Below are 57671 nucleotides of genomic sequence, written 5' to 3' on the forward strand. Positions count from 1 at the left end.
AGAATGGTTTTATATCTTGCGATAACAGTCTTAAATACAGACTGAGCCATTTGAGATTTAAGTCCAAACTCTTCTCGGAGTGTAGAATACAAAACCTTGTTAAGTGAGAACTGTTTTAGGTCGTGAGTACGGAACACATAGTCAGACACAAAATTACAGGCAGCAGAATAAACAGACATGGTTTTATCAAGTAGAACCTTATTGTCTGCACTAACGGATATCTGAATTTTAGCCGTGACTGTCATCTGTTCCATAGTGTACCTCATTGTAACTTCACTAAACAAATGATATAATATATATTAGTGAAAGTCAATTATTTGTAGGAGATTTTATCATGGAAAACAAAGTTAAAGACATAATAATCCAAGCCCTGAAAGACGCAGGTTACGAAATCGAACTTGATAATGGAATACTCATAGTGGATGATTACGATACCAATAATGGAGTTTCCGTAAAAATCGCGACATTATCGTAAAACAGCTTATGGATAGCAGATATAATCGCCATAACAGGCGCAAGTATAGTTTAAAAGTACATATAGTCCTCGTAACAAAGTACCGTAAGCAACTGCTTAAAGATTCTATCGCTGACGATGTAAAGCAGAAGATATACGATATCTGCAATTCTAAGGGTTACAGCATTATTGCTATGGAAACCGATAAAGACCATATACATTTTCTTATCAGTTACGATACTACGGACAGAGTTTGCGACATGGTAAAACTTATTAAACAGCAGACCACATACTATCTTTGGCAGAAATATCCAAACTTTTTGTCTAAACAGTATTGGAAGAAGAAAATCTTTTGGTCTGACGGATATTTTGCTTGTAGTATAGGCGAAGTATCATCAGCCACTATACAAAAGTATATCGAGAGCCAAGGTTAATGGCTACGAATTTACAAGGCTCCTCCCACCGCCCAAGGGCAGTGGGAGGAGCCTACGAAACCGAAAGGGTTTATTTATGAAAACAGATGAAACAAAAAAAGTCTCCTTTATCAGGATCATAGCCATAGCTTCAGTAGGGTACCTTCTGCTCATGATCGTTATTCTGTCCGCAGTGTGGTGGAATACATCAGGAACACTGGAGGATAGCGCTGCTGCGTCCATTACTCAGGCCAGGGAGATGGCGTCCTACGAAATAGAAGAGGTGCTAAAATCCAACGAGCAGGCGCTGGCTTCGGTTTTGCAGAATAATGAAAATATACAGGTCTTCGAGTATGGGAATGAAAATCAGAGGGCTATAGCTGCGCAGAACATGGTTCAGATATTGAACAGGGCAGCAATGACAAGTAGTGACGTTCAGACACTTGTTTTCTATGACCTTGTAGGGGATACCTACATAGCAAGGACAGAGCCTAATATTTCATACGAAGAGACATCTAATATAGAGAAGACTATACGGCAGCTTGTGGAGGATAATCCCGGCAATATGCCTTCATCCTGGTTCTATTGGAAAATAGGTGAAGACAGCTATCTTCTTAGAATGTATAAGAATAAAAAGAGAATGCTCGGCGTTCTTGTAAAGGTGTCAAATATTTCCGATTTTTATTCACCTGAAAGTGGGATTGAATATACTCTTGTGTCTGATGATGGCCAGATAATTGCAGAGTATGGAGCCATAGAAGCTGCTACAGACGAAGATGCATCCCTGACACACGGTGGAAACGGTCTGATAAAGGACTATCTGACCGAAAACTATATCGATGTTTGCAGATGGTCTCCGGACAAGGAGTATTATATTTCCGGAACCGGTTTTGCAAGCGGAGATTTTTCGCTTTTCCTTAGTATGACCAGAAGCAAGGTCTATGGTGGCTTTCAGATTCTTCAGGTGGTTATAATAATCCTGATAGTAATCGCGATACTGATGCTGGTGTTTATGAGCATTTATGCGAGAAAAACAGTTTTTTCACCTCTTTCTGACCTTCTTCGTGCCATGAGAGAAATCGAGAAGGGTGACCAGAACGTGAGGCTCTCTGACAATGCGGACACCACAGAGTTTCAGCAGATAAATACGAGCTTCAACAAGATGATGGACACCATTGTTAATCTCCGCATGAAATCCTACGAGGAGAGAATAGCCTTTGACGAAGCTACTTTAAAATATGTTCAGCTTCAGATTAAGCCTCACTTTTTCCTTAATGCGCTGACAACAATTCACAGTATGTCCTATCAGAACAAGAATGAAGAGATAAGAGAGTACATTGAGAGGCTTTCAAGGAACGTAAGATACCTGTTTAAGTCAGGCCTTCACACGGTGCCGCTTTCTGAGGAAATCGAACACGCGAGAGACTACATTGCGATGCAGGATATTCTCTATCCGGGTTCTGTTTTTGATTTTATAGATATCGGAGAGGGACTGGAGGATTATCCGGTTCCGCAGCTCCTTGTACATACGATTCTTGAAAATATATACAAGCATGCCGTATCAGTTGATAAAATGATATCCATATTGATTTCCGCAAAAGCAGAGGAGCACTATGGTGAAGAGATGTGCCACATCACAGTGGAGGATGACGGCGATGGATTTCCGGAGGAATTCCTTGCGGATGTGAAAAATGGAAATGTAAAGGTCAAGGAAAACGGACACGGAGTAGGGCTCTGGAATCTGAAAAAGACACTAAGTCTTATGTACAGAAGAGATGACCTTATCGAGTTTTCAAATAAAGATACCCATGGAAGCCGCGTAGATATGTGGATTCCTAAGAGAGTTAAGAGGCAGAGCAGTTTATGGATGCAATCGTAATAGATGATGATATATCCACGGTGGACGTAATAGTCGCCAATGTGGACTGGGATAAATTTCATATAGATAAGGTGCACACAGCCTATAATGTGGCTTCTGCGCAGAGGATTTTTAAGGACAATGACATAAGCATAGCTGTCTGCGATATTGAGATGCCCATGGGAAGCGGCCTTGACCTTATAAAGTGGGTCAGGGAGGAGAAAATCGATACCGAATTCATTTTCCTTACAAGCCATGAGAAATTCGATTATGCGAGACAGGCTATTGAATACAAGGCATCAGGCTATGTGGTTAAACCCTTTAATGCAGACAGAATGGAGGCGGAGCTCACGTCTGCCCTGCAGAGATTAAGCGACAGACAGGAGATACAGAAGGCTTCGAAATTCGAGGAGCTTTACGCAGGAAGTCTTGAATATGTTGAGGGTTCCTTCTGGGATGATGTACTGCAGCGAAGGATTGTAGAGGACAGGAGTATCATTGCGAAGGAAGCTGCAAACAGAGGGCTTGATATAGATACTGACAGCACCTACAGACTTTTCATAATAGCGAGTGGCAATCCCGAGCAGATAGGTGAGAAGATCGGTAAGGAATCCGTGGGACTCTATGAAAAGGACCTTACGGCCTTTGTGACTGACAAGCTCTGCTGTGAAAAACTCCACCAGGGAAGGATAGTAAACTATCATGTTAAGAACCTTCTCTACACCGCTATCATCTGCGGAGATGAGTCCAAGACCATAGACCAGGAGTTTATCGATGAAGCGCTAAAGGAGCTGGGGAATGTTATAACCGTATATATAGGAAACTCCTGTAATATAGAAGAGCTCCATGAGACAAAGCTTCACATCGAGGAGCTGGACAGAAATAACGTGGCTTCCAAGGGAAGAGTTTTCCATGAAAATGATGAGATTGTAATGCTCTCAGAAAAGGAACATATCCTGGATCAGGAGCAGATAAGACTTCTTCTTAATGAAAAGAAGAAAAAGGAACTTCTGAACCTTCTTAAATTCAGCATGGAGAGCCTTGCGAACCAGAAGAAGCTCTCAGCAGCCACGCTTACCATAATAAAGCAGGATCTTTTGCAGATAGTTTTCGTATACCTTCACAGCAAGGGGATCCAGGCTACGCAGCTTTTTGCAAATGATGCCTTTGTGCTTCTTGAGAGTCAGTCCACGGATTCGCTGATGGACATGATGCGTTTTCAGGTGCATCTGATCTCAGCCACAATTGACTATGTAACTGAGGTTGAGCAGTCAGACTCCATTGTGCAGCGTGCCAAGAACTACGTGCACCAGCACTACGCAGAAGATATATCAAGAACGGAGATCGCTGAGAGCGTGTTCCTCACACCTGAGTACATGGCTAAGATGTTTAAAAAGGAGACAGGCGTAAGTCTTAAGCAGTACATAAGCGACTACCGTGTTCAGATTGCAAAGGAGCGCCTTTCAAGTCCCGGAGTCCGCATCAGTGACGTGGCAGCAGAGGTGGGCTTTGACAATTTTTCCTACTTCTCAACGGTATTTAAGAAGACAACAGGCTATACTCCCGGTGAATACCATGCCATGACTACGGGACAAAACGAATAAAAAATTCTATTTACGAAAAAAACTTAAAATTAAAAATTAATGTCTTGTTTTTAAAAGAAAGAGAATTACCTCCCTTTGTATAATGAGTTTACTTCAAATGAAGAGCAATTAAACACAATGTACAAAGGGAGGTAATTATGTTTAAAAAAGCTATTAGCACAATTCTTGCCGCAGCTATGACATTTTCACTTGTAGCATGTGGTTCATCTGATGGGGGCGCACAGAGCGCAGGTTCAGATAACGATACAAAGACTGAGGCGGCAGCAACCGCTGACGGAGATTACGACCAGATCACTTATGCGTTCGTAACCTTCAATACAGTTCCTGATGATACTTCTGATGTAGAAGAGGCTCTCAACGAGATCACAAGAGAGAAGATTGGAGTTGAGGTTCATCTTATGCCTCTTTCAATCGCTGATTACACACAGCAGGTAAGCCTTGCTGTACAGAACGGCGAGATCGATATTTTCCACACACTTGGCGATCTTGGTAATAGTATTGCAAGTGATATGTGTTACGACATCACAGACATGATGGACACAGATGCAAAGGAGACCAAGGAACTCTTCGAGGAGGAGTGGCTCAAGACCACAATGCAGGACGGCAGACTTTATGCTATTCCTACACTTAAGCCCTTCGCACTTCAGCCCATGCTTCTTTACAGAAAGGACATCGCTGAGGAACTCGGACTTAACATGGATACAGTAAAGACAGCAAAGGATCTCACAGATATCTTTGCACAGGTTAAGGAAGCTCATCCTGAGATGACACCTCTTGCTCCTGTATCTCAGGGCGACAGCGGTCTTACAAGATGGATCCCCAATATCGACTGGCTTGGTGATTCCTTCGCATCACCCACAGGTGTTCTTCAGGGCGAGGACATGACAGTAACAAGCTACTATGACCTTACAGATTTTGAGGACTATGCAAACCTTGTAAGAGACTGGTACTCAAATGACTACATCATGAAGGATGCAGCTACAACAACATCTGCAGCAGCAGAGCTTATGTCTTCAGGTAACTACTTCGCTTACTCAGCATCATATAGCTATCCTCTCGAGGACACAGCAGCTTCACTTTCAGCTCCTTCAGGCTACGAGCTTGGTGCAATCGCACTCGGAGATGCTTACCTTGATACATCTTCAATCAATGCAGTAGCACAGGTTATCGCATCAACTTCTGAGAATCCTGATGCAGCACTTAAGTTCCTCAACCTTACATACACAGACGCTGATGTAATCAACACAATGCTCTATGGTATCGAGGGCAGAGATTATACAAAGAACGAAGACGGAACAGTTTCTTATCCCGAGGGACAGGACGCTGCAACAGTTCCTTACACAGCACAGCTTTCATGCGGTGTTCTTGGTAACTTCTTCATCCAGTGGCCTTTAGAGGGCTCAGGCTCAGAGGAGTCACTTAAGTGGGAGGACGAGCAGAACCACAACGCTCCTTCATCACCTGCAATGGGCTTCACCTTTGATGCATCAGGCGTTCAGACTCAGTACACAGCAGTAAGCAATGTAATCCAGCAGTATCTGCCCGGTATCGCTTGCGGATCAGTTGAAACAGAGTCAGCACTTGCTGGGTTCAGACAGGCACTTAAGGATGCAGGCTATGACGATATCCTCGCTGAAAAGCAGAAGCAGCTTGACGCTTGGGTAGCAGCACAGTAATTCATTAGTTTTTATAAAAAAATATAAGCAGGCCGGTATATCTTAAAAGGTCACGAACCAGGTAGACATACTGGCCTGTATATATGTAAAAGAGGAAGGAATTTAGATGTCTGAAAACAAGTCCAACATTAAAAAAGTAAAAAATAAATATGCTAAATCGGGTCCGCTTCTTTTGATAGCAGCGCCGGGTATCTTATATCTTCTTATCAACAACTATATTCCGATGTTTGGTATCTTTCTTGCTTTCAAGAATTTTAGTTATAAAAAAGGAATCTGGAAGAGCCCCTGGAATGGTTTTCAGAACTTTAAATTTCTGTTCCAGACAAAGGATGCCATCATAATGACAAGGAACACAATCCTTTATAATCTGGCATTTATCGTAATTGGAACAGTCTTTGCGATCACCATCGCGATTTTCCTGAATGCTCTTGGTGACAGCATCAGAACTAAGTTCTTTCAGTCAGCTCTGCTTCTTCCTAACCTTATGAGCTGGGTTATCATCGCATACATGGTATATGCGTTCCTTAATTCCGACAGTGGTTTTATCAATAACACCATCATGAAGGCATTGGGAAAAGAGGATATTGCCTGGTACATGGAGAGAGGCTACTGGCCCTTTATCTTAACGATAGTTTACCTTTGGAAAAATGCCGGCTATATGTCAATCATCTACCTTGCAGCAATTGCAGGAATTGACAAGTCAGTATACGAAGCAGCGAGCCTTGACGGTGCGACCAAGCTTCAGCAGATCTTCAGAGTGACACTTCCGCTTCTTAAGCCCACAGTCATCATCATGACACTTATGGCAGTCGGAAGAATCTTCTTCTCTGACTTCGGTCTGTTCTATCAGGTTCCTATGAACTCAGGTGCGCTCTATGCCACAACCCAGACCATCGATACCTACGTGTACAGAGGTCTTATGGAACTTAACGACGTTGGAATGAGTGCCGCAGCAGGCCTTTTCCAGTCACTGCTTGGCTTTATCATCGTGGTTTCAGCTAACGCATTTGTCCGTAAAGTGGACAACGATAACGCACTTTTCTAAAGGAGTTAAAAATGGAAAATACATTAAAAATGGGAACAGCAAATATAGTAAGTGCCGTTCATGTCTCTTCGGATGCAAAGAAATTCAAGGCTATATCAACCATCGCCCTTGGAATTCTGGCAATACTGGCACTTTTACCGATAATACTTATCGTAGTTGCATCCTTCACGGATGAGACAACACTTCTAAGAAACGGATATGCATTTATCCCGGAAAAATGGTCCACAGACGCATACGTATATATGCTTCAGCAGGGTTCAACAATTTTCAGAGCTTATGGAATCTCAGTCCTCGTAACAATCGTAGGAACACTTATAAGCGTACTTATCACCACAATGATCGCTTATCCCATGAGCAGAAAGAACTTCAAATACCGCAACGTACTTGCATTTTTCGTATTCTTCACAATGCTTTTCAACGGCGGTGTAGTTCCTTCATACATGATGTGGACTCAGATTTTTGATATAAAAAACAGCATCTGGGCACTGATTCTTCCCAATTATCTGTGCGGTGCTTTCAATATTTTTCTTGTAAGAAACTATTATGCAAACAGCATCCCGGATGCACTTATCGAGTCTGCTCAGATAGACGGAGCAAGTGAGCTTACAATTTTCTTTAAGATCATTTTCCCTCTTGCAGTTCCGACAGTTGCAACAATTTCGCTTTTTACAGCACTTACTTATTGGAATGACTGGGTAAACGCGCTGTACTACATACAGAAGCCACAGTATTACGGAATTCAGAACCTGCTCATCAGGATAATGAACAACATTCAGTATCTTAAGAGCGGCGCAGCCAGTGTGGCAGTAGGTACAGGAGCAATATCCCTTCCAAGCAACGCAGTGAGAATGTCCATGGCGGTTATTGGAATTCTACCTATTGTAGTTATTTACCCTTTTGTGCAGAAATACTTTGTTAAAGGCGTTGTCGTAGGTGCTGTGAAAGGCTGAGAACACTTGGCGAGGTATTTCCGAGCCTAGTGTGAACGTGTTCTGGATCGGGCTTTAGCCCGATAGCAGAACTTCCTTGTGAAAACTGTGAGGTGAAAAATATGAAAATATCAGATGTTTTGGCGAGCGTATACGCATACCATCCCGACCTTGGTCCTGATTATGATGGATGCGATGGAATAAAGTGTGGGGACCCCGACAGAGAGTGTACAGGCATTGTATCAGCCCTCGTTCCCAATGTTGATGTAATAAGAAAAACAATTGAGATGGGCTGCAACCTGCTTTATGTACATGAGCCCACAAGCTACCTTACCCCCGACCTTAAGGGATGGAGAGCTAATTATAAGTGCGACATCTATGATGAAAAGATGAAGCTCCTTGAGGACAACGGTATTGTTGTTTTCAGGGATCACGATCACATGCATGCCCACAGACCCGACAGCATCTTCACAGGTGTGATCAAGTACATGGGCTGGGAGGATTATCTTAAGGATTCAGGAAATAAGGTTCCCTTTGGCTATGTTATCGAGCTCCCCGAGGAGGTTACGGTAGCAGAGATGAACAAGGAGCTCATAGATAAGATAGGACTTCACGGAACAAGATATATCGGACGACCTGAGGATAAGATCAAAAAGCTTGCTCTCGTCGGACATATCTATCCCGATGCATTTATACCTGCATCTGAAAAGGGCGGCTATTACACTGACTACACAACGGAGATTATCCGCGCAATGCAGGAGGAGCATATAGACGCAATCATCCCCGGAGAGATAATCGAGTGGAATCTGCTGTCCTATATAAGGGACGGTATTTCTCTTGGAAGAAACATGGCATGCTTTAATATCGGCCACTTTAACTGGGAGGAGCTTGGTGCAAAATATGCTGCAGACTGGCTGACAGACCTTACAAAGGGCGAAGTAAAAGTATCATACGTTCCGACAGGAGATCTGTGGAACTATCAATTAGCATAACTACTATTTAGCATAACGTAGGAGGCAAAAAATGGCGACAGGAAGACTTAGATTTTACTCCATTTCGCAGATGGGGCAGGTGAATATCTCATATGTAATACCTAATGATATTCCGCCTATAATGGTTGAGGGGAACGAGCATTTTAAAAGACCAATGAAGACACTTTATCTTCTTCACGGCTTTTCAGGTAACGAGAGTGACTGGGAGTACAATGGCGTTGCAGAGGATATCGCAGGAAAATATAACCTGGCAGTTATCATGATAACTGGCGGCAACAACTTCTATCTGGACAGAAAGGCAACAGGCTGTCAGTACGGAACCTTTGCAGGAGAAGAGGTTGTTAATTATACAAGAAAATTATTCGGCCTTTCAGAAAAAAGAGAGGACACACTGATCGGTGGCCTTTCCATGGGCGGCTTTGGTGCAATCCACACAGCACTTGCTTATCCTGAGACCTTCGGCGGAGTTGTGGCTTTGTCATCAGCTCTTATCATCCATGATATTGCAGGTCTTAAGGAAGGCTTCCAGGATATGATGGCCAACTACGATTACTACAGAGAAGTATTCGGAGACCTTGATAAGGTCAAGGAATCTGATAACAACCCTGAGGTTCTTTATACAAAGCTCAAGGATAAGGGGGCAAAGATTCCTCCGATCTACATGGCTGTTGGAACAGAGGACTTCCTCTATGAGAACAATCAGATCATGAGAAGATTCTTTGAAGAGAACAAGGCTGATTTCACCTACGAAGAGGGACCCGGAATCCATGACTGGAATTTCTGGAACGAGTATATCTTCAAGGGGCTTGACTGGGTTCTTGGAAAAATCTAAAAGGAGCTAAACGTAATGTCTTTTTCAGAGGTACATTTTTTATCGGATAGTTTAAAGCAGGGAGTGTCGGTTTGCGTATTCATGCCCGAGAGAGGACCCTTTGGTTCCGACGCTGAGCCTCCCTACAAAACAGTATATTTTCTTCCCGGCTACAGCGGGGATTATGCAAGCATTATCACAATGCTTGGAATCCGCAAGCAGGCTGAGCTCAAGGGCCTTACGGTTGTAATGCCAAACGGCCAGAATGCTTTTTATATAGATCACCCGGAGAGAAATGCCAATTACAGCAAGTTCATAGGTGAGGAGCTTATCGAGAGAACAAGGGATATGTTCAGACTCTCTGATAAAAGAGAGGATACCTACATTGCGGGAATATCCATGGGCGGCTACGGAGCTCTTTTAAACGGTATCAGATACCATGACGTGTTCTCCAAGGTTGCTGCATTTTCACCTGCGACCAATCCCTGGACACTTCTTTCAGAGCCTGAGAAGGGCGGCTTTGGTGCTGCTGAATTTGCCAACATGTTTGGAACCAGGGAAGAGTACGAGAATGGCCCCTGGAACATTTTGAAGGCCTATTCAGAAGCAGATAAGTCCATAATTCCCGAGCTGTTTATCGGCTGCGGAGATCACGATATAGCAGTAGATTCACAGGTTAAGGAATTCAGAGAAACTCTTGATAAGTCAGAGGTTCCCTACAGGTATTTCGGAACTGAAGGTAACCACGATTTTGATACCTGGGATAAGATGCTTGATCCTGCATTTTCATTCCTTGCAGGTATTCCTGAGGGAAGCAGGAACTCACTCTCCATTCCTCCAATGGAATAAAAAATTGACAATTAGCTGGGTAAGAATTGCAAAGTAATGCGCATACATCTTTCCTATAATAGAGTTCGTAAATGGAGGTATATGCAGTATGAAATGGCTTAGTACTTTTAAATATCTGAAAATCGGATATGGAGAAAATATAGCACTGGCTGACAATCTTACTCAGAGAGTGTCCTTTGATAACAATGTCGATGCAGACAGGGTAAGAGTCAGATTCACCAACCGCTACAGCAAAAATGAACTCAGGATTGCCAAGGCAACCATAACAAAGGAAGGCGCTTCAAAGATTAGCAGCATCACTTTGGATGGAAAAGAGGAGATAAAGCTTGGCCCTGATGAAGTGGTATTTAGCGACGAGGTGGATTACAAGATCAGCGCCGGTGACAGGCTGGTTATAAGTATTTACTACAAGGACAGACAGGAAATGGATTCCATCTGCTGCTTCTGGTCAGACGGCGGAGCCGAGGTTAATTACTACGAGGGCGATGTCACAGAGGCTGATGAAAATAGTCTTGGAGCTTCAAAGGGAACACTTCCGGAGATAACCTCTGACATTTTAAGAGATGATGCCAATATCGGTATGATGAAGATTTTCTCAGGCTTTGATATCGTGCAGGCTCTCGCAGATGATGACACCAAGGTTATCGCAGCCTTCGGGGATTCCATAACTCACATGTCCTTTTACACCAATGCACTTCAGAAGAGACTGTATAAAGCATATCCCGGAAAGCTGTCCCTTATCAACTGCGGTATAGGCGGCAACAGACTGGTGGATGATGCGACCTATGTTAAGGCAGCGGGAAAACAGCTTGTGCTTTTCGGAAAAGCAGGAGTAGACAGATTTGAGGAGGATGTCTTCGGAATCGATGAGGTGGACACTGTTCTTACTCTTATAGGAATAAACGACATAATGCATCCGCTTTTCTTAGAGGACAAGGAAGAGACCACAAGCGGAGAGGACATTGTAAACGGATATAAAAAGATAGCAGCTCTTGCCCATGATAATGGCGCAGAGATTTACTTTGGAACAATAACACCTTGCGGAAATGACGAGTATCCTGACTGGTGGCTTCCAAAGTTCGAGGCTTCAAGAAATAAGGCCAACGAATGGATAAGAAGCGGCGAGCTTATCGATGGATTTTTCGATTTCGACAAGGAGCTTAGGAATGACAATAAGCCGGGATATATGAAGGATGACTGTAACATCGGAGACGGACTTCATCCTAATACCGAAGGTGGCAGGAGGATGGCTGATCTGGTAGATATAAAGGCTATTGTCGGATGAGGGGATAAAATGGCAGAGCACTACGAAAGCGAAGCGTTTATTTATAATCAGGTTCCTGTACGTATATTTAATCATTGCTATGACGGAACAGAGATTTTTACAGGCCTTCACTGGCACAGGAACATTGAGTTTAATCTTACGACCAGCGGCAGGATAAAGATGAACATTGACGGCGAGACCGTGCACCTTCCTGCCGGATCGTGGTGCATAGTTAACAGCGGCGAGCTCCATTCCAATCACTGGATTGAGCCCACTGACCATTTCGAAGGAATCTGCGTGCAGATATCCAAGAGCTTCATGGACAGATGGGTAGGAGAGGGTAAACGCTTTGAACTTCCGGGCAGTCAGGCTGCCTATGACAGAATTAAGGATATACTGATAGAGTTTGGAGAATATCAGCGGACGGGCAAGGATGACCTTAGAAAAATGCAGCTGGTTTTTACGCTTTTAAATATGCTCTCCGATAACTGCATCAGGGAAGGAGGAGTTGTGGAGAGACACAATGAAAACGGGGATGCCAATATAAAGGCTATAATCAATTACATCGACGCGAATTACATGGAGCAGATGGACCTTGCTTCAGTTGCTGCGCATTTTAACTACACTCCTACATATCTTTCAAGAATGTTCAAGGAGCATGTGGGCAGGAATTTTTATCAGTACCTGCAGAATGTGCGTCTCATGAACTGTGTCGAGGAGATGAAGGACGAGGAAAATATAAGGCTTATGGAATGTGCCCTGAACCACGGTTTTCCTAATGCAAAATCCTTCATTTCAACCTTTAAAAAGACCTTTGGCTGTACGCCCTCAGAGTGGATTAAGCAAGGGAAAAAAACGGCCATTTTGGCATAGTAAAAATTGACAATTACACAGACAAAAATAGAAAAGCCTCCTGAAGGTGATTGCAGTATCCTAAAATCACCAGAAGGGAGGTATTTTTTTATGAAAAGAAAAATGATTAGTTTACTTATGACAGGTGTGCTTTCCGCTTCAGTCCTTGCAGGCTGTGGTAACGGTGGCACTAATAATGCATCAGGGGATGGGTCAGCAGCTTCTACTGAGACAAGTGAGGCGACTGCAGAGGCTTCCGAGGAAAAGGCAGATGCCGGATCAGAGGAGAAGGCAGAGACTTCAGGAGAGCCGGTTAACATTTCATTCTATACAACAGAGACTGGTAAGGATGATATGTATCAGGCACTTATCGAGGACTTCCAGGAAAAGAATCCCGGAATAACAGTTGAGTACATCGCAGCAGGTGATGATCAGCTTCAGCAGTGGATGGCACTTTATGCTAGTAACGAGGGACCTACAGTTTCACTTATGGATCCCATTAACATCTGGGAGAACCAGGAGAGAATGCGTCCTCTTACAGGAGAGGCAATGCTCGATAACGTTGAAGAGGCATCTCTTTCAACAATGACCTTCAACGGAACAGTTTATGCAGTTCCCATGTCAGCAGCAGGAATCGGTCTTCTTTACAACAAGAAGGTTTGTGATGCAGCAGTAGGCGGAGACTTCGATCCCAGTTCAATCAAGACAAGATCAGACCTCAAGGATCTCTTTGATAAGATCGAGGCTACAGGCGTAGCAGGAACATGTATCACAGGCGTTAACTGGTCACTTGGTGCTCACTATCTTTGCCAGACCTACGGCGCAGCAATCGGTGATACAAAGGCTCGTGTTGACTATGTAAATTCAATCATCGGCGGCGAGACAAAGGAAATCGACAACGACGTATTCAACGGCTTCATGGACACACTGGACATGATGGTAGAGTACAACTACAACAAGAATGATCCGCTTGTAGGTGACGTTAACCTTGACGCTATGGCACTTGCAGAGGGCAAGTGCGGAACATGGTTCATGGGTGACTGGGCTTGGACATACATGGCTGAGCTTGTACAGGATGGCGATGAGTTCGGACTTATGCCCGTTCCTCACAACGACGATCCCGATGACATCACAAACCAGTATCTTCCTACATCCTATGCTAAGGGCTACTGCGTAGATGCCAGCCAGAACACAGAAGAGCAGCAGCTTGCAGGTCTTAAGTTCATCGAGTACATCACATCTGATGGCTACTCACAGGAGGCTCAGGCTAAGAGAGCAGGACAGGCACTTCCTTTCAAGAACTTCACAGCTACAATCGACAGCCCTCTTGGAAAGTCCACAGCTTCTTACATTTCATCTGGTAAGACAGTAGACTTCTACGGAACACCCAGCCTTTGCCCTTCAGACATCTGGTATGAGTGTGGCGCATATATGTGTGCTTACATCACAGGTGCCTGCGACAGAGAAAAGCTTGCAGCAGATATAGATGCTTACTGGGCTAACCAGGAAAAGAGAGAGTATTAAAAGAAAGTTTTGTGGCAGCTGAATGCTGCAAATATTTTAAAGCCTTCCCCCTCCGGGGGAAGGTGTCAGCGAAGCTGACGGATGAGGGGACCCTCATCAATAACTCGAGGAGAAAACTATGCACGGCAGGAAGAAAGCATTAACTAACATATTTGAATTTACATTATTTGGGTTGCCGTCCTTTGTGATCTGGTTTTCTGTTGTAATCATTCCATTTATCTATGGATTATGGATTACCTTCACAGACTGGAACGGACTGGCATTAGAGATCAACTTTATTGGAATTGAAAATTACAGGCACATTCTTACAGATGCAGCCTTTTTAGGGGCCTTTGCCAAGACGGTAATATATGCCCTCTTTACAGTATTACTCAGTAACCTTTTGGGATTTATCCTTGCCCTTGTTGTTACAAGCGGAATAAAGGGCCAGAATCTTTTCAGAACAGGCTTTTTTACACCTAACATCATCGGTGGAATCATCCTCGGTTATATCTGGAACTTCATCTTTTCATTCGGACTTACAAAGCTCGGAGAGATCACAGGTATCTCATGGATGCAGACCTCCTGGCTCACCAATCCCACAAGAGCACTTATGGCTCTCATTATCGTAAGTGCATGGCAGATGAGTGGATACCTTATGGTTATCTATATTGCAGGACTTACCGCAGTTCCCGCAGAGCTTATGGAAGCAGCGAGAGTTGACGGAGCAACCACCTGGCAGACTGTAACACAGGTTAAGCTTCCCATGATCAGAGGCACGATCGCTATCTGCGTTTTCCTTTCCATTTCCAGATGCTTCATGTCCTTTGACACCAACCTGTCCCTTACAGCAGGTGGCCCCTACAAATCAACAGAGCTCATCGCTTACAAGATTTACCAGACAGCCTTTACCAGCATGGATTTTGGTGAAGGACAGGCTCAGGCCATTGTTCTGTTTGTGATAGTTTCCATAATATCACTGCTTCAGGTTTACTTTACAAGGAAAGGAAGGGTTGACGCATGAGATCACTGAATAGAAAAAAGAATACCCTGTTTGTAGTGACACTCATAGTCCTCATATTCTTTATGGTGCCCTTCTACATGCTTGTGGTTAATTCATTTAAGCCGACAGCGGAGTTTTTAAAGAACCCCTTTGCGCTTCCCCAGAGCTTTAATCTGGAGAATTTCGCAACAGCAATTGAGAGAATGAACTTCTCAAAATCACTGTTCAACACTGCATTTATCACCGTGACAGCAGTGGTAGTAAACATGATAGTGTCCTCAATGACAGGCTATCTGTTTGCAAGAAAAAAGTGGAAGATCAACAAGATCATCTTCATGGCGTTCCTTGCATCAATGGTTGCGCCCTTCCAGGTTTACATGATTCCTCTTGTAAGAATCTATGCAGGTATCCTTGGATTTTCCAATAACCTTTTGATGGTTGCCTACATTGCAGTGGGACTTAACGTTCCCTTCGCAGTTTTCCTTTACTCCGGATTTGTTGAGGGAATTCCTACTGAGCTTGATGAGGCAGCACTTATTGATGGATGCAGCTTTACAAGGACATTTTTCCATATCATAATGCCACTTCTTAAGCCCATCATCATCACTGTAACGGTATTCGTTGCCATGGGTGTCTGGAATGACTTTTTGATGTCCAGTCTTTTCCTTACAAAGACTGAGACCAAGACACTGGCTATTTCAATCAAGACCTTCCTGACCAACCACTCTGCGGAGTACGCTCCCATGATGGCGGGACTTCTTCTCAGCGTACTGCCTGTTCTGATTTTCTATCTTATCGGACAGAAGTACATTATCGAAGGTGTTATCGCTGGTAGCGTCAAGGGATGATTGGTATAATACATCATATTGGGAGGCATTATGATGGAACTGATTAGCCAAAAGATGAGAAAACTTGCACCGGAGATGGATCCTCTGCGCATAGGCTGTGGTTGGAAAAAGGAAGACCTTGGAAAACCGCAGATCATTATAGAAAGCACTGCCGGGGATAGTCATCCCGGAAGCGGACATTTATCTGTCCTGGTAGAAGAGGTGCGGAGAGGCATCTATGATGCCGGTGGCTTTGGTGCAAGATATACCTGCACCGATATATGTGATGGCGAGAGTCAGGGAACTGACGGAATAAATTATTCCCTCGCAAGCAGAGAGATGATCGCCAATATGATAGAGATTCACGCGGGCGCTACGCCCTTTGACGGTGGCGTTTATATAGCAAGCTGTGATAAGGGTATGCCGGCTAATCTTATGGGAATGGCAAGAGTTGGGATCCCGGGAATTGTCGTGCCTGGTGGTACCATGAGTGCAGGCCCTGAGCTTCTTACTCTGGAGCAGCTTGGAATGTACAGTGCGAAGTACGAGCGCGGTGAGATTGATGAAGATAAGCTTTCCTGGGCTAAGGAAAATGCATGCCCTACCTGCGGCGCCTGCAGCTTCATAGGAACGGCTTCTACCATGCAGATCATGGCTGAGGCTATGGGACTCAGTCTTCCCGGAAGTGCGCTTCTTCCTGCCACAAGTCCTGATCTTAAGGAATATGCTTATAAGTCCGGTCAGAGAGTAGTAGAGCTTGCAAAGGAAGGAGTTAAGCCCTCTGACATAGTCACCATGGACTCACTTGAAAATGCGATCATGGTCCATGCGGCTATCTCCGGAAGTACGAACACGCTTCTTCATCTTCCGGCCATTGCTCACGAATATGGCCATGAGATAGACGGAGATACCTTTGACAGGCTTCACAGAGGAGCACATTATATCTTGAATCTTCGTCCCGCAGGAAAATGGCCTGCAGAGTTCTTCTACTACGCAGGCGGAGTTCCGGCGATAATGGAAGAGATAAAGGACAGCCTACACCTTGATGTTATGACTGTTACAGGAAAAACTCTTGGTGAGAACCTTGAGGAGCTTAAGGCTAACGGCTTCTATGAGAGGTGCAATAAATGGCTGGAAGAGGCTAATAGGAAATATAAAATCAGCGTCACAAAGGAAGATATAATTAAGCCCTACGATAAGGCTATAGGAACAGATGGAAGCGTAGCGGTGTTAAAGGGAAATCTTGCACCAGAGGGTGCGGTAATTAAGCACACAGCATGTCCTAAGGAGATGTTTAAGGCTGTACTAAATGCACGTCCCTTTGACAGTGAGGAGGAGTGCCTTGATGCTGTTCTCCATCACAAGGTAAATAAAGGCGACGCAGTATTTATCCGCTACGAGGGACCAAAGGGCAGCGGTATGCCTGAGATGTTCTATACTTCAGAAGCCATCAGCTCCGACGCTGAGCTTGGAAGAAGTATAGCACTTATAACGGATGGCAGATTTTCAGGAGCATCTACTGGCCCGGTTATTGGACACTGCAGTCCTGAGGCACAGGCAGGAGGCCCTATAGCCCTTGTTGAAGAGGGCGACCTTATAGAGCTTGATGTATTTGAAAGGAAGCTGAATATTATAGGAATTAAGGGAGAGAGAAAGACGCCTAAGGAGATAGAAGCTGAGCTCGAAAAGAGGCGAAAAGCCTGGAAACCTAAGCCGATGAAATATAAGAGTGGTGTTCTCAGACTTTTCAGCGAGCTTGCAGCAAGCCCCATGAAGGGGGCATATCTTCATTTTTCAAAATGAAGAGTTTCTCTTTTATAGGATTCGATATGATCCATATCGTTGAAGAGTTCGAGCCTTGGAATGATCATTTCTCCATTCTGGGCTGTGAAATCGATAATTGAAATGGAGCATACTCCATAGGGCATTGAGGTTAATACGAAGGGGAAGGGGAGGCTTAGCACATGTGAAAACATGATGGAGCCTGATCCTCCATGGGCAAAGAGGGCGATGTTTTTATCTTTGTTTCCCCAATCTATCTCGTGCATAAAATCGAGATTCTGTATTTCGAGGTTATGGCTTTTGGCTGTGTATGAAGCGGTTTCTCTCGCCCTTCCCATGGGAGAAGAGAATATAGCGCTAATGTCCTCATCCTTTAGCCTCATAGCCACATTAATCGCCTGCTTTTTACCGTTTTCAGTAAGGCAGTCGTTTGCATAATCAGGTTCGCCGTGTCTGACAAATATAAGTCTCATTAGTTTAGTCTCTTTTCTTTAAGTAATATTTTACAGCTCGAAATATTCTGCGGTTATGTGACTGATTTCAACGTCTGATTTTGAGCTGTTTTTATTTGATCTTCCGAAAATGGAGCCGGAGACACCCATTACGCTAAAAGGTCCGATGAACGCTACATCTGTTGAAACCTCTGAGATGACCGGCTTATGCTGATCGGCGCAGTTTACCTTGGCACAGTTTCGTATTTTAAGACGATCGCGGATGTATTCTGTGGGGATATCATCCGCGATGGTTACAACTGCACAGTCCTCCACAACCACTCCTTCGGGGTGGTTTTTCAGTGTCTCACTGTCTAAGGAAAACGTCGCTTTGTCCGAGATTACGAGACCTTCCATAATGATGACGTTTTTACAGGACACGTTCAACTCGTTATATTTTTTGGCACAGCATTTATCAAGACGTACGGTGCCATCAACTGAGAGAAACTTCAGTTTTTCAAGGGCAGGAAGACTTTCCTTTTTGATCATAAGATCGCCGATAACATACAGGTCATTTCCCATGGATGCGATGAGAGAATCATCAAGACAAATATCATCCATGTCAACAATCCTGCAGCTATCAGGAATCTCAACAATTTCTGCTTCTATGTTAATAAGTGGGAGAGTCTTCTCAAGGTGGCTTTTCCTAAGATATATCTTACTTGTCTGGAGATTTACGTTTTTCTCAGAGAGCTTATCAAAGTCAGTTTCGCAGTCCATATCATAGATTGAGGAGAGTGCAAAATATCCTGTATTTTCCTGAGCTCTAAGAGGGAAGTACTTATCAAGCTTATATTTATTATCGAGAATTACGTAGTCATCCGGATAAACCTTCGTCAATCCGTTTAGCGAGATTTTCTGCATTGGAAGACGGCCCGAGATGCTTTGCGGGCACATGATAATGCCGTTTACTTCAATCTTTTCATATAGATTAAGTGTATCCAATGAGCCGGGAGCAAGCTTGAGAAAGCCGTTGACTGTGAGGATGGTTCCGGCACTTACCTGAGTTTCAGGTGTTATGTCGTATATTCCGTTTACGCGCTGGATTTCTTTTCCTGAGGATATCAGTGACTCGCTTCGCAGAGAATCTGCCTCGATAGTAAAAGGAAGCATGCTCATAACCTGTCTGCTTCTGTCATCAACTATCATGGTATCTGCTTTTATAAGAATTTCCTCGTAGCCTCTGTAGTTGCTTTCGTTTATTCTTCTTGCATCACATACATCGCAGTTTATTTTAAGCTTCATGATTATTCGCGTCCTTTTTTACAAAAGTTTCCTATTAATCATACTATACGAGCTAGGTTGTAACAAGAACAAGCGTATGGTTTCATATTGTTGATACTGCTATGTTTTGGTATAATGTGATGCTGAGGGGAACAATATAATAATGGGAATGATGGTATGAAGAAAAAACTTGGGAGTCTTTTTATTCGATATCACAGCACTGCTGTGATTTTTTTTATCTCTGCGAGATAAAAAACGCTCCGCTATGGATGCGCACTCGCGCGATAGGAATATGTTGCCTTCAGCAACCGCGCTCAGCGCGAGAATGTCGCAAGCGACATTCTTTCTTGCTATCATGACATTCGTCTATTGTATCCGGAACTGCAAGTTAAGTAAGTTTTTTAAAGGAGAACCACAAAATGAGTGAACTAAAATTCGACCCTTATACGGGGAAAACAATTGAACCAGAGGAGAAAAAGGAATATAAATTTGATCCTTATACAGGTAAGCCGATTGAGCAGCCTGCTACTAACGCACCGCAGTTTGATCCTTACACAGGTAAGCCAATAAGCAGTGCACATCAGGGAGGAAATGAGCAGCAGAGTGTTAACCCTCAGCAGAACTATAATGCTCAGCAGAGCTACAATCCCCAGCAGAACTATAATGCTCAGCAGAGCTACAACCCTCAGCAGACTTATAATGCCCAGCAGCCCGGTAATTATGCATATAATCCCGGAATGTATGCAGGCAATAAGTCAGACAGCAACAAGAAGGTTGCATTTATCGTACTTGGTGTTGTTGTAGCTGCATTCCTTGCACTTGCAGTATTTGGTGGCGTTAAGGCTATGCAGTTTTTAAATAAGAACAAGGAAGCTCTTAACAATGAGCAGAGCTTTGAGACTCCTGATTCTACTGCAGAGACACCTGCATTAGAGGTGGTTCCTGATAACCTGAACGAGAAGGCTGAGGAAGAGCAGCCTGTTGAGAAGAAGGAAGAGGAGCAGCAGCCCGAGGAGCAGCAGGAAGAGAAGAAAGAAGAGCAGCAGCCCGAGGAACAGAAGGAAGAGGAGCAGCCTGCAGAGCAGGTAACTGTATCCAACAACAATCAGGTTGACGAGAGCAGCATTTTCTCTTTCAAGGTAGGCGATGCATCATATCAGCTTCCTGAGAAGGCTAGCGATTTCCTTGATGATGGATGGATATTCAATAAGCCCGGTGATGCAAATGAGATGATTGGAACAGGAGAACTTTTCTATACTTATCTTGCATATCCCGGTGGTGAGCAGCCGCACATCATGGTTACAATAACTAATTTCAGCCTTGATGCTGTACCGGCTAAGGACGGATACATTTCCAGCATTTCATTCAACTCTCATGATGTTACTGCAATGGGACAGGATGTAACTACACTTGGCGGCAAGGTAGTTCTTGGCCAGGGCGGAGTTGATGACATAAAGGCAGCTTACGGTGAGCCCGGTTATATCTCAGAGTCAGAGCTTGGTGATGGATATTTCTATTACGATGAATCAAGCAGCAGCTTTACAAAGCCTTCTGTAATGATCAACTTTGATGAGAATGACAATTACGATGGTATTTCAATTACAAATAACGATCAGCCTGCAGACTTTGAGCAGGTAGAGGTTAGCTCAGATGCTCCTGAGTACCTCAGCAAGTATGTAGCTCCTGCAGAGCTTGGCGATGATCCCTTCTCAGGTAACTTTAAGCTTGACGGTGTTGTTTATAACCTTCCCTGTCCTCTTCAGGTATTTGAGGATAACGGCTGGACTTATGATGTTGAGCACGACTACTCAGTAGGTGCCGGCGAAGGCTACGTTGTCCAGCTTAAGAAGGGCGATCTGATGCTGACACTTAACACAGAGAACTTCGATACAAAGGCTACAATGCTTAAGAACACAATGGTAATCATGATCTCATCCAACTCAACAGGTCTGTTTGCTAATGGTATCGAGTTCCCCGGCGGATTTACAGCAAGCTGGTCAGAACAGCAGCTCGTTGACTGGATTGACAGCCACAACATTTCTAACTACGAGAAGCGCAGCAGCACAGGCGTTTATTCTATTCCTTTCGATCAGCCCGGCAATGGCAAGAGCAAGGGAGTAGGTAAATACGAGATATATACAGAAGATGGTCAGATAGACTTCCTGCACTTTAGATGCTACGGATGGCTTAAAGACTGATTCTGAAATGAATCACTGATAAAAAGAACCACCTTTCCGCAATAACCGGAAGGGTGGTTTTTTTATGGCTGTTTTTAATGTTTGTATTAGTAATACTTATTTTACAGCATTATTTATTTTGAGCTTTCGCCGTATTTTTCATCGCAGTATTTGCAGCGGTAAACTTCCTTGTCCTCATCTGCGAGATAGAAGATGTGGGGCAGACCCTGCTCGATTGATGTTATGCAGCGGGGATTGTGGCATTTTATTACGTTCTTTATCTCATGTGGCAGGAAAAGTGCTCTTTTTTCTACGATTTCACCGGCCTTGATAACGTTAACAGTGATGTTGTGGTCGATGAATGCCAGGACGTCCAGGTCAAGGGTGTCGATGTCGCACTCAACCTTCAGGATATCCTTTTTACCCATGACGTTACTCTTTGCATTTTTGATAATAGCAACGGTGCAGTCCAGCTTATCGAGCCCTAAGTGGTGATAGATCTGCATGCTGCGTCCGGCCTTTATATGATCTAAAACGAAGCCTTCTTCGATTTTTCCAACGTTAAGCATATTGTTTCCTTTCTACTATGTTCCTTCCCTCGAGGGGAGATGACGCTGCGGGGTTAAAAGGTTCTTAACAATCCGTGATTCATATGAGCGTCTGTCTTATCAAGAAGTGTCAGTATCAGTGCCATTCTTACATACAGACCATACTGAACCTGCTTGAAATAAGCGGCTCTGGGATCATTGTCCACTTCTACGGAAATCTCATTAACTCTGGGAAGCGGGTGGAGGATATGCATATCCTTTTTAGCCATCGCCATCTTTTCCTCATTCAGAATATAGAAGTCACGCAGACGGATGTAATCCTCTTCGTTGAAGAAACGTTCCTTCTGAACTCTTGTCATGTAGAGCAGATCCAGTCTTGGCATTACGTCCTCGAGCTTTATTACTTCCTCATAAGATATGTTGTTTTCATTCAGAAGATCCGTGATGTAATCAGGAACACGGAGTTCATTAGGTGATATGAAAATAAAATGGATGTCCTTATAACGAACTAATGCATTTATAAGAGAATGAACGGTTCTGCCAAACTTAAGATCGCCGCAGAGACCAATAGTAAAGCCACCAAGTGAGCCATATAAAGAACGAATAGTGAGAAGATCTGTAAGAGTCTGCGTGGGGTGGTGATGACCGCCATCACCGGCATTGATAACTGGAATAATAGAATTCGCTGCTGCTACCATAGGGGCACCTTCCTTGGGATGGCGCATCGCACAGATATCAGCGAAGCTGGAAATAACACGGATAGTATCGGCGACACTTTCGCCTTTAGAAACGGATGAACTGGAAGCATCGGCAAAACCGATAATCTGACCGCCAAGTCTGAGCATTGCTGTTTCAAAGCTAAGTCTTGTTCGTGTACTGGGTTCATAGAAACAGGTAGCGAGGATATTACCATCGCATTTGTGAGCATAGCTGCTCATGTTCCGTTCAATGTCTCCTGCGGTGTCAAAAAGCTGATCGAGCTCTTCAACTGAGAAGTCAAGCGGACGCATCATGTGTCTTAGATTATTCATCATAGATTCTGCACTCCCATATATACTGATTAACTTTTTTTCTTAATCAATTATATATGTTTGAGGCTCATTGTCTAGTAAAAAAATCATCTATTTGGATTGAAAGTTGTGACAGGTGCAGAGCCGTCAATCGGAATGTGATACATGACATTTTCTACGCCAAAGGGCTTGAAATAAAGATACTTTGAAGTGAGGCTAAGACCATGGAAAACACCCTCAGCAATAACGGTGTTACCGGAACCATCGAGCTTCATAACTCTGAGGGTCTGGTTTCCTGCCTCTGAGGTAGCATAAAAGATATTGTATTCGTTCATGTTGTAATAATCTACGCGGGAATTGGTCAAAACCTCGGTGCTTCCATTTATGAGACTGGAGCGGCAAAGTCTGTAGTGATGAGCAGCATCGATATAGTAGACATAGTCGCCCTGAACGATGGGCTGCCAGATATTGCCGACAAGAACGGTGGAAGATGTATTATTGGAAAGTGTATCTATTACGTGGAGATCATGATCAAGATCAACTCCGCTGTAATAGATTTTGCTATTAAGTGCGCAGGACGGGTCAAGGAGCTCTGTGGTGATTATTGAAGGATTCTGACCGTCGATTCTGATCTTATTAAGGCCGATCTTTTTTCCTGTATCAACCGTATAATACAGGTCACTGCCAACAAGCTGGATAGAAGAGATTATCTCTCTGTCCAGCATCTTTTGCTTATCACCGTCTGTTTCACTTCTGTAAAGTCCATAAAAAGTAGACACACGGCCAAGACCCTTTAAGTCACTGGTAGCGTTACTTTTTGTGGTATCCATATAGTAGTAGACGTACTTGCCGTGGCCTACTATATTTCTAACGGACATCATGGTCAGGTCCTTAAGGTCTGTTTCATCGGGATTCATGGAATACATGGCATCACTATCAAGAGGATTTGAAAAGTACACCTTCCCATCCATCTCAAGGAAAAGCCCGCCATTATATAGATTTCCTGCGGTGTTACCGATGGCTGATTCATCATTAAGCGGCACACGGTTACGCAGAGCATATATTAAAATAAATATTGTGATGAAGGTAATAGCGGCTGAAAAGCCTATAATAACTCTTTTGTTTTCCATAATTTACCATCCTGATTCGGAAAATGCTCGAAAACAATTATTTATAAACTTTATTTTATTAAGTATATCACGGTTTTTGGCTACAAAACTATTAACTTTCCGTGAAATTATCGGAGTTTTATTTCAATTTTATGGTACAATTTATATTAATATTATTCTAAGCCGAACAGGCATTTTTTGAGGAGAGACGTACGTATGGACTTGAACGAACTTCGCTTGGATATTGACGAAATTGATGCGGAGCTTTTGAAGCTGTTTGAACAGAGAATGAAGATCAGCGAGAAGGTGGCTGATTACAAGATACATTCAGGAAAAAGCGTTTTTGATAAGGAACGTGAAATTCAGAAAATCGAAGCTTTTAAGGCACTTGCCAATGATGATGAGAACAGAGATGCTGCCGGTGAATTTATCGAGAAGATAATGGAGATAAGCCGTAAGCGTCAGTACGAGAAGCTTTCAGAGAGCGGAGCTCTTGATAACGGAAAAGATTATGACCCGGTATTTTCGGAGGAAGTAAAGGATAATTCACTTATTCTCTACAGGAATGCCACAAAGGAGCAGGCCTGGCTCAGGGATACACTTGTTATTCTTGCAGACAAAAAAGGGGCAGAGGCTCATTACACACGCGGTGAGCAGGAGGAACTGGTTCATACCTGTATGAACATCCTTATAGATGAGTCTGCAAGGCGCGGCTTTTATGGCAATCTCTGGCATACCTTTCTTGCACTTTTACTGGTGTCTGATGAAAATGCCTACAGTATGGCAGACGAGATGCGCGGAGATACGGATGGCTCCATAAGGGAGATTGCACTCCATGATCTTACACGCTTTAAGACATGGTTTGACTTAGACTTTTCCGAGATGATCAAGCGCCTTGGAACACCTGAGCTTTCGGCACTTTTTGATTTTAAGGCCGGATCCTCTGACAGCAAGGTCTTCAATACAAGAGTAAGGGATAGAATCTGCGAGCTTGCAGTAACGTTATCGAAGTGTGAGAACGCTGAGGATATGCTTAGTGAACTTGCTCTTTTCTATAAGCAGTATGGAGTTGGTAAATTCGGACTTCATAAGGCCTTCAGAGTAAGACATGCAGAGCCCTCTGCAGTGATCGAACCCATAAGGAATATCAGACATGTGCAGCTTGCTGATCTTGTAGGCTATGAGATAGCAAAGCAGAAGCTTGTTCAAAATACAGATGCATTTGTGGCAGGTAAAAAGGCCAATAACTGCCTTTTGTACGGAGATGCGGGAACAGGTAAATCCTCCTGTATCAAGGCTATTGCCAATGAATACTTCGATAAGGGACTTAGAATTATTGAAGTTTACAAGCATCAGTTTAAGGATCTTAATGACGTTATAGCCCAGATAAAGGGCAGAAATTATAAATTCATCATATACATGGATGACCTCAGCTTCGAGGAGTTTGAGACAGATTACAAGTATCTTAAGGCTGTCATTGAGGGCGGTCTTGAGAAAAAGCCGGAGAATGTGCTTATCTATGCGACCTCCAACAGGAGACATCTCATCAGAGAGAGCTTTAAGGATAAGCCCGCAGTGCTTGATGATGACCTTCACAGGAACGATACTGTTCAGGAGAAGCTTTCACTGGCTAACCGTTTCGGCGTGACAATCTATTTCGGAGCTCCCGAGATGAAGGAATATGATGAAATAGTACGTGTTTTAGCTAAGCGCGAAGGCATAGATATGCCGGAGGAGGAACTTGTAGCAGAAGCAAGAAAATGGGAGATGAATCACGGCGGCCTTTCAGGACGTACCGCTCAGCAGTTTATCGACTATCTTCTTGGAAAATAACAGACTTATGTAGGAGGGGCGCATATGGCAATAGATGTTTTTGCCGCAGTTGACCTTGGATCTTATGCTTTAGAGATGAAAATCTACGAGATGTCGCAGAAAAAGGGTGTTAAGGAGATTGATCATGTAAGCCACAAGATTGATCTTGGAACGGAGACCTATGCGACCGGGCAGATTTCAGCTACGCATATGGATGAGCTTATCAGAATTCTCACTGATTACAGCAAGATCATGGAGGGGTATCGTGTTTCGCGTTATCAAGCCTATGGTACCAGTGCCATGCGTGAGACCAGAGACATTGATACTGTGCTTGAGCTTTTGAGGCAGAGGACCGGGCTTGAGATTGATATCCTTAGTAACTCTGAGCAGCGCTTCCTTGACTACAAATCTGTAGCTCTTAATAACGAACGATTTTTTAAGTTTTTGGAAAAACCAACTGCTATTGTTGATGTCGGAGGAGGAAGTATCCAGATATCTCTTTTCGAGAATGATACTCTTGTTACAACTCAGCAGCTGCGCCTTGGCGTACTGAGACTTCATTCCACAATGCAACTCATTCAGCCGGGACATAGTAAATATCCCATGCTGGTTCAGGAGCTGGTGGAATCACAGCTGAATGTATTTGCCAAAATGCATCTTAAGGACAGGAAGGTTGAGAATGTAATCCTTCTTGATGATTACGTATCACCTGTTCTTCAAAGAATTAATCTCGGAATGGATGAGAAGGGATATGCATCCGCAAGAGAGTTCCAGAACTACATTGGAGGACTTGCAGGTAAATCTCTCCAGGATACCTCCAAGAAGCTGGGGCTTGCTCAGGACAACATAATGCTGATGTATGTTTCGGGACTTCTGGTTTCCAATATCCTCTCAGTACTTAATGCTGAGACTATCTGGGCTCCGGGAGGAACCCTCTGCGATGGTATAGCCTTCGAGTATGCGGAGAGGAAGAAATACATCAGAAGCTCCCACGATTTCGAGCAGGATATCGTGGCCTGCGCTCAGAATATTTCCAGAAGATATATGGGAAGCAGACAGCGCAGTGAGACACTTCAAACGATAGCGCTTAATATTTTTGACAGCATGAAAAAGGTTCACGGACTTGGTAAAAGAGAACGATTGCTATTGCAAATCTGTACCATACTTCATGACTGTGGAAAATACATAAGCATGGTCAACCTGGGAGACTGCTCCTATAACATCATAATGTCAACTGAGATAATTGGTCTTTCCCATCTGGAGAGGTCTATCGTTGCCAACGTGGTAAGGTTCAACCATGATGACTTCGAATATTACAAAGCAGGTGGCTACAGATTCCACGGAATTGATCACGATGCCTACCTCATAATTACCAAACTTACTGCGATTCTCAGAATAGCGAATGGACTCGACAGAACCCACAGGCAGAAATTTAAGAATGTCAAGGTTTCAGTCAAGGACAAGGAGCTGGAGATAACAGTTGATACCATGGCTGATATTTCACTTGAAAAAGGTTTGTTCAGTTCGAGAGGCAGCTTCTTTGAGCAGGTTTATGGAATACAACCTGTTATCAGACAAAAGAGATTATAGTGTGGAAGGTGCCCAAGGGGCGATGAGGGTGAACAATATATGTCAACAAAAAAGAATAAACAGATAGAATCAAAAGCTATAAATTTCTATTATGATGGCTATTATATTAACCGAGAGCTGAGCTGGCTTCAATTCAATAGCAGATGTTTGTCAGAGGCAAAGGACAAATCTACACCTCTGTTTGAGAAGCTTAAGTTCTTAAGTATCACGGCCAGCAACCTTGATGAATTCTTCATGGTTCGTGTCGCATCCCTTAAGGATATGATAAATGCCGGATATAAAAAGCCTGATATTGCAGGACTGTCTCCTAAGGAACAGCTAGAAAGAGTAACCGCTGTTGTCCATGATTTTGAAAATGAACAGTACAAGGTTTACAATCGTCTGTTATTGCCTGAGCTTGGTGAGAACGGAGTGGAGGTTGTAAGAGATTATAAGAATCTTAATGCTGAGGAAGCGGACTATATCGACAGATATTTTGATGATTTCGTTTATCCTGTTCTTACTCCAATGGCTGTGGATTCCTCCAGACCTTTTCCTCTTATTAGGAACAAGACTCTTAATATAGGAGCTCTTGTTAAGGCTAAGGACAATGATGAAATGGAATTTGCCATGGTTCAGGTGCCTTCGGTTCTTCCGAGAATCATGGAGATTCCTGAGCAGAGCGGTGTAAGGAAGATCATGCTCCTTGAGCAGATCATTCAGAGAAACATTCGCAAGCTTTTCCTTAACTATGATATCGTGTGCTGTTATCCGTTTAGAGTTGGACGTAATGCCGACTTATCAATCGATGAGGATGAGGCAGAAGATCTTCTTAAGGAAATAGAGAAACAGCTTAAGAGAAGGCAGTGGGGCCAGGCTATAAGACTTGAGGTTGAGAAGGGCTTTGATAAGCGGCTTCTTAAGATTCTGGTTGATGAGCTCAAGGTTGAACAGAGCGAGATTTATACTGTTGACGGTCCGCTTGATCTGACCTTCCTTATGAAGCTGTATGGAATCGAGGGTTTCGATTATCTTAAGGAGCATGGATATAATCCGCCCGCTCCCGTTCCGGAGCTTCCTCTGGACCGCGACATTTTTGCATGTATAAGAGAGGGTGATATTTTAATGCATCACCCCTATGAGAGCTTTGATCCGGTTGTCAGATTTGTAGAGACTGCAGCTTCCGACCCTGCTGTTCTTGCCATCAAGCAGACCCTCTACCGTGTAAGTGGTAACTCACCCATTATCGCAGCCCTTGCAAAGGCAGCCGACAATGGTAAGCAGGTTTCCGTACTGGTTGAGCTGAAGGCTCGTTTTGATGAGGAGAACAATATCGTATGGGCAAAGATGCTTGAAAAAGCAGGCTGCCACGTTATTTACGGTCTTAAGGGTCTGAAGACTCACAGTAAGATAACACTCGTTGTTAGAAAAGAGGAAGACGGTATCAGACGTTATGTTCACCTTGCAACAGGTAACTATAATGACTCCACAGCTAAGCTTTATACCGATGTTGGTATGTTTACCTGCGCTGAAGCCTATGGTGAAGACGCGACAGCCGTATTCAACATGCTTTCAGGTTATTCAGAGCCTGTAGTATGGAATAAGCTTACTCTGGCACCTCTCTGGCTTAAGGACAGAGTACTCGATCTTATTAAGAGAGAGGCTGAGCATGCAAAGAACGGAGAGCCTGCACATATCATCGCCAAGATGAATTCAATCTGTCACAAGGATGTTATTGCGGCGCTCTATGAAGCCAGCAGTGTCGGGGTTAAGATTGATCTTATTGTAAGAGGTATATGCTGCCTCAGGACCGGAATCCCCGGTGTGAGCGAGAATATAAGTGTCCGCTCAATAGTAGGTAACTTCCTTGAGCACAGCAGAATCTTCTATTTTGAGAATGGCGGAAGTCCGGAGTACTATGCTTCAAGTGCCGACTGGATGCCAAGAAACCTTGAACGAAGAGTTGAGATCATGTTCCCTGTTGAGAACCCCGAGCTTCGTAAGAAGCTGTGGCATATTTTGGACTCTGAACTAAACGATAACGTCAAGGCTCACATTATGAATAAAGAAGGAGAGTATGTGAAGGTTACCAGAAGAGGACAGGATCCGCTGAACTCACAGAAGCTCTTTGGAAAAGAAGCAACTCAGCTCAGTAAGCCTAAGGACATTGCAGAGAACAGAGTATTTGAACCTGAATATAGGGATGATCACGGACTATGAGATATGTTTTAGCATCAGGCTCTCCGAGGCGCAAAGAGCTCCTCGGAGGTCTTGGATTTGAATTTGAAATAATACCGGCAACAGGCGAAGAGGTTATTACAAGCGATGTGCCGTCAGAGGTTGTGAAATCACTTTCCCAGCAAAAAGCTAAAGAGATTTTTCATAAACTTTTTACAGATAATAAAGATCCCCTCGTTGTAATTGGCTCAGATACCGTTGTATCATATAAAGAGAAAATCCTAGGTAAGCCAACAGACCGACAGGACGCAAGGCGCATGATCGAGAGCATCGCCGGAGGAACTCATGAGGTCTACACCGGAGTAACTCTTTGTTACTCAGAGAACGGTGAAGCGAAGGAGTTTACTTTTTACGAGTGCACAGAGGTCAGGGTATTTCCCATGACAGACTCTGAGATCGAGGCCTATCTTGATACCGACGAGCCCTACGACAAAGCAGGGGCCTACGGTATCCAGGGTATCTTTGGTAAGTACGTAAAGGGAATCGATGGTGACTACAACTGCGTTGTGGGACTTCCGGTTGCGAGGCTTTATCAGGAAATGAAAAATCTTAATCTTATCTAGACGTATGTGATGCAAACAATATTTTCACATGCGGGAAAGTGAGTTTCTATGCACGAGTATGACGATGCCGTACTGAATTGCTTTTTGGAAAATCAGGGACAGCTTTTTTCCGAAAATGTGGCTGAAAGCCCGGAGGAGGCAGAGGCTTTCCTTGAAGATTGCATGGCCGTAGTTGTGGAATCGCCTGAAGAAGTTGAAGAGTATTTTGAAGAAGCCGGACTTGATCCCGGAGATGGTGATGTTATGGAAGCATCAGAGGTCTTCGATGTAGGCGATGGAAGGTACCTTATTGTTGAAGGTTGAATCCTTATAATGCCAGGTGAGTATGAAATATAAATACTGTAGAATTCAGGGAAAAGAGCTGGCTGCTAATACCAGAACAGGCAAAGGAATCTTCAGCATGCTTAATCAGATGGTTTCAAATGGTGTGATGGAAGATGAGGATGTCGATCTTTTCAAGGAGATTGATTCCTGGTTTGCTGAAGAGTTACCATGGCCTCCACAGTGTAAGAGGCAGGAGAAGGTCATCTGCTATTTCAAGACTGATAATTCAGAGATGATGATGAAGATGATCAATCCATTGTTATGGCTGTTGGAGCGCTACAAGCACCCTTACTATGTGGTTTACACGAACTTCCCAGGAGAGATTGTCTACGAGGATGAGTACCAGATAGTGGTTAAGGTGGATGAGAATGTAGTCATCGAGGATGTCCAGGCGAGCTGGTCTCCGGATGACTAATGCTTTATGGAATTTTAGGGATGTGCATGAAAATGCATGTCCCTTTTTGGGTGTCCGGAAGAATCTGACGTTAGCAAAAGTTAATAAATACTTTAGGGAATATACATTGTTTCAGTAACAAACCGTTTTTACAATTAATCTATAACGCAAAAAAGTTTTCTTATGAGGGGAGAAAAATATGAGCGTAAATAGAAGGTTTTTTAGAGCGGTACTGGCAGTATTACTGGCATTTGTTTTCGTTGTTACAGGGCCTTCAATGGGGGCTCTTGCGAAGGACTCCGGCAGCTACATGAAAAAGAATAACCTTCGCACGAACCTTAGAGAGCACAAGTCCGTAAATGTCCAGAGCTATTGCTATGGTCTGGGACTTCGCGACAGCAAGGTTAAGGTTATCGCCGTACAAAAGGAAGACTCTTCCGGAGTGGAAGGGTACGAAGTGGCCTTAATAAAGATCAGGATATCAACTCCTAAGCTAAACGCTAAGAATGTAAAGAAGGCAATAAAGGCTGCTAATAAAGCCGGCATGGGTAATAACATATCCGCCAGCTATTTCGGTGTCATAATGGATGGCAATACGGGAATGAATCTCTCTGTTTTATCAAGTGGTGAGGACCAGATAGATGGTGTTTATTCCTATGTCACCATGGAGTATGATGGCTTGTATGAGCAGAAGGCTGCGGGCTATGAGATAGAAGGCTATAAGGATCTTATTTACACCTTTGCAGTCGCTTATCCCAAGGACAGAAAGAATCTCTATATTGGAATTGCCGGAGTGAAGAAGCCTGATAAATATACACGTACAGAATTTGAAGAGGGCACAAGGAAGTTTACCAGGACAAACATGTACAGTAAAAAGAACAATAAGCTGAGTGCTTTTTATAAAGTTAATTAAAGCAAAAGAGCGAGCCAAACGGCTCGCTCTTATTATGATAATGAATGTTATATATTATTTAACAGTATTGAAGCCAAACCATCGTTATCATTATCGGCTTCAGTAATAATATCGGCTGCTTCCTTTACCATCGGTACTCCGTTTATCATGGCAACACCAAGACCTGCAGCCTTTATCATGGAGATATCGTTTTCCTCATCACCCGCTGCAATAGTGTTTTCATGAGGAATGCCAAGGTGGTCGGCAAGTCTTGTTACAGCACTTCCTTTTCCAGCCTCTGAGTTAAATATCTCAAGATAGTAGGGATTGGAATAGAGAGTGGTGATTCTTCCTTTTCCTAAAATATCAACTGCATCCTTAAAACGGTCGATTTTCTCTTTATCATGAAGCTCGATACCGATAATCTTGCAGGGAACATCAGGAAGCTCTGAACATATATCATCCGTTACGATATAAGGAGTTTTTATAACTCGTCTGTAGTAAGAGAGCTCCTCATCCTCTGCAGGGCTTATAAGATTATCATCGTTATAGGTGTGACAGTGGACTCCATATTCCTCTGCAAGAGCAAATATCTGAGGGACCAGATCAAAGGGGACCCCGGTCCTGTACACATCCTTTTTAGCATCACAGTCGTATATCTCAGACCCGTTAAAGGCTATAAGATAACTACCGGGGAAGAAGAGATCGTTCTCTATCTGTACGGCCTTTGCACTGTCAAGAGCACGTCCTGTACTTATTGCGAAGTGATTACCTGCATCTGTGAATTTCTTAAGGGCATCCATGGTAGCAGGTGTTACCTTTTTTTCTTTTGTAAGTAATGTACCATCCAGGTCTGTGAAAAAAATCTTACTCATATCAGTTCCATTTCTAAGACTACGTAAATAACAAAAGCTTTTAATCGAAGGCAGAAGATATCTTATTTGATAGCTACTAAATCGATCTTAAAGTTGAGAGCTTTTCCTGCCATCTCATGATTAGCATCAAGTGTTATTGTGCTGTCTGTCTTGTCTGTAACAAGTACAGGGAAGGGCCTGCCATACATATCCTGAAGATATACCTGCTGACCAACTGTAAGATCCTCAGAACCGGGAAGCTCTGAAATTTCAGTTGTGAAAATAGCCTCAGGGTCTCTCTCACCATAAGCTTCTGAGGGCTCAAGGTGAATCTCAAGAGTCTCGCCCTCATCCATATTTGCAACAGCAGCATCGAATCCGTGGATCATCATGCCTGCACCGCAGATGAATTCAAGAGGCTCTCCTCTGTCATAGGAAGAATCGAACTGTGTTCCGTCATCAAAGGTTCCAACATAGTGTGCGCGGCAGATCTTGCCAACATTTTTACCCTCAATAGCGGGTGCTGAAGAATGGCAGCCTGAGCATCCTGCGCAGCCACCTTCATTGTCACCACAACCGCCGCAGCCTTCCTCAGCGTCGTCATGACCGCCACAGGAATGTCCATCGCTATGGTCTCCACATGTATGTTCTTCACCGTGGTGATCACAGTTAACGCCTGTGCTCTCGAGCTCGCCCTTAAGGTATGCTTCAACAGCTTCATCAGTGCTGCCTGAAGCGCCTGCACATACTTCGATACCGTTGTCAGTAAGAGCTGTCATAGCGCCACCGCCGATACCGCCGCAGATGAGAACGTCTACCTCTTCGCCTGCAAGAACACCTGCAAGAGCGCCGTGGCCCTGTCCGTTAGAATCTACAACCTCTGAAGAAACAACTTTTCCATCGGTTACTTCATATATCTTAAACTGTTCTGAATGTCCAAAGTGCTGGAAAACTTCACCATTATTATAAGTAACTGCAATTTTCATAATATAATTCCTTTCTATGCATACAATTACAAGATAGTAACATATTTTGAGAATATATTCAAATTACTGGGGATAGCCATGATTGAATACCTCTTTTTCCTTAGGTATAATGGAAGATGAAATTGTTATATTTTGAAAATAATTCGAAAAGAGAACAGCCTATGAAAATTTGTGATTTGCATACACATTCAACCGCATCTGACGGAACATATTCACCCACAGAGCTTGTGGACTATGCTGCCGAAAAGGGGCTCTCAGCCATTGCACTGACTGATCACGATACAGTGTGGGGCCTGTCAGAGGCCATGGAGAGAGGGGAGATGTACCCTGACCTTGAGATTGTTCCCGGCATTGAGTATTCAACAGTACGAAACGGTAAGGATGTACATGTTGTAGGTCTTTACATTGATTATAAGGATAAGACATATCAGGCCAGCCTTAAGGGCTTTATAGATTCCAGAGTTAACAGGAACCGTAAGATGTGTGAGAAGCTTACGGAAGCAGGCATGCCGGTTACCTTTGAGGAGCTGGTTGAGATGAATCCCGGTGCAGTTATCACCAGAGCTCACTTTGCAAAATTCCTTTATGCCAAGGGCTATGTTACAAGCGTAAAGGAAGCCTTTGAGAGATATGTGGGAGATCACTGCCCCTGCTACGTACCCAGAGAGAAGATAACTCCCCAGATGGCTGTTGAGCAGATACTGTCAGCTCACGGTGTTCCGGTACTTGCCCATCCTGTAATATATGGACTTGGTAAGGATGCACTGGATGAGCTTGTAAGGGATATGAAGGAAGCAGGACTTGTTGCGATAGAGGCTCTTTACGGAACCTACACAGCTCAGGATGAGCGCGATATAAAGGCGCTTGCTTCGAAGTATGACCTTCTTATAAGTGGCGGATCTGATTTCCATGGAGCTAACAAGCCTCACATAGATCTGGCTGTGGGCACAGGCAGAATGGTTATTCCTTATGAGGTACTTGAACGAATTAAGGAATATGCCGGCAAAGCATGAAATAAGTCATTCATTGGAATGATAATATACCCGGAGTAATTTAATACATGAACATAAAAACAATTGCGCAGCGTGCAGGTGTCAGCACCGCAACTGTGTCCAACGTAATGAATGGCAACTTTGGCAAGGTGTCAGCCGAGACCAGAAAGCGAATAGAAGACATCATAAAGGAAACCGGCTATAAGCCTAACGTCATGGCAAGGTCCCTTGTGAAAAAGGAGAGCAGGCTCATAGGAGTCGTGGTTCCTTATATGGGAAGGGATGATACCTTTTTTGATAACCCCTACAATGCCAATATTATTGCTTCTCTTGAGCAGGTTATAAGGAGCAGGGATTATTACATGCTTCTTAGATGCGTGGGGGATCCGAATGAGATAGTAACCATCCTTTCTTCATGGAATGTCGATGGGGCGATTTTTCTTGGAATAGTCAAGGAGGAGGTCCATGAGATTAAGGAGAGCATAGATATTCCGATGGTTTTCCTTGATACCTATGCACCTGAGGAAAAGATAGTAAACGTCGGAATTGAGGATTACAGAGGCGGATATCTTTCCGCAAAATATCTTATAGGAAAAGGGCACAGGAAGATAGCTCTTGTAACGCCGGAGATTTCTGATGAGGGTGTTATAAGAGAGCGCTACGATGGCTTTTTTGATGCATGTAAAGAGTCCGGAGTGAAATTTACAACAAAAGACATCTTTAATTCAGATACTTATTATAAGAACGCGATGCAGGTGGGGCAGGACATAGCCTTTGGCGGTGGCGGATACACGGCTGTGGCATGTATGTCTGACCTTGTAGCCTTTGGTGTGGTTGAGGGACTTAAGCAGTGCGGAATGAAGGTGCCAAACGATGTTTCAGTAATCGGCTTTGATAACTTAAATCACTGCGAGCTTGTAACACCGAAGCTCACCTCCATAGCTCAGGACATTGGACTTAAGGCCCAGAGAGCTGGAGACCATCTGTTTAAGATGATAGGCGGAGCGGACTTTGTTTTTGACGAGAGACTGCCCATCAGAGTAGTTGAGAGACAGTCAGTTAGGAATCTGAATGAATGATGTGATGCGATGGGGATAACAGCATCACATCATATATGAAAAAAGTTTAATGTATTGGGGTGACGACATAATGAAGCTTAACTATAAGAGAACGATTCTTATCGGATTGGCATTCATGTCAATCTGTTCTTTCTGGCAGTTCTATGACAATGAGATTCCCAAGATTTTGACCTATCATTATGGTTTGGGAGAGACCTATACAGGCGTTATCATGGCGCTTGATAATGTGCTTGCTCTGTTCATGCTTCCTCTTTTTGGAGCGCTTTCAGACAAAGCGGAGACCAGAATAGGTAAGAGGATGCCCTTTATTCTTGCGGGAACTGCTTTATCCTCTGTGCTTTTATTCACATTAATATATGTAGCGCATGTAAGCAGTAATCTGGCGCTTTTTATTGCCATTTTGCTTTTCCTTCTTGTTTCAATGGGAACCTACAGATCTCCTGCGGTAGCGCTTATGCCTGAGCTTACTCCGGCAGTACACAGAAGTAAGGCCAACGCCATAATAAACCTTATGGGAACCCTGGGCGCTGTTTATACGCTGGTAATGATAAAGCTTCTTCTGAAATCAGCGGAGAACGAAGCAGATACGAATTACATTCCTCTGATGCTATCACTTGTTATTTTTATGGCTCTGACCGTTTTGATCCTTTTTATAGCTATTCCGGAGAATAAGCTGATAAAGCAGGTACGTGAAGGTGTAGAGGATTTTGACGGAGAGGGTGGCCTTATCAGTAAGGAACTGGCAGAGGCTGATGTTAATGCATCTGATGGCTCAGTTAAGGAGGTTCTTACAAAGGATGTCAGAAAGAGTATGTCGTTTCTGCTGATGTCTGTATTCCTTTGGTTCACAGCCTATAACGCAGTTACAACCGCTTTTTCAAGGTATGTTACAGAGGTGTGGGATCTTCACAACGGAGCCTATGCGGATTGTCTTATGGTCGCTACAGTTGCTGCGGTTCTGTCATATCTTCCAATAGGCGTGGTTTCTGCAAAGGTTGGTCGTAAGCTCACGATTCTGAGCGGTATTGCACTGATGATTATGTGTTATCTGGCAGCTTCATTTATGCAGAGCTTCAGCCCGGTAATGAATTTCTACTTTGCAATTATCGGTGTAGGCTGGGCAGCGATAAATGTTAATTCATACCCCATGGTTGTTGAGATGGGACGAAGCTCAGTTCTTGGAAAATACACTGGACTTTACTATACATTTTCAATGGCAGCCCAGGTATTTACACCGATCTTTTCGGGATTCCTCCTGGAACACGTTTCCTACAGAACCCTGTTTCCATACGCTGTAGTATTTTCAACGCTGTCATTCATAACAATGATTATGGTAAAGCATGGCGATACCAAGCCACGTAAGAAGAGTATACTTGAGAATTTTGACGTAGATGATTAAAAAATGCCCACCTCATTGAGGTGGGCATTATATTTATAATTTCTTGCCTGTCAGAAGTTCATAAGCTTCTTCATACTTGGCAATTGTCTTATCGATTACGTCCTGAGGAAGATTGTAATCACTTTCCGGGTTAGCCTTGAGCCAGTCTCTTACGAACTGCTTATCGAAAGAGGGCTGTGACTTTCCGGGCTCGTATCCTTCAACGGGCCAGAAACGGCTGCTGTCGGGAGTGAGCATCTCGTCTGCAAGAACAACTTCACCTTCTTCATTAAGACCAAACTCAAACTTTGTATCAGCGATGATGATGCCTCTTGTAAGAGCGTAGTCTGCGCACTTTTTATAAAGAGCGATAGTGCAATCACGGAGCTTTTCTGCATATTCCTGACCGTGTCCGGGGAAGTCTCTCTCGAGTACCTCTACAGAACGCTCGAAATCAATGTTTTCATCATGATCACCGATCTCAGCCTTGGTGGAAGGTGTGTAAATAGGCTCAGGGAGCTTATCGCACTCCTTAAGACCTTCAGGAAGCTTGATACCGCATACAGTTCCATTTTCCTTGTAGCTGTTCCAGCCGCTGCCTGTGATGTATCCACGAACGATGCACTCGATGGGAAGCATTGTCAGCTTCTTGCAAAGCATGCTGTTGCCGGTAAACTCCGGTTTTCTGAAAAACTCGGGCATGTCAGCTGTATCTGTGCTGATCATGTGGTTACTAACGATATCCTTAGTGTAGTCAAACCAAAACTTTGACATCTGGGTGAGAACAGTACCTTTTTTCTCGACCTTGTTTTTGAGAATTACATCAAAGGCGGAGATTCTGTCGGTAGCTACCATGATAAGAGCATCACCTACATCATAAATCTCGCGGACCTTTCCTTCTTTTACCGGACTAAATTCCTGCATACTTCCTCCCTTCGGCGCATCGCGCAATAAACATGTTATATATGATAATTGATGATATCAGTCATCATTATCTTCATCTTCGTTAGTGCTGTAAACTGTACGTTTTCTTGCCATTGCATCACTCTCAAGGTACTCATCGTAAGTAGAGCGCTTGTCGATAAGTGAGCCGTCAGGCAGGATTTCCATTATTCTGTTTGCTGTAGTCTGAACAACCTGGTGGTCACGGCAGGCAAAAAGCTCAACACCGGGGAACTTGATCATACCCTGGTTAAGTGCTGTGATTGACTCCATGTCAAGGTGGTTGGTGGGCTCATCGAAGATAAGGCAGTTAGCACCGCTTATCATCATCTTACTGAGCATACATCTAACCTTCTCACCACCGGAGAGAACCTTTACCTTCTTAACACCGTCTTCACCGGCGAAGAGCATACGGCCAAGGAAGCCGCGGACATAAGTAACGTCCTTGATCTCGGAGTAACCGGTGAGCCACTCGGTGATAGTGTAATCATTATCGAATTCTGCTGTATTATCCTTGGGGAAATAAGCCTGTGAAGTTGTTACACCCCACTTATATGTTCCCTCATCGGGTTCCATCTCTCCTGAGATAATCTGGAAGAGAGTAGTCTTTGCAAGCTCATTACCACCAACGAATGCGATCTTGTCATCATGCTGAACAACGAAGGAGATGTTATCAAGAACCTTCTCACCGTTGATAGTCTTGCTGATTCCATCTACTGTAAGAACCTCATTACCGATCTCTCTGTCAGGTCTGAAATCAATGTAAGGATATTTTCTTGAAGAGGGCTTGATGGTATCAAGCTCGATTTTCTCAAGAGCTTTCTTACGGGAAGTAGCCTGCTTACTCTTACTTGCGTTAGCAGAGAATCTGGCAATGAATTCTTTAAGTTCCTTGATCTGTTCTTCTTTTTTCTTGTTAGCTTCCTTCATCTGACGGATCATCAGCTGAGATGACTCGTACCAGAAATCGTAGTTACCTGCATAGAGCTGGATTTTGCCATAATCAATATCAGCAATATGAGTACATACCTTATTAAGGAAGTAACGGTCATGAGATACGACAATAACTGTATTTTCAAAGTTAATGAGGAATTCCTCAAGCCAGGCGATAGCATCCATATCCAAGTGGTTGGTAGGCTCGTCCAGAAGCAGGATATCAGGGTTACCGAAAAGAGCTCTTGCAAGAAGCACCTTGACCTTCTGATTACCGTCAAGCTCCTTCATCATCTTGTAGTGATGTTCAGTTTCAATACCAAGTCCGTTAAGAAGACTTTCTGCATCTGATTCAGCTTCCCATCCGTTCATCTCTGCAAACTCAGCCTCAAGCTCACTGGCCTTAATGCCGTCTTCATCGGAAAAGTCTTCTTTTGCATAGATGGCATCCTTTTCCTTCATGATTTCATAGAGACGGGCATTACCCATAATAACTGTATCAAGAACAGGGAATTCATCATATTTGAAATGATCCTGTTCAAGGAATGAAAGACGCTGACCGGGAGTGATTACCACGTCACCGTTTGTTGTCTCAAGTTTTCCTGATAATATCTTAAGGAAAGTTGATTTTCCTGCACCGTTGGCACCGATGATACCGTAGCAGTTACCCTCGGTGAACTTTATGTTTACATCTTCGAACAGAGCCTTCTTACCGACTCTAAGTGTGACATTGTTTGCACTTATCATGCTTTGGATTCCTCCGAATTGTGTTTCTTCTATAATTATGTAACCAACATGGTATTATATTTGATAGCTTTAAAAAAAGCAATATGCAGAAAATAGACGTTTTTTGTAATTTTTGGTAAAAAAGTCTTGACATTTAATCTTTTTATACTTGTCAAATTGAGTGTTAGATATTAAAATATCAAAGGCGTTTTAAATAAAGTACGCAGGAAGTCAGGTAATAAGATTGAAGGTTTTTCTGATTGTTGTTTTAATTTTGGTTATTCTTTATCTCTTGGCTATCATGCCTCGCATGATTGGAAGACCGTCTGCCGACAAACTTCTTGTTCAGAATCTTTATGCGCACAGAGGACTACACGACAATAATTCTGAGGCACCTGAGAATTCGATGGCTGCATTTAGGAAGGCTGTCGATGCTGGGTATGGAATAGAGCTGGATGTACAGCTGACAAGGGATGGGGTTCCCGTTATTTTCCATGATTTTACATTGGCAAGGGTTGCCAGATATGAAGAGGGCCAGATTCCTGATAACGCAGTCAGGAATGAGGACGGATCCTTCAGAGTTGCAGGTAAGGTAATTGATTACACTTATGAGGAGCTTCAGAAGTTTCACTTACTTGGTTCGAATGAGAGAATTCCTAAGTTTGAGGATTTTCTTAAAATGGTGGACGGTAAGATTCCACTTATCATAGAGCTTAAGATTGAACTTTTTGATACCTCGGTCTGTCCAGTAGTGGATGAGCTTCTTCGCAGCTATGACGGAGTTTATTGTATAGAGTCCTTTAATCCGCTTGGTCTTTATTGGTTTAAGAAGCACCATAAGGAAGTATTCAGAGGCCAGCTTTCGGAGGAGTTTTTCAGAGAACCTGAGAAGTTATGGCATACACCTCTGTATTATGCACTTGCTTTTTTGATTTTTAATTTCCTTACAAGACCGGATTTTGTGGCTTATAACCATATTTACCGGCACAACCTGTCAAGGAAGCTTTGCCACGGTTTGTATAAAAATACCGCAGCAGCCTGGACAATCAGGAGCCAGGATGAACTTGATCTGAATCGCGAGTTCTTTGATATCTTTATTTTTGAGGGATTTATTCCTTCATAGTGAATGATAATTGCTATGTTTCGTCATAGTTAATTATAAAAATAGTAACATAAATGGAAAGGGTTTTACCGAATCGAATAATCGGTAAGAAAGGTAGTGAAATGGCGAAAAAATACGTTTACATGTTCAGCGAAGGCGACATGACCATGAGAAACCTTCTCGGCGGTAAAGGTGCTAACCTTGCTGAGATGACATCAATCGGTCTTCCTGTACCTCAGGGCTTCACAATTTCTACAGAAGCTTGTACACAGTACTATGAAGACGGTCGTAAGATCAACGACGAGATCATGGCTCAGGCTATGGAAGGTGTTAAGAAGATGGAAGAGATCAACGGCAAGAAGTTCGGCGATCTTCAGAATCCTCTTCTTGTATCAGTTCGTTCAGGTGCTCGTGCATCCATGCCTGGTATGATGGATACAATTCTTAACCTTGGTCTTAATGACGAGGTTGTAAATGCAATGATCAAGGGCAATCCTGATCCTGCATTCGAGCGTTTCGTATATGATTCATATCGTCGTTTCATCCAGATGTTCTCTGACGTTGTTATGGAAGTAGGTAAGAAGTACTTCGAGCAGCTCATCGACAAGATGAAAGAGCAGAAGGGTGTTAAGTTTGACGTAGACCTTACAGCAGCAGATCTTAAGGAGCTTGCAGAGCAGTTCAAGGCTGAGTACAAGAATCAGCTTGGTTCTGATTTCCCTTCAGATCCTGTAGAGCAGCTTAAGCTTGCTATCGAGGCTGTATTCCGTTCATGGGATAACCCTCGTGCTAACGTTTACCGTCGTGACAACGATATCCCTTATTCTTGGGGAACAGCTGTTAACGTAATGCCTATGGTATTCGGTAACCTTAATAATGAGTCTGGTACAGGTGTTGCATTCACACGTGACCCTGCAACAGGTGAGAATAAACTTATGGGTGAGTTCCTTATCAACGCTCAGGGTGAGGACGTAGTTGCTGGTGTTCGTACACCTATGCCGATCGCTCAGATGGAGAAGGAATTCCCTGAAGCATACGCTGAGTTCATCAAGGTTTGTGATACTCTTGAGAACCACTATCACGATATGCAGGATATGGAGTTCACAGTTGAGAACAAGAAGCTTTACATGCTTCAGTGCCGTAACGGTAAGAGAACAGCTCCTGCTGCTCTTAAGATTGCTTGTGACCTTGTTGATGAGGGACACAAGACTCCTGAAGAAGCTGTAGCAATGATCGATCCTCGTAACCTTGATACACTTCTTCACCCTCAGTTCGACGCTGCTGCTCTTAAGGCTGCTACTCCTATGGGTAAGGGTCTTGGTGCATCACCTGGTGCTGCTTGCGGTAAGATCGTATTCACAGCTGATGATGCTGTAGCATGGGCTGAGAGAGGCGAGAAGGTTATCCTTGTTCGTCTTGAGACATCTCCTGAAGATATAACAGGTATGAAGGCTGCTCAGGGTATCCTTACAGTTCGTGGTGGTATGACATCACACGCTGCTGTTGTTGCTCGTGGTATGGGTGAGTGCTGCGTTTCTGGATGTGGCGACATCAACATGGACGAGGAGAACAAGAAGTTCACACTTGCTGGTAAAGAGTTCCACGAGGGAGACTTCATCTCTATCGACGGTACAACAGGTAACATCTATGACGGCGTTATCGCTACTGTAGATGCTCAGATCGCTGGTGAGTTCGGCCGTATCATGGATTGGGCTGATCAGTTCAGAAAGCTTAAGGTTCGTACAAACGCTGATACACCCGCTGATGCTAAGAAGGCTCGCGAGCTTGGTGCTGAGGGTATCGGTCTTTGCCGTACAGAGCACATGTTCTTCGAGGAAGACAGAATTGCTGCATTCCGTGAGATGATCTGCTCTGATACAGTAGAAGAGAGAGAAGCTGCTCTTGAGAAGATCCTTCCTTATCAGCAGAACGACTTCAAGGCTCTCTATGAGGCACTTGAGGGATGTCCTGTAACAATCAGATTCCTTGATCCGCCGCTTCATGAGTTCGTTCCTACAACTGAGGACGAGATCAAGAAGCTTGCTGATGCACAGGGCAAGAGCGTAGAGGATATCAAGGCTATCATCGCTTCTCTTCACGAGTTCAACCCTATGATGGGTCACAGAGGATGCCGTCTTGCAGTTACATATCCTGAAATTGCTAAGATGCAGACTAAGGCTGTTATCCGTGCTGCTCTTGAGGTTCAGAAGGAGCATGCTGATTGGAACGTTAAGCCTGAGATCATGATTCCTCTTGTATGTGAAGTTAAAGAGCTTAAGTTCGTTAAGAAGGTTGTATGTGAGACAGCAGACGCTGAGATCGCTGCAGCTGGTGCTAAGCTTGAGTATGAGGTTGGTACAATGATCGAGATCCCGAGAGCTGCTCTTACAGCTGACGAGATCGCTAAGGAAGCTGATTTCTTCTGCTTCGGTACAAACGACCTTACACAGATGACATTCGGATTCTCTCGTGATGACGCTGGTAAGTTCCTTAACGCTTACTATGATGAGAAGATCTTCGAGAACGATCCTTTCGCTAAGCTTGATCAGACAGGTGTTGGTAAGCTTATGGATATGTCACTTAAGCTTGGTAAGCCCGTTAATCCTAACCTTCACGTTGGTATCTGCGGAGAGCACGGTGGAGATCCTTCATCAGTTGAGTTCTGCCACAAGATTGGTCTTGACTATGTTTCATGCTCACCTTTCCGTGTACCTGTTGCTAGACTTGCAGCAGCACAGGCAGCTATCGCAAATAAATAATTTTGGTTTTCTACTGAAAACTAAAGTACTCGGCAAATCAGAAAATCGGACATTACCCTTATGGGTAATGCCCGATTTTTTAGTATGTGTTGAAGTACATGTGGCGATTGTTTATAGTCACATTTTGGATAATATCGATGAACAGTCTGGTATAGATACTACCGGCATATATGGTTTAATATAGGAGATCATTTCGTCTGCCTCAAGCTCCTCAGGATATACGACTCCTTCATTCGGATGCTTGATAATGTACTTTATAGCTGCATATATTGAGATTCCCACGAGAGCAGCAGTTGGTGTACCAAAACATTCATCCTCAAGAAGCAGCTTTGTTCCAATATATCGCGGATGGAAGTTGTCACCTTCGATCAGCATTCCTATGTATTCGCCACCTGCAACCATTTCATCCTTACTTATTACATAGTATGCTTCATCCTTATCTATAAACACGGTTTTGTATGCTAACTCACAAGGCTGATATACAAACATTAAAGAAGGAGCGTATTCAAGGTCGCCCTTTTCATTCCAAACGGAGAAGTAATCTCTCATGGAATGCAATTCTTCGTGATCGTCCAGGCAGCCTTCTATGATCTGATCTTCGACTACCGCTTTTACAAGGGTACGTTTTCCCGGTCTGTTTAAATCCAGTATTCTTGCGTCAGGATCAAAGCTATGTATCTCATCTACATTGGAACCTATTCTTGCAAGCATTTCTGACAATTTTGTGCCGGTACCAACTATTACTGTGGCTCTGTCATTCATTTCGCCATAGAAATCAAATGGATTCCACGTGGAGTAAACAGTACCGGGCTTGATATCAGTAATGTTCGTCTGTGTTGTATCAAGGTCTGATTCTACAAAATATTTGACCTGTAACTCCTTAGCCAACATGCCAAATTCGTTTTTCTTTACAAGTTCCCTTAGATATTCACGGTTTTCTTTAACAAAAGGAGTATCATCCTCTTTAACGATATCTATCAGTGCTTTCTTGGTTAAGATGTTTATCATTCCGGAATTGACACCAAAATTTTCGATTGTTGTAGCGCCATTAGGATTTGCTTTGGATATTTCTCTTATTTCCTGGAAGTGATCCTCGTATGCGAGTTCAACAGGATCAGGGCCGGGAAACCAGCCATCTGCAGCGCACATGAAGTGAATCCCTCTTTTTACACATTCACCGGTCATGACTACAGCATCAAGACCGTTTAAAAGGTTGATCAGAAAATCACCTGAGCCTAAATAGTCAAATACTTTAAGGTAATTAGCTTCGCCAACAGTTATCTGCAAAAGATTTTCTTCTTTACCACCTCGTGATCTAAAGAAGTCCAATGCGTTCTTGCTTTCATCAACCACTATCATGTCATCTATGGAAAACATTTTATCCTTCAAAAGTAAGTCCATAAGTGATTGTGGCACGACTCCCAAGCCAAGAAACATTATTTTTGACGCCATTTTGTTATCCCTCCTCATCTGAGTTATTTATTTTTAAATCTGGTGCTATAAAACTATATAATCTTGGTGATACCAGACATAAAAGTCCAAGAAATCCTATTCCAACTGAAGTTGAGATAGCGCACAGCGGTCCCAAAATAGGCCCGTGAAGAACTTTGAATCCGTCCTCCAAAGCGAAATAGTTTTCCAAAACATCTTTTCCTTCTACGTTATCATCAGCAGTCAGGCCTATAAGCCAGTTGATTCTGTGTACCTCTATTATTCTGATTGTTATGCAGTAGATAAACAGAACAATCGTAGCAAACAGAATATTCGGATTCAAAAGAAGAATCATCATTGCAACGCCGAAAACAGAAAAAGAAGTTATCATTGCCTTCAATGGACTGACCTTGTTGAAAAGCTTTACAATACTTTCTGCAAAATACCCGACAGTTATAGAAAAGACAGCAATACTCGTCATTTCAATATCGGTAAGGCCGGCATTTTCGGAAATAAGAGGGAATAAGTACTCATCATAGCCGGTCATAAAGGAAACAGTGAGTACCATCAAAATGATATAGATAAGGGCTTTAGGTTTGGCAAAGGATTTCCAAACGTGTAAAGTTTTGATTTCCTCATCCTCTTCCTCATTTCCGAAGATAATATAACTAAACGGTATTAAAATGATGCAGACTACAACGCCGGTAAGGTACATCATTGCATATCCGAAGGTGGTAGCAATGATACCTGCAATCATCATATAGATAAGAGAAGCGGCTTCAGTAGCGCTCTGGCTTTCTGCAATCTTTTTGTTCCTGTATTCCAGATCTTCAATTTCATAAGGGATGCCTTCGGCCAGTGAATATAGAACACTCTCCAAGAATATTCCTTCAATAAATTTGCATGCTGCGAAGATATAAATATTATTTTGCCAGATTGCAAATGCTATTCCTGCAAAGGTCATAGCGCTTATGATGGATGAGATAACGCCCATCCGCTTTTCGCCAAATCTTCCAAGAAGCGGTGAAGTAAGCATTGAACCGACCCAGGAACCGACTCTGTACGCAGTAACAGGAATAGCAAAGAGGAGTGCCAGGTCCAGCGTTGAGTCTGTCTTTATGCTGGCGATGGCCATGACCATTAGCATACTATCCATATACACAAGGCCAGTGACAAGAAAATCATACGTGTTACTAAGATAGTACTTTGCTTCTTGCGGATTAGTCTTTCGAATTGTTGCATATTCCTTGAGCTCTTTTGAGTATTTTTTCAAAACATCAAGGAGAATAACGAGGAAAACTACTAATGCCGCCAACTGCATGGCTGCACCTATGACTTTGCGAATTTTGTCATGGCGAAGCTTACCGTATTCGCTTCCCATTTCCAAAAATCCTATAAGGTTGTGATCTTTATCGTAAATGGGGGCGTGGATAAAGCCATAGGTTCCGTCAACTTCCTTTTCCACGGTATAGACCATCATATTTGATTCATCGGGCTCGCTTTCGGAAGAGATGGCTAGATCTGAATATAAGGTTCCTACCGGGTACTCATTGTAGGAGTCTGCTACAAGAAATGCGGTACCATTTTGGTCGAAGGCATAAATCTGAGCATACATTCCCATTTCTTTTCCGGTAGCATTACATGCTGCCTGAAGATAATGAACCATCCATTCAATCCAGTTTCGGGATGCGTCATCCTTGTAGTCCTCCGGATTTTTGCCACGCATCACTTCAAATTCATCTGAGGCAAAGTACCGGATTCCGACCATGACAGATTCTGTTGCGGAAATGGTTCGCAGCTTATGTTCTTCATCGAAATCTGAAAGAGTGAGATTGGTGTAATAAATAATTGCTGATAAAAAGACAAGAATAAAGAGCAGGGCTGTTCTGTAACGGTTCAGATAACCGGAAGTAACGAACTTGATAATAGCACACAGAACAGTAATTATCAGGATTATCGCACCCAAATAATAAAGAATATCGGTAACCTTGGTAAAGGTAGAAAAAGTGATTGATACATACGGAATATGGTTATCAAATTTGTTGTATATAGTTTCAGGATGAAAATCAAGTTTATGTTCATTAAGATCATAGTAATAGCATTCTCCAAATCGATTAAAGAGCTCAAGCCTGTTTTCAACCATGTTATATCGTCCTGTTTGAATGTATTCAGGCGCTCTGAATGAATCAATAATCGAGAATTCAGTTTCATCGTTTTCTTTGGGAGGGGTAGTGCTAACCTTGATAAGACTTATGCTATGGTCATCTGTATCTGTTAAGTATGCATAGCCGTCATGAAAAACTGCATTAGTAAGATTATTGGAATTAACAAAAGCGTTTTCGCCGTATTCCTTTCTATACAGTTCACCGAGATATTTACCTGAAAAAGTATATTTCAGAAGCTTTTCATTAATATAATAGTTGTAATCACTATATACTTCGCCAACGATTGCATAAACATATTCCCCATCAGTGACAACTGCACGTGGTTGGCTCTCTACACCGTTTATGTCGGTGGACATGATTTTGACCAGCTTTCTATCAGGAGTCGCAAAAAGAAGCTCCTTATCATAGATTGCAACAAGACCATTATCAGTATCTATTATATCCAATACATTATACTGATCCAGCTCAATAGAATCCTTAAAAGGATAGTAATGAGTCCGCTGTGTTCCGATAAAAACAAATAACGCCGCCAAAATAGGAATAATTAGTAAAAACTTCTTGTTCAAGAGAGAATCCCTCCTTGTTCACATAGAAGACATTATTTAAGGCTGACCGGTTGTATGTTTATGCCGTTTGTTTGAAAAAAATATCATAAAATTAATAATTTTTGAGCGTAATATAAAATAATTTTATATCCTGAGGATTTTTCAGTCAATGTTTGAGGAATTATTCCATCTTTTTTTGCATAACATCTAACTTTTTTGATATAGATTCGGATTGATTATAGCTATAATGAATTTCATAAAATGGGTATTAAAAATGGAGGTTGTAAAAATGGAAAAATGGACACGCGTTAAATATCATCCTAATCTCCCCTTAAGAGAGAACGGGGTAAAGGTTACTGCATCCAAAGAGCACATAGATATCTCTAAGAATGCTGCAAAAGAAGGCATGGTTCTCCTAAAAAATGAGAAGAATACTCTGCCTCTTTCCAGAGGAAAAAAGGTAGCTCTTTTTGGAAAAGCTACTATAGATTATGTAAAGGGTGGCGGCGGATCTGGTGATGTTACCGTTCCCTATGTAACTAATCTTGCACAGGGTTTTAAAGCACTTGAGGATCAGGTTGCTCTTTTTGAGAATTCAGTTTCCTTCTATGATGATTATGTTTCAAAGCTTTATAAGGAAGGAAAGCAGCCGGGACTACTTGCTGAGCCCGAGGTTCCTGCAGAGCTTTTGTCTAAGGCGAAGGCATTTACAGATACAGCTATCGTATCCTTCAGCAGATATTCAGGTGAGGGCTGGGACAGAAAAGCTGATAATGATGATGGAAGAAAGCACAAGGACGTTGTACAGGAGCTGGTAGATGAGACAGATAAGCTCTTTGAGAAAGGAGATTTCTATCTTTCCAAGGCTGAGGAGAACCTTGTTAATACTATAAGTGAAAACTTTGAGCATACTATTGTTGTTCTGAATATCGGGGGAATGTTCGACGTTTCATGGATCAAGAGCAATGAGAAGATCGATTCAGCACTTATTGCATGGCAGGGTGGTATGGAAGGCGGTCTTGCTACAGCAGAGCTTCTTTGCGGACTGGGCAATCCCAGCGGTAAGCTTTCCGATACCTTCGCAAGAAATCTTTCAGATTATCCCGGAACAGAGCATTTCCATGATTCTGATGATTATGTTGAATATGAAGAGGATATCTACGTGGGCTACAGATATTTTGAAACCATCAAAGGCGCAGCAGAGAAGGTTGTTTATCCCTTTGGATACGGTCTTTCCTACACAGATTTCAATATCAGCCGTGTAAAGGTAAGCGAGGATGATGGAGTTGTTACAGTAAAGGCAACAGTGACTAATGTCGGTAATTATGCCGGAAAAGAGGTAGTTCAGGTTTACTTTAGTGCTCCTCAGGGTAAGCTCGGTAAGCCAGAGCGCGTACTTATCGGCTTTAAGAAGACTGCAGAGCTTCTTCCCGGACAGTCACAGAAGGTTGTTATAAAGTTCTCAGTAGATGAGATGGCTTCCTATGATGATCTTGGTAAGATCAAGAAATCTGCCTATGTTCTTGAAAAGGGCAAGTATAAGTTCTTTATCGGAGCCAGCGTAAGAAGTGCCAAAAAGGCTGAGACAGAGTATGTTCTTGAAGAGGATAAGATTGTCTGCGAGCTCACAGAGAAGATGACACCTGTTGCATTAAAGAAGAGACTTCTTGCTGACGGCTCTTATGAGATGTTAGAGCAGGGAGATGCTTCCAAATATAATGAAAATGTACTTAAGGATATGCCTTTGGAAGATGTGCTTCTTCCCACTCCCAAGGTTCGCGCTGAGGGTGCCAGATGCTGCTTTAAGCCTTCTGAAAAGCCCCAGCTCATTGATGTTTATACAGGAAAAATGACTCTTGATGACTTTATCAATGCCCTTTCTGATGAAGACCTTGCATGGCTTGTTGGCGGACAGCCCAACGTAGGTGTGGCCAACACCTTTGGATATGGTAACAACAGTGAATATGGTATTCCTAATGTGATGACAGCAGATGGCCCTGCCGGTCTACGTATTCAGCCTCAGGTTGGTGTTAAGACCACAGCTTTTCCCTGCTCAACACTTCTTGCATGCACATGGGATCCGGAGGTTACAGAGAAAGTCGGAATTGCCGGAGGAGAAGAGGTTAAGGAGAATAACATAGGAGCTTGGCTCACACCTGCCATGAACATCCACAGATCACCTCTTTGCGGAAGAAACTTTGAGTACTATTCAGAGGATCCTTATCTCACAGGTAAGATGGCTGCCGGAATGGTTCGTGGAATCCAGAGTAATCGCGTAGCTGCTACCATCAAGCACTTTGCATTAAATAATAAGGAGACCAACCGTAAAGACAGCGACTCAAGAGCATCTGAGAGAGCAATCAGAGAGATTTATCTCAAGGGCTTTGAAATCGTAGTTAAGGAAGCTCAGCCCTGGAGCATCATGACTTCCTATAATATTATTAACGGAAGACGTGCATCAGAGAATGAGGATATGATAAACGGAATCCTTCGCGGAGAGTGGGGATTCGATGGAATGGTTACCACTGACTGGTGGACAAACGGCGAGAACTACAAGGAGTGCAAAGCCGGAAACGATATGAAGATGGGCTGCGGCTATCCCGACAGAATATTGGCTGCTCTTGAAAAGGGTGCCATCACAAGGGAAGAGCTGGGTAAAGCTGCAAGAAACATCCTCACACTTATATTAAGAATTGACTGATACTAAATAGATTTTTCTTTAAGACAAAAAAGCCTTCTCCCAGCGGTTGGGAGAAGGCAATATTTACAATTGGTAAAAGCAGCGGAGGATTTAAGGACCTTCCTTAACGACAACCTTGCCGCCGTTTTTAACACTGTCCTGCTGCAGAAGCTCTACGGCAGATGCTGCGATTTCATAGTACATGGCAGCGTTATCTCCGATATCTGCCATTTTTTTCATGTTTGTTTCGCAGAATTTCTTTGCCTCAGCGATATCAGTCTGCGAGAATACCTTACTTCCGCAGTACAAAGTTCCGGTTGAGGGATCAAAATGGGAATCTTTCTTTTTTGCTTCACCGCTCATGCCCATAACACCGGCTAAGGAACGGATCAAATCTTCACGATTGCCTGCCATAACTATCCTCCATTTGTAGAATAAATAGGAACCAAATCTATTATATATTTTCGCATAGAGGTTATTTTTTGACTATTAACTAGCTATAATAAAAATATAAAAACTTGAGAATGGATTGGTGGAACTGTTGGATATAGCGGTATTTAGTGATGTTCACGGAAATGACTGTGCTCTTCAGGCCTGCGTTGATTATTGCATGGGAAAGGGCATAACAAAGTACATATTGCTGGGGGATTATATATCTGATTGCCCCGGAGTTCAGAAGACCATGGAGCTCATATACGTTCTTAAGAAGTATTTTGAGTGTTATATCGTGCGCGGTAATAGGGAAGAGTACATGCTGAGCTATAGGAAAAACGGCCAGACAGGTTGGGATAAGGGCTCAGGCAGCGGATCGCTTCTTTATACTTATGAGCAGCTGACGGAAAAGGATCTGGATTTTTTCGAAAGCCTTCCTATTTATGGGATCTGGAATCCCAAAGGGGGACAGGGCTTTGAATATTGTCACGGATCACCGACAGGCGTATCCGAGCTTTTGTTTGGAGAAAAGAGAAGTACAAAACGAGTACTTAATAAAATGCGGACAAATATACTCCTGCATGGGCACACTCATGTACAGGAGAGCTTTTCATACAGAGAAAAAAGAGCAGTAAATCCCGGAGCTCTGGGACTTCCCAGAAACAGGAACTGTGATGCGGAATTTGCCATAATCCACAGCGGCAGAACAGGCTGGGAAGAGGAGCTTGTGCAGGTAAAATATGACAGACATGGAATACTAAAGTCCTTCCAGTCCAGCGGACTTATGGAGTACGCTCCCGCCTGGGCAGCTGTCACCATGCATACCATCAGGAGCGGAGTAGATCTTAGTGAATCTATACTGCTTCAGGCCATGAAGCTCTGCGAAGAGGACAGAGGTATCGTAAGATGGCCCAATATTCCGGAAATGTACTGGGCAGAAGCTCTGAAACTCAATTATATCGACCTTTCTGGAAAAGACATCCCAAGACCTAAAAAGCGAGTCTGAAAAATGTGAACAATTTGGTAATTAAGCAAATAATACCTAAGTAGGTATTGCATTTTTTAACTTGTGTGGTAATATATTTTTTAGTGATTAGCACTCAAAACAAATGAGTGCTAACAATCAAAAAAAGTGAATAACACAATGAAGATATAAAAGGAGGCAATTGTAATGAAGTTAGAACCACTTGCAGACAGAGTCGTACTTAAGGCACTTGAAGCTGAGGAGACAACAAAGTCAGGAATCGTTCTTCCCGGTGCTGAGAAGGAGAAGCCCCAGCAGGCTGAGGTTATCGCAGTAGGCCCTGGTGGAGTCGTTGATGGTAAGGAAGTTAAGATGCAGGTTAAGGTAGGTGACAACGTAATCTATTCCAAGTACGCTGGAACAGAGGTTAAGCTTGATGACGTTACCTACATCATTGTTAAGCAGAACGATATTCTCGCTATTATTAAATAATTAAACTCATAAAAGTCTTCGCCCTTCAGGGAGAAGGTGGCCCGAAGGGCCGGATGAGGTTAGTAAAACACAACGGAGGCAATAAAAATGGCAAAGACAATTAAGTACGGCGCTGACGCCCGCACAGCTATGGTAGAAGGCGTTAATAAGCTTGCAGATACAGTAAGAGTAACAATCGGACCTAAGGGTAGAAACGTAGTTCTTGATAAGAGCTATGGCGCACCTACAATCACAAACGACGGTGTTACAATCGCTAAGGAGATCGAGCTTGAGGATTCTTATGAGAACATGGGTGCTCAGCTTGTTAAGGAAGTTGCTACAAAGACTAACGACGTAGCAGGTGATGGTACTACAACAGCTACAGTTCTTGCACAGGCTATGATCAACGAGGGTGTTAAGAACCTTGCAGCAGGTGCTAACCCGATCGTTCTTAGAAAGGGTATGAAGAAGGCTACAGATGCAGCTGTTGCTTCTATCAGCAAGATGGCTACAAAGGTTAAGGGCAAGGATCAGATCATGAGAGTTGCTGCAGTTTCATCAGGTGATGATGAAGTTGGCCAGATGATCGCTGACGCTATGGAGAAGGTTTCCAACGATGGTGTTATCACAATCGAGGAGTCCAAGACAATGATGACAGAGCTCGACCTTGTAGAAGGTATGCAGTTCGATCGTGGTTATATCTCAGCTTACATGGCTACAGATATGGATAAGATGGAAGCTAATCTTGATGATCCTTTCGTGCTCATCACAGATAAGAAGATCTCTAACATCCAGGATATCCTTCCTCTTCTTGAGCAGGTTGTTAAGACAGGCGCTAAGCTTCTTATCATCGCTGAGGATGTTGATGGTGAGGCTCTTACAACTCTTATCGTTAACAAGCTTCGTGGTACATTCAACGTAGTTGCTGTTAAGGCTCCTGGCTACGGTGACAGAAGAAAGGCTATGCTTGAGGATATCGCTATCCTTACAGGCGGTAAGGTTATCAGCTCAGATCTTGGTCTTGAGCTTAAGGATACAACAATGGATGATCTTGGACGTGCTAAGAGCATCAAGGTTGAGAAGGAAAAGACCACAATCGTTGACGGTCTTGGAGATAAGAAAGAGATCCAGGCTAGAGTTAGCCAGATCAAGAAGCAGATCGAGGAGACAACTTCTGACTTCGATAGAGAGAAGCTTCAGGAGAGACTTGCTAAGCTCGCTGGCGGTGTTGCAGTTATCAGAGTTGGTGCTGCTACAGAGACAGAGATGAAGGAAGCTAAGTACCGTATGGAGGATGCTCTCAACGCTACAAGAGCAGCAGTTGAGGAAGGTATCATCTTCGGTGGTGGTAGCGCTTACATCCATGCTTCTAAGGACGTTGCTAAGCTTGCTGATTCACTTGAAGGCGACGAGAAGACAGGTGCTAAGGTTGTTCTTAAGGCACTTGAGGCCCCTCTTTTCCACATCGCTAACAACGCTGGTCTTGACGGATCTGTTATTGTTAATAAGGTTAAGGAGTCTAAGAACGGAATTGGCTTCAACGCTTACTCAGAAGAGTATGTTGACATGATCAAGGACGGTATCATCGATCCTGCTAAGGTTACAAGAAGCGCTCTTCAGAACGCTACATCTGTTGCATCAAGCTTCCTTACAACAGAGGCTGCTGTTGCTACAGTTAAGGAGCCCGTACCTCCGATGCCCGCAGGCAACCCTGGCATGGGAATGATGTAAGTGATAAGGACGAATGCATCAGGGAGTTAAATTGAAATCAGAGTGCGTAAGCACCTAAAAATAAGAAAGACAGCTTATCGAGCTTGCTCGAAATGAGCTGTCTTTTTTATTTTTGGAGTCCCCGTTAGGGGATCTGGTTTCAATTTAACGTTGCAGATATATGAAAACTAACAGTAACGAGGGAACACGAAGTGTTTCCGAGTCTGATGCATCCAATAAATCAAAAAAAGTCAAGATTTGATTTATATCACGTATACATCTAAAATAGAAACGTGGGTTATTTTATTTATTTTTTAAGGAGGTATTTGTATGTCACGTTTTACACTGCCCAGAGATATCTATCATGGGAAAGGTGCACTTGAAGCATTGAAGACTTTTGAGGGCAAGAGAGCCATTGTCTGCACAGGTGGCGGCTCTATGAAAAGAGGCGGTTTCCTTCAGAAGGTAGAGGATTACCTTAAGGAAGCTGGAATGGAAGTTGAACTTTTTGAAGGCATCGAGCCCGATCCTTCAGTAGAGACAGTTATGAAGGGTGCTGAAGCTATGCAGAAGTTCCAGCCTGACTGGATCGTTGCTATCGGCGGTGGTTCACCTATCGATGCTGCTAAGGCTATGTGGATCAAGTATGAGTATCCTGAGACCACATTTGAAGATATGTGCAAGGTATTCGGTCTTCCGAAGCTTCGTACAAAGGCTAAATTCTGTGCTATTTCCTCAACATCAGGAACAGCTACAGAGGTTACAGCATTTTCAATCATCACAGATTATCAGAAGGGTATTAAGTTCCCTATCGCAGACTTCGAGATTACTCCCGACGTTGCTATTGTTGATCCTGAGCTTGCGCACACAATGCCTAAAAAGCTTGTTGCTCACACAGGTATGGACGCTATGACACACGCTGTTGAGGCTTATGTTTCCACAGCTAACTGTGATTACACAGATCCGCTTGCTATCCATGCAATCGAGATGATCCAGAAGACTCTTGTTAAATCCTACAACGAGGATATGGAAGCAAGAGATGCTATGCACAACGCACAGTGTCTTGCGGGTATGGCATTCTCTAACGCACTTCTTGGTATCGTTCACTCTATGGCTCACAAGACAGGTGCTGCTTTCGCAGACCTTGGAGCTCACATCATTCACGGCGCAGCTAACGCTATGTACCTTCCTAAGGTAGTTGCATTCAACGCTAAGGACGAGACAGCTAAGAAGCGCTACGGCGTTATCGCTGATTACATGCACCTCGGCGGTAAGGACGATGATGAGAAGGTTGAACTCCTCATTGATTATCTCCGCAAGATGAACGATGCTCTGAATATTCCTCACAGCATCAATCATTACGGCGCAGACGGACTTCCGGCAGAACAGGGCTTCGTTCCGGAGGATGTATTCCTTGAGAGATTACATGACATTGCAGCTAATGCAATCCTTGATGCCTGCACAGGCTCCAATCCTCGTCAGCCCAGCCAGGAGGAGATGGAGAAGCTCCTTAAGTGCTGCTACTACGATACAGAAGTTGATTTCTAATATATGCGAAACGCTTCCCGAAATGGGAAGCGTTTTTTTATTCAATTATGCCTGAGCATATCGGATTTTCTAAAAATAAACGCCGTATAAGTATTTTCAAATTAAAAACGCTATGCTAAAATATAAAATAATTTACAAATATCTAAAATAAACAGGTGAAACTATGGAAAATACCAGAGCTTGTAAGCATTGCCTTTTGCGGGATATTGAAGGCGAAGAGAAGGAAATGATAAAAAAATATCGCGATGCCATAACTCCTGACAGCAGGGTTACGGATAATGAATATGAGAACAGGCTAAGCGTATGTACTCAATGTGACAGACTATCTATGGGAACCTGTCTTGTTTGTGGGTGTTATGTAGAACTAAGAGCACTAGGCATTGGAACACATTGCCCTAAGAAAAAATGGTAAATACATTATTTAAGAGGAGGAAAAGAAATTGGCAAAACTTTTAATCAACAACGAAAGTAAAAAATCAAAGATTGCACCTGAAATCTACGGACATTTTTCAGAGCATCTCGGAAGGTGTATCTATGAAGGTCTTTATGTGGGGAATAATTCAGATATTCCTAATGTTAACGGCATGAGAAGTGACGTGGTTGAAGCTCTTAAGGAGATGAAGATTCCGGTACTTCGCTGGCCTGGCGGATGCTTTGCTGACGAGTATCACTGGATGGATGGCATCGGGCCCAAGGAAAAGAGAAAGAAGATGATCAACACACATTGGGGTGGTGTTGTTGAGGATAACAGCTTTGGAACACATGAGTTCTTTGAGCTTACCAAGCAGCTTGGCTGTAAGACTTATGTCAATGCCAATATGGGATCAGGTACAGTAAGAGAGATGAGCGAGTGGGTTGAATATATGACCTTCAATGGCGTATCTCCTATGGCTGACCTCAGAAAAGAGAATGGACATGAGGAGCCCTGGACTGTGGACTACCTCGGCGTTGGTAATGAAAACTGGGGATGTGGCGGTAATATGAGACCTACGCATTATGCCGACGAATACAGAAGATATCAGACCTATGTAAGAAACTACAATGGTTCTAAGCCTATTTCAAAGATTTGCTGTGGACCAAATGTCGATGATTATAACTGGACAAAGAATGTGCTTGAGACATGCTTTGATCACACACCTGTGCAGTTCCATGGATTTATGGATGGTCTTTCATTGCATTACTATACACTTCCTGAGACAGAGGATGACTGGAATGTAAAGGGATCGGCAACAAAGTTCACAGAGGAAGTATTCTACCAGACACTGAAGAGAAGTCTCTTTATGGATGAGCTTATCAGAAAGCATGGTGCGATCATGGATCAGTATGACCCTGATAAGAAGATCGGACTTATGGTTGATGAGTGGGGAATATGGACAGACGTTGAGCCTGGCACTAACCCCGGCTTCCTTTACCAGCAGAATACAATGCGTGACGCACTTGTTGCAGGAATGAACCTGAACATATTCAATAAGCACTCAGACCGTGTAAGAATGGCATGCATCGCACAGCTTGTTAATGTTTTACAGTCAGTTATCCTTACTGAAAATGAGAAGATGATCAAAACACCTACCTACCATGTATTCAAGATGTTCAGATATCATCAGGGTGCAAACCTCCTTGATAGTGAGCTTATCAATAACAGTACCGTAGGAGCTGGAAAGAATGAGCTTCCTAAGCTGTTTGAATCAGTTTCAGAGGATGAAAATGGAGTAGTGACAGTTACCCTTACTAACAATTCACTCGAAGCTGCTGAGGATGTTG

General features: G+C 43.3%; 48 protein-coding genes and 1 pseudogene (1 of these 49 running past the window's edge). 36 read left to right on the forward strand and 13 right to left on the reverse strand.

What is annotated here, in order from left to right; all coding sequences use genetic code 11:
- Positions 1–254: pseudogene (locus tag G601_RS22970) on the reverse strand (RNA-guided endonuclease TnpB family protein); the annotation flags it as partial.
- Positions 255–334: 80 nt separating this feature from the next.
- On the opposite strand from G601_RS22970, the gene G601_RS26135 reads away from it, so the two are divergent.
- The 16 genes from G601_RS26135 to ilvD all read left to right on the forward strand — a co-directional run bounded on the left by G601_RS26135 (position 335) and on the right by ilvD (position 17883).
- On the forward strand, positions 335–475 hold the full coding sequence (locus tag G601_RS26135) for a hypothetical protein (protein ID WP_155834519.1): 141 nt from the start codon (positions 335–337) through the stop codon (positions 473–475).
- Between the two features lie 8 nt (positions 476–483).
- Complete coding sequence (gene tnpA, locus G601_RS0111220) at positions 484–888, forward strand: IS200/IS605 family transposase (RefSeq protein ID WP_026493307.1); 405 nt, start codon at positions 484–486, stop codon at positions 886–888.
- Between the two features lie 76 nt (positions 889–964).
- Positions 965–2746 carry a sensor histidine kinase gene (locus G601_RS0111225; protein WP_026665405.1) on the forward strand — a complete coding sequence of 594 codons (1782 nt, stop codon included), beginning with the start codon at positions 965–967 and terminating at the stop codon, positions 2744–2746.
- Positions 2731–4329 carry a response regulator transcription factor gene (locus G601_RS0111230; protein WP_026665406.1) on the forward strand — a complete coding sequence of 533 codons (1599 nt, stop codon included), beginning with the start codon at positions 2731–2733 and terminating at the stop codon, positions 4327–4329. Before G601_RS0111225 ends, G601_RS0111230 begins: the two co-directional genes overlap by 16 nt.
- A 137-nt stretch (positions 4330–4466) precedes the next feature.
- The gene (locus G601_RS0111235; RefSeq protein WP_035790704.1) at positions 4467–6005 is read left to right on the forward strand and encodes an ABC transporter substrate-binding protein; all 1539 of its coding nucleotides are present in this window, start codon (positions 4467–4469) and stop codon (positions 6003–6005) included.
- Positions 6006–6111: 106 nt separating this feature from the next.
- Positions 6112–7050: an ABC transporter permease gene (locus G601_RS0111240; protein ID WP_026665408.1), complete on the forward strand. Its 939-nt coding sequence runs from the start codon at positions 6112–6114 to the stop codon at positions 7048–7050.
- An 11-nt stretch (positions 7051–7061) separates the two neighbouring features.
- Positions 7062–8000, forward strand: a complete 939-nt coding sequence (locus tag G601_RS0111245; RefSeq protein ID WP_242834414.1) for a carbohydrate ABC transporter permease — start codon at positions 7062–7064, stop codon at positions 7998–8000.
- A gap of 101 nt (positions 8001–8101) precedes the next feature.
- Positions 8102–8971 carry a Nif3-like dinuclear metal center hexameric protein gene (locus tag G601_RS0111250; protein ID WP_026665410.1) on the forward strand — a complete coding sequence of 290 codons (870 nt, stop codon included), beginning with the start codon at positions 8102–8104 and terminating at the stop codon, positions 8969–8971.
- Between the two features lie 31 nt (positions 8972–9002).
- Positions 9003–9803 carry an alpha/beta hydrolase gene (locus tag G601_RS0111255; RefSeq protein ID WP_026492776.1) on the forward strand — a complete coding sequence of 267 codons (801 nt, stop codon included), beginning with the start codon at positions 9003–9005 and terminating at the stop codon, positions 9801–9803.
- 15 nt (positions 9804–9818) lie between these two features.
- A complete protein-coding gene (locus G601_RS25050; protein WP_051205768.1) occupies positions 9819–10631 on the forward strand; it encodes an alpha/beta hydrolase in 813 nt (270 codons plus the stop codon).
- Positions 10632–10719: 88 nt separating this feature from the next.
- Entirely contained in the window at positions 10720–11916 is a 1197-nt protein-coding gene (locus G601_RS0111265; protein ID WP_026665411.1) for a GDSL-type esterase/lipase family protein, read from the forward strand.
- A 9-nt stretch (positions 11917–11925) separates the two neighbouring features.
- A complete protein-coding gene (locus G601_RS0111270; RefSeq protein WP_026665412.1) occupies positions 11926–12768 on the forward strand; it encodes an AraC family transcriptional regulator in 843 nt (280 codons plus the stop codon).
- Positions 12769–12858: 90 nt separating this feature from the next.
- Complete coding sequence (locus G601_RS0111275; RefSeq protein ID WP_026665413.1) at positions 12859–14271, forward strand: ABC transporter substrate-binding protein; 1413 nt, start codon at positions 12859–12861, stop codon at positions 14269–14271.
- A gap of 118 nt (positions 14272–14389) precedes the next feature.
- On the forward strand, positions 14390–15274 hold the full coding sequence (locus G601_RS0111280; protein ID WP_035790705.1) for a carbohydrate ABC transporter permease: 885 nt from the start codon (positions 14390–14392) through the stop codon (positions 15272–15274).
- On the forward strand, positions 15271–16101 hold the full coding sequence (locus G601_RS0111285; RefSeq protein WP_051205770.1) for a carbohydrate ABC transporter permease: 831 nt from the start codon (positions 15271–15273) through the stop codon (positions 16099–16101). Before G601_RS0111280 ends, G601_RS0111285 begins: the two co-directional genes overlap by 4 nt.
- A 33-nt stretch (positions 16102–16134) precedes the next feature.
- Positions 16135–17883, forward strand: a complete 1749-nt coding sequence (gene ilvD, locus G601_RS0111290) for a dihydroxy-acid dehydratase (protein ID WP_026665416.1) — start codon at positions 16135–16137, stop codon at positions 17881–17883.
- On the opposite strand, the gene G601_RS25055 is transcribed toward ilvD, so the two are convergent.
- On the reverse strand, positions 17868–18335 hold the full coding sequence (locus G601_RS25055; protein ID WP_026665417.1) for a histidine phosphatase family protein: 468 nt from the start codon (positions 18333–18335) through the stop codon (positions 17868–17870). The genes ilvD and G601_RS25055 overlap by 16 nt on opposite strands.
- A 30-nt stretch (positions 18336–18365) precedes the next feature.
- A complete protein-coding gene (locus G601_RS0111300) occupies positions 18366–19598 on the reverse strand; it encodes a hypothetical protein (RefSeq protein WP_026665418.1) in 1233 nt (410 codons plus the stop codon).
- Positions 19599–19996: 398 nt separating this feature from the next.
- Between G601_RS0111300 and G601_RS0111305 the strand changes: the two genes are divergently transcribed.
- On the forward strand, positions 19997–21775 hold the full coding sequence (locus G601_RS0111305) for a proline-rich domain-containing protein (protein WP_026665419.1): 1779 nt from the start codon (positions 19997–19999) through the stop codon (positions 21773–21775).
- 113 nt (positions 21776–21888) lie between these two features.
- Here G601_RS0111305 and G601_RS0111310 read toward each other — a convergent pair whose 3' ends face one another.
- From G601_RS0111310 to G601_RS0111320, 3 genes are all read right to left on the reverse strand, one after another.
- On the reverse strand, positions 21889–22323 hold the full coding sequence (locus tag G601_RS0111310; protein WP_026492768.1) for an aspartate carbamoyltransferase regulatory subunit: 435 nt from the start codon (positions 22321–22323) through the stop codon (positions 21889–21891).
- A gap of 53 nt (positions 22324–22376) precedes the next feature.
- On the reverse strand, positions 22377–23333 hold the full coding sequence (gene pyrB / locus G601_RS0111315; RefSeq protein WP_026665420.1) for an aspartate carbamoyltransferase: 957 nt from the start codon (positions 23331–23333) through the stop codon (positions 22377–22379).
- An 86-nt stretch (positions 23334–23419) separates the two neighbouring features.
- Positions 23420–24442 (reverse strand): DUF5050 domain-containing protein, encoded by a 1023-nt coding sequence (locus tag G601_RS0111320; RefSeq protein WP_026665421.1) that lies wholly within the window; start codon positions 24440–24442, stop codon positions 23420–23422.
- A 195-nt stretch (positions 24443–24637) separates the two neighbouring features.
- Between G601_RS0111320 and G601_RS0111325 the strand changes: the two genes are divergently transcribed.
- The 7 genes from G601_RS0111325 (at position 24638) to G601_RS0111355 (ending at position 32234) form a co-directional block, all read left to right on the forward strand.
- On the forward strand, positions 24638–26254 hold the full coding sequence (locus G601_RS0111325) for a DUF815 domain-containing protein (protein ID WP_081673505.1): 1617 nt from the start codon (positions 24638–24640) through the stop codon (positions 26252–26254).
- A gap of 24 nt (positions 26255–26278) precedes the next feature.
- Entirely contained in the window at positions 26279–27823 is a 1545-nt protein-coding gene (locus G601_RS0111330) for a Ppx/GppA phosphatase family protein (protein WP_026492764.1), read from the forward strand.
- Positions 27824–27862: 39 nt separating this feature from the next.
- Entirely contained in the window at positions 27863–30022 is a 2160-nt protein-coding gene (locus tag G601_RS0111335) for an RNA degradosome polyphosphate kinase (RefSeq protein WP_035786792.1), read from the forward strand.
- A complete protein-coding gene (locus G601_RS0111340) occupies positions 30019–30603 on the forward strand; it encodes a Maf family protein (RefSeq protein ID WP_026665423.1) in 585 nt (194 codons plus the stop codon). Before G601_RS0111335 ends, G601_RS0111340 begins: the two co-directional genes overlap by 4 nt.
- Before the next feature lie 48 nt (positions 30604–30651).
- Complete coding sequence (locus G601_RS0111345; RefSeq protein ID WP_026492761.1) at positions 30652–30906, forward strand: hypothetical protein; 255 nt, start codon at positions 30652–30654, stop codon at positions 30904–30906.
- A gap of 22 nt (positions 30907–30928) precedes the next feature.
- Positions 30929–31342, forward strand: a complete 414-nt coding sequence (locus G601_RS0111350; RefSeq protein WP_026492760.1) for a hypothetical protein — start codon at positions 30929–30931, stop codon at positions 31340–31342.
- A 178-nt stretch (positions 31343–31520) separates the two neighbouring features.
- On the forward strand, positions 31521–32234 hold the full coding sequence (locus tag G601_RS0111355) for a hypothetical protein (RefSeq protein WP_026665424.1): 714 nt from the start codon (positions 31521–31523) through the stop codon (positions 32232–32234).
- A gap of 47 nt (positions 32235–32281) precedes the next feature.
- Here the strand turns inward: G601_RS0111355 and G601_RS0111360 are convergent, their stop codons facing one another.
- Together G601_RS0111360 and G601_RS0111365 are read right to left on the reverse strand one after the other, a co-directional pair.
- On the reverse strand, positions 32282–33088 hold the full coding sequence (locus G601_RS0111360) for a Cof-type HAD-IIB family hydrolase (RefSeq protein ID WP_026665425.1): 807 nt from the start codon (positions 33086–33088) through the stop codon (positions 32282–32284).
- A 62-nt stretch (positions 33089–33150) separates the two neighbouring features.
- Positions 33151–34053: a NifB/NifX family molybdenum-iron cluster-binding protein gene (locus tag G601_RS0111365; protein ID WP_026665426.1), complete on the reverse strand. Its 903-nt coding sequence runs from the start codon at positions 34051–34053 to the stop codon at positions 33151–33153.
- A 161-nt stretch (positions 34054–34214) separates the two neighbouring features.
- Between G601_RS0111365 and G601_RS0111370 the strand changes: the two genes are divergently transcribed.
- The 3 genes from G601_RS0111370 to G601_RS0111380 all read left to right on the forward strand — a co-directional run bounded on the left by G601_RS0111370 (position 34215) and on the right by G601_RS0111380 (position 37523).
- On the forward strand, positions 34215–35066 hold the full coding sequence (locus tag G601_RS0111370) for a PHP domain-containing protein (protein ID WP_026492757.1): 852 nt from the start codon (positions 34215–34217) through the stop codon (positions 35064–35066).
- A 47-nt stretch (positions 35067–35113) separates the two neighbouring features.
- A complete protein-coding gene (locus G601_RS0111375; protein WP_026492756.1) occupies positions 35114–36124 on the forward strand; it encodes a LacI family DNA-binding transcriptional regulator in 1011 nt (336 codons plus the stop codon).
- Between the two features lie 70 nt (positions 36125–36194).
- Positions 36195–37523 (forward strand): MFS transporter, encoded by a 1329-nt coding sequence (locus tag G601_RS0111380; protein WP_026665427.1) that lies wholly within the window; start codon positions 36195–36197, stop codon positions 37521–37523.
- A gap of 33 nt (positions 37524–37556) precedes the next feature.
- Here the strand turns inward: G601_RS0111380 and G601_RS0111385 are convergent, their stop codons facing one another.
- Complete coding sequence (locus tag G601_RS0111385) at positions 37557–38426, reverse strand: phosphoribosylaminoimidazolesuccinocarboxamide synthase (RefSeq protein WP_026492947.1); 870 nt, start codon at positions 38424–38426, stop codon at positions 37557–37559.
- 57 nt (positions 38427–38483) lie between these two features.
- Positions 38484–40124 (reverse strand): ABC-F family ATP-binding cassette domain-containing protein, encoded by a 1641-nt coding sequence (locus tag G601_RS0111390; RefSeq protein WP_026665428.1) that lies wholly within the window; start codon positions 40122–40124, stop codon positions 38484–38486.
- A gap of 289 nt (positions 40125–40413) precedes the next feature.
- On the opposite strand from G601_RS0111390, the gene G601_RS0111395 reads away from it, so the two are divergent.
- Complete coding sequence (locus G601_RS0111395; protein WP_242834415.1) at positions 40414–41226, forward strand: glycerophosphodiester phosphodiesterase family protein; 813 nt, start codon at positions 40414–40416, stop codon at positions 41224–41226.
- Between the two features lie 101 nt (positions 41227–41327).
- The gene (ppdK, locus tag G601_RS0111400; RefSeq protein WP_026492944.1) at positions 41328–43964 is read left to right on the forward strand and encodes a pyruvate, phosphate dikinase; all 2637 of its coding nucleotides are present in this window, start codon (positions 41328–41330) and stop codon (positions 43962–43964) included.
- A 117-nt stretch (positions 43965–44081) separates the two neighbouring features.
- Here ppdK and G601_RS0111405 read toward each other — a convergent pair whose 3' ends face one another.
- A complete protein-coding gene (locus tag G601_RS0111405; protein ID WP_026665430.1) occupies positions 44082–45416 on the reverse strand; it encodes a saccharopine dehydrogenase NADP-binding domain-containing protein in 1335 nt (444 codons plus the stop codon).
- A 4-nt stretch (positions 45417–45420) separates the two neighbouring features.
- Positions 45421–48126, reverse strand: a complete 2706-nt coding sequence (locus G601_RS0111410; protein ID WP_026665431.1) for an MFS transporter — start codon at positions 48124–48126, stop codon at positions 45421–45423.
- Between the two features lie 268 nt (positions 48127–48394).
- Here G601_RS0111410 and G601_RS0111415 point away from each other — a divergent pair, with 268 nt between their 5' ends.
- Positions 48395–50806 carry a glycoside hydrolase family 3 protein gene (locus tag G601_RS0111415; protein WP_026665432.1) on the forward strand — a complete coding sequence of 804 codons (2412 nt, stop codon included), beginning with the start codon at positions 48395–48397 and terminating at the stop codon, positions 50804–50806.
- A 90-nt stretch (positions 50807–50896) separates the two neighbouring features.
- Here the strand turns inward: G601_RS0111415 and G601_RS0111420 are convergent, their stop codons facing one another.
- A complete protein-coding gene (locus tag G601_RS0111420) occupies positions 50897–51199 on the reverse strand; it encodes a hypothetical protein (RefSeq protein ID WP_026492940.1) in 303 nt (100 codons plus the stop codon).
- A gap of 118 nt (positions 51200–51317) precedes the next feature.
- Between G601_RS0111420 and G601_RS0111425 the strand changes: the two genes are divergently transcribed.
- The 6 genes from G601_RS0111425 to G601_RS0111445 all read left to right on the forward strand — a co-directional run.
- Positions 51318–52223 (forward strand): metallophosphoesterase family protein, encoded by a 906-nt coding sequence (locus tag G601_RS0111425; RefSeq protein ID WP_026665433.1) that lies wholly within the window; start codon positions 51318–51320, stop codon positions 52221–52223.
- Positions 52224–52388: 165 nt separating this feature from the next.
- Entirely contained in the window at positions 52389–52673 is a 285-nt protein-coding gene (locus G601_RS0111430) for a co-chaperone GroES (protein ID WP_026492938.1), read from the forward strand.
- 87 nt (positions 52674–52760) lie between these two features.
- Positions 52761–54383, forward strand: coding sequence for a chaperonin GroEL (gene groL / locus G601_RS0111435; RefSeq protein WP_026492937.1), 1623 nt, complete (start codon positions 52761–52763; stop codon positions 54381–54383).
- Positions 54384–54692: 309 nt separating this feature from the next.
- Positions 54693–55910: an iron-containing alcohol dehydrogenase gene (locus G601_RS0111440; protein WP_026492936.1), complete on the forward strand. Its 1218-nt coding sequence runs from the start codon at positions 54693–54695 to the stop codon at positions 55908–55910.
- A 163-nt stretch (positions 55911–56073) separates the two neighbouring features.
- A complete protein-coding gene (locus G601_RS22985) occupies positions 56074–56322 on the forward strand; it encodes a DUF6171 family protein (RefSeq protein WP_035790706.1) in 249 nt (82 codons plus the stop codon).
- A 28-nt stretch (positions 56323–56350) separates the two neighbouring features.
- Positions 56351–57671, forward strand: the 5' portion of a protein-coding gene (locus G601_RS0111445) for an alpha-N-arabinofuranosidase (protein WP_026665434.1). The gene runs 200 nt beyond the window's last position; 1321 of the gene's 1521 nt are visible here — the first part of the coding sequence; the start codon lies at positions 56351–56353; the stop codon falls past the right edge of the window.

The sequence above is a fragment of the Butyrivibrio sp. FC2001 genome (assembly GCF_000424125.1).
In the GTDB taxonomy this organism is placed as follows: domain Bacteria; phylum Bacillota; class Clostridia; order Lachnospirales; family Lachnospiraceae; genus Butyrivibrio.

Excerpts from the sequence above, each read along its gene's own strand:
- G601_RS26135 (WP_155834519.1), top strand. The coding sequence starts at position 335 with ATGGAAAACAAAGTTAAAGACATAATAATCCAAGCCCTGAAAGACGCA.
- tnpA (WP_026493307.1), top strand. The coding sequence starts at position 484 with ATGGATAGCAGATATAATCGCCATAACAGGCGCAAGTATAGTTTAAAA.
- G601_RS0111225 (WP_026665405.1), top strand. The coding sequence starts at position 965 with ATGAAAACAGATGAAACAAAAAAAGTCTCCTTTATCAGGATCATAGCC.
- G601_RS0111230 (WP_026665406.1), top strand. The coding sequence starts at position 2,731 with ATGGATGCAATCGTAATAGATGATGATATATCCACGGTGGACGTAATA.
- G601_RS0111235 (WP_035790704.1), top strand. The coding sequence starts at position 4,467 with ATGTTTAAAAAAGCTATTAGCACAATTCTTGCCGCAGCTATGACATTT.
- G601_RS0111240 (WP_026665408.1), top strand. The coding sequence starts at position 6,112 with ATGTCTGAAAACAAGTCCAACATTAAAAAAGTAAAAAATAAATATGCT.
- G601_RS0111245 (WP_242834414.1), top strand. The coding sequence starts at position 7,062 with ATGGAAAATACATTAAAAATGGGAACAGCAAATATAGTAAGTGCCGTT.
- G601_RS0111250 (WP_026665410.1), top strand. The coding sequence starts at position 8,102 with ATGAAAATATCAGATGTTTTGGCGAGCGTATACGCATACCATCCCGAC.
- G601_RS0111255 (WP_026492776.1), top strand. The coding sequence starts at position 9,003 with ATGGCGACAGGAAGACTTAGATTTTACTCCATTTCGCAGATGGGGCAG.
- G601_RS25050 (WP_051205768.1), top strand. The coding sequence starts at position 9,819 with ATGTCTTTTTCAGAGGTACATTTTTTATCGGATAGTTTAAAGCAGGGA.
- G601_RS0111265 (WP_026665411.1), top strand. The coding sequence starts at position 10,720 with ATGAAATGGCTTAGTACTTTTAAATATCTGAAAATCGGATATGGAGAA.
- G601_RS0111270 (WP_026665412.1), top strand. The coding sequence starts at position 11,926 with ATGGCAGAGCACTACGAAAGCGAAGCGTTTATTTATAATCAGGTTCCT.
- G601_RS0111275 (WP_026665413.1), top strand. The coding sequence starts at position 12,859 with ATGAAAAGAAAAATGATTAGTTTACTTATGACAGGTGTGCTTTCCGCT.
- G601_RS0111280 (WP_035790705.1), top strand. The coding sequence starts at position 14,390 with ATGCACGGCAGGAAGAAAGCATTAACTAACATATTTGAATTTACATTA.
- G601_RS0111285 (WP_051205770.1), top strand. The coding sequence starts at position 15,271 with ATGAGATCACTGAATAGAAAAAAGAATACCCTGTTTGTAGTGACACTC.
- ilvD (WP_026665416.1), top strand. The coding sequence starts at position 16,135 with ATGGAACTGATTAGCCAAAAGATGAGAAAACTTGCACCGGAGATGGAT.
- G601_RS25055 (WP_026665417.1), bottom strand. The coding sequence starts at position 18,335 with ATGAGACTTATATTTGTCAGACACGGCGAACCTGATTATGCAAACGAC.
- G601_RS0111300 (WP_026665418.1), bottom strand. The coding sequence starts at position 19,598 with ATGAAGCTTAAAATAAACTGCGATGTATGTGATGCAAGAAGAATAAAC.
- G601_RS0111305 (WP_026665419.1), top strand. The coding sequence starts at position 19,997 with ATGAGTGAACTAAAATTCGACCCTTATACGGGGAAAACAATTGAACCA.
- G601_RS0111310 (WP_026492768.1), bottom strand. The coding sequence starts at position 22,323 with ATGCTTAACGTTGGAAAAATCGAAGAAGGCTTCGTTTTAGATCATATA.
- pyrB (WP_026665420.1), bottom strand. The coding sequence starts at position 23,333 with ATGAATAATCTAAGACACATGATGCGTCCGCTTGACTTCTCAGTTGAA.
- G601_RS0111320 (WP_026665421.1), bottom strand. The coding sequence starts at position 24,442 with ATGGAAAACAAAAGAGTTATTATAGGCTTTTCAGCCGCTATTACCTTC.
- G601_RS0111325 (WP_081673505.1), top strand. The coding sequence starts at position 24,638 with ATGGACTTGAACGAACTTCGCTTGGATATTGACGAAATTGATGCGGAG.
- G601_RS0111330 (WP_026492764.1), top strand. The coding sequence starts at position 26,279 with ATGGCAATAGATGTTTTTGCCGCAGTTGACCTTGGATCTTATGCTTTA.
- G601_RS0111335 (WP_035786792.1), top strand. The coding sequence starts at position 27,863 with ATGTCAACAAAAAAGAATAAACAGATAGAATCAAAAGCTATAAATTTC.
- G601_RS0111340 (WP_026665423.1), top strand. The coding sequence starts at position 30,019 with ATGAGATATGTTTTAGCATCAGGCTCTCCGAGGCGCAAAGAGCTCCTC.
- G601_RS0111345 (WP_026492761.1), top strand. The coding sequence starts at position 30,652 with ATGCACGAGTATGACGATGCCGTACTGAATTGCTTTTTGGAAAATCAG.
- G601_RS0111350 (WP_026492760.1), top strand. The coding sequence starts at position 30,929 with ATGAAATATAAATACTGTAGAATTCAGGGAAAAGAGCTGGCTGCTAAT.
- G601_RS0111355 (WP_026665424.1), top strand. The coding sequence starts at position 31,521 with ATGAGCGTAAATAGAAGGTTTTTTAGAGCGGTACTGGCAGTATTACTG.
- G601_RS0111360 (WP_026665425.1), bottom strand. The coding sequence starts at position 33,088 with ATGAGTAAGATTTTTTTCACAGACCTGGATGGTACATTACTTACAAAA.
- G601_RS0111365 (WP_026665426.1), bottom strand. The coding sequence starts at position 34,053 with ATGAAAATTGCAGTTACTTATAATAATGGTGAAGTTTTCCAGCACTTT.
- G601_RS0111370 (WP_026492757.1), top strand. The coding sequence starts at position 34,215 with ATGAAAATTTGTGATTTGCATACACATTCAACCGCATCTGACGGAACA.
- G601_RS0111375 (WP_026492756.1), top strand. The coding sequence starts at position 35,114 with ATGAACATAAAAACAATTGCGCAGCGTGCAGGTGTCAGCACCGCAACT.
- G601_RS0111380 (WP_026665427.1), top strand. The coding sequence starts at position 36,195 with ATGAAGCTTAACTATAAGAGAACGATTCTTATCGGATTGGCATTCATG.
- G601_RS0111385 (WP_026492947.1), bottom strand. The coding sequence starts at position 38,426 with ATGCAGGAATTTAGTCCGGTAAAAGAAGGAAAGGTCCGCGAGATTTAT.
- G601_RS0111390 (WP_026665428.1), bottom strand. The coding sequence starts at position 40,124 with ATGATAAGTGCAAACAATGTCACACTTAGAGTCGGTAAGAAGGCTCTG.
- G601_RS0111395 (WP_242834415.1), top strand. The coding sequence starts at position 40,414 with ATGATTGGAAGACCGTCTGCCGACAAACTTCTTGTTCAGAATCTTTAT.
- ppdK (WP_026492944.1), top strand. The coding sequence starts at position 41,328 with ATGGCGAAAAAATACGTTTACATGTTCAGCGAAGGCGACATGACCATG.
- G601_RS0111405 (WP_026665430.1), bottom strand. The coding sequence starts at position 45,416 with ATGGCGTCAAAAATAATGTTTCTTGGCTTGGGAGTCGTGCCACAATCA.
- G601_RS0111415 (WP_026665432.1), top strand. The coding sequence starts at position 48,395 with ATGGAAAAATGGACACGCGTTAAATATCATCCTAATCTCCCCTTAAGA.
- G601_RS0111420 (WP_026492940.1), bottom strand. The coding sequence starts at position 51,199 with ATGGCAGGCAATCGTGAAGATTTGATCCGTTCCTTAGCCGGTGTTATG.
- G601_RS0111430 (WP_026492938.1), top strand. The coding sequence starts at position 52,389 with ATGAAGTTAGAACCACTTGCAGACAGAGTCGTACTTAAGGCACTTGAA.
- groL (WP_026492937.1), top strand. The coding sequence starts at position 52,761 with ATGGCAAAGACAATTAAGTACGGCGCTGACGCCCGCACAGCTATGGTA.
- G601_RS0111440 (WP_026492936.1), top strand. The coding sequence starts at position 54,693 with ATGTCACGTTTTACACTGCCCAGAGATATCTATCATGGGAAAGGTGCA.
- G601_RS22985 (WP_035790706.1), top strand. The coding sequence starts at position 56,074 with ATGGAAAATACCAGAGCTTGTAAGCATTGCCTTTTGCGGGATATTGAA.